General features: G+C 67.6%; 51 protein-coding genes and 1 pseudogene (2 of these 52 only partly in view). 30 read left to right on the top strand and 22 right to left on the bottom strand.

Going from position 1 to position 56,998, the window contains the following annotated elements:
• The 5 genes from mmsB to DL991_RS08700 form a co-directional block, all read left to right on the top strand.
• A protein-coding gene (gene mmsB / locus DL991_RS08680) for a multiple monosaccharide ABC transporter permease (RefSeq protein ID WP_199753880.1) crosses the window boundary here: on the top strand, window positions 1-482 show its 3' portion. 766 nt of this gene lie to the left of the window's left edge; the window shows 482 of its 1,248 coding nt (coding positions 767-1,248); the start codon falls outside the window, past its left edge; it ends in the stop codon at window positions 480-482.
• A gap of 106 nt (window positions 483-588) precedes the next feature.
• Complete coding sequence (locus tag DL991_RS08685; RefSeq protein WP_125782779.1) at window positions 589-3,123, top strand: alpha-L-arabinofuranosidase C-terminal domain-containing protein; 2,535 nt, start codon at window positions 589-591, stop codon at window positions 3,121-3,123.
• Between the two features lie 2 nt (window positions 3,124-3,125).
• Window positions 3,126-4,583, top strand: a complete 1,458-nt coding sequence (locus DL991_RS08690; RefSeq protein WP_233598730.1) for a family 43 glycosylhydrolase — start codon at window positions 3,126-3,128, stop codon at window positions 4,581-4,583.
• Between the two features lie 22 nt (window positions 4,584-4,605).
• Window positions 4,606-8,355, top strand: a complete 3,750-nt coding sequence (locus DL991_RS08695; RefSeq protein ID WP_125782783.1) for a glycoside hydrolase family 2 TIM barrel-domain containing protein — start codon at window positions 4,606-4,608, stop codon at window positions 8,353-8,355.
• Between the two features lie 168 nt (window positions 8,356-8,523).
• Window positions 8,524-8,928, top strand: coding sequence for a hypothetical protein (locus DL991_RS08700; protein ID WP_125685073.1), 405 nt, complete (start codon window positions 8,524-8,526; stop codon window positions 8,926-8,928).
• On the opposite strand, the gene DL991_RS08705 is transcribed toward DL991_RS08700, so the two are convergent.
• Complete coding sequence (locus tag DL991_RS08705; RefSeq protein ID WP_125782785.1) at window positions 8,906-9,460, bottom strand: hypothetical protein; 555 nt, start codon at window positions 9,458-9,460, stop codon at window positions 8,906-8,908. The two genes, DL991_RS08700 and DL991_RS08705, sit on opposite strands and share 23 nt — an antisense overlap.
• Before the next feature lie 39 nt (window positions 9,461-9,499).
• Here DL991_RS08705 and DL991_RS08710 point away from each other — a divergent pair, with 39 nt between their 5' ends.
• Together DL991_RS08710 and DL991_RS08715 are read left to right on the top strand one after the other, a co-directional pair.
• Complete coding sequence (locus DL991_RS08710) at window positions 9,500-10,846, top strand: MFS transporter (RefSeq protein WP_125782787.1); 1,347 nt, start codon at window positions 9,500-9,502, stop codon at window positions 10,844-10,846.
• Between the two features lie 131 nt (window positions 10,847-10,977).
• Complete coding sequence (locus DL991_RS08715; protein ID WP_125782789.1) at window positions 10,978-12,231, top strand: HNH endonuclease signature motif containing protein; 1,254 nt, start codon at window positions 10,978-10,980, stop codon at window positions 12,229-12,231.
• Window positions 12,232-12,528: 297 nt separating this feature from the next.
• Here DL991_RS08715 and DL991_RS08720 read toward each other — a convergent pair whose 3' ends face one another.
• The 6 genes from DL991_RS08720 to DL991_RS08745 all read right to left on the bottom strand — a co-directional run bounded on the left by DL991_RS08720 (window position 12,529) and on the right by DL991_RS08745 (window position 18,949).
• Window positions 12,529-13,296, bottom strand: coding sequence for an HpcH/HpaI aldolase/citrate lyase family protein (locus DL991_RS08720; protein ID WP_125782791.1), 768 nt, complete (start codon window positions 13,294-13,296; stop codon window positions 12,529-12,531).
• Entirely contained in the window at window positions 13,281-14,066 is a 786-nt protein-coding gene (gene hpaH / locus DL991_RS08725; RefSeq protein WP_125782793.1) for a 2-oxo-hept-4-ene-1,7-dioate hydratase, read from the bottom strand. Before hpaH ends, DL991_RS08720 begins: the two co-directional genes overlap by 16 nt.
• A gap of 101 nt (window positions 14,067-14,167) precedes the next feature.
• On the bottom strand, window positions 14,168-15,262 hold the full coding sequence (gene hpaD / locus DL991_RS08730) for a 3,4-dihydroxyphenylacetate 2,3-dioxygenase (RefSeq protein WP_125782795.1): 1,095 nt from the start codon (window positions 15,260-15,262) through the stop codon (window positions 14,168-14,170).
• A gap of 30 nt (window positions 15,263-15,292) precedes the next feature.
• Window positions 15,293-16,798, bottom strand: a complete 1,506-nt coding sequence (gene hpaE / locus DL991_RS08735; RefSeq protein ID WP_125782797.1) for a 5-carboxymethyl-2-hydroxymuconate semialdehyde dehydrogenase — start codon at window positions 16,796-16,798, stop codon at window positions 15,293-15,295.
• Window positions 16,799-16,811: 13 nt separating this feature from the next.
• Window positions 16,812-17,483 (bottom strand): GntR family transcriptional regulator, encoded by a 672-nt coding sequence (locus DL991_RS08740; RefSeq protein ID WP_125782799.1) that lies wholly within the window; start codon window positions 17,481-17,483, stop codon window positions 16,812-16,814.
• A complete protein-coding gene (locus tag DL991_RS08745; RefSeq protein ID WP_125782801.1) occupies window positions 17,465-18,949 on the bottom strand; it encodes a fumarylacetoacetate hydrolase family protein in 1,485 nt (494 codons plus the stop codon). The genes DL991_RS08740 and DL991_RS08745 overlap by 19 nt, the downstream gene beginning before the upstream one ends.
• 149 nt (window positions 18,950-19,098) lie before the next feature.
• Here DL991_RS08745 and DL991_RS08750 point away from each other — a divergent pair, with 149 nt between their 5' ends.
• On the top strand, window positions 19,099-20,472 hold the full coding sequence (locus DL991_RS08750) for an MFS transporter (protein WP_125782803.1): 1,374 nt from the start codon (window positions 19,099-19,101) through the stop codon (window positions 20,470-20,472).
• 18 nt (window positions 20,473-20,490) lie between these two features.
• On the opposite strand, the gene DL991_RS08755 is transcribed toward DL991_RS08750, so the two are convergent.
• Window positions 20,491-21,180, bottom strand: a complete 690-nt coding sequence (locus DL991_RS08755; protein ID WP_125782805.1) for an IclR family transcriptional regulator — start codon at window positions 21,178-21,180, stop codon at window positions 20,491-20,493.
• A gap of 59 nt (window positions 21,181-21,239) precedes the next feature.
• Between DL991_RS08755 and DL991_RS08760 the strand changes: the two genes are divergently transcribed.
• The 6 genes from DL991_RS08760 to DL991_RS43950 all read left to right on the top strand — a co-directional run bounded on the left by DL991_RS08760 (window position 21,240) and on the right by DL991_RS43950 (window position 26,761).
• Window positions 21,240-21,773, top strand: a complete 534-nt coding sequence (locus DL991_RS08760) for a flavin reductase family protein (RefSeq protein WP_125782807.1) — start codon at window positions 21,240-21,242, stop codon at window positions 21,771-21,773.
• 31 nt (window positions 21,774-21,804) lie between these two features.
• Window positions 21,805-23,265, top strand: a complete 1,461-nt coding sequence (hpaB, locus tag DL991_RS08765; protein ID WP_125782809.1) for a 4-hydroxyphenylacetate 3-monooxygenase, oxygenase component — start codon at window positions 21,805-21,807, stop codon at window positions 23,263-23,265.
• Between the two features lie 311 nt (window positions 23,266-23,576).
• Window positions 23,577-24,290: an HIT domain-containing protein gene (locus DL991_RS08770; protein ID WP_125782811.1), complete on the top strand. Its 714-nt coding sequence runs from the start codon at window positions 23,577-23,579 to the stop codon at window positions 24,288-24,290.
• Window positions 24,283-25,338, top strand: coding sequence for a thiamine-phosphate kinase (gene thiL / locus DL991_RS08775; protein WP_233598732.1), 1,056 nt, complete (start codon window positions 24,283-24,285; stop codon window positions 25,336-25,338). The genes DL991_RS08770 and thiL overlap by 8 nt, the downstream gene beginning before the upstream one ends.
• Window positions 25,335-26,102 carry a hypothetical protein gene (locus DL991_RS08780; protein ID WP_125782815.1) on the top strand — a complete coding sequence of 256 codons (768 nt, stop codon included), beginning with the start codon at window positions 25,335-25,337 and terminating at the stop codon, window positions 26,100-26,102. Before thiL ends, DL991_RS08780 begins: the two co-directional genes overlap by 4 nt.
• Window positions 26,093-26,761, top strand: coding sequence for a class I SAM-dependent methyltransferase (locus DL991_RS43950; protein WP_125782817.1), 669 nt, complete (start codon window positions 26,093-26,095; stop codon window positions 26,759-26,761). Before DL991_RS08780 ends, DL991_RS43950 begins: the two co-directional genes overlap by 10 nt.
• Here DL991_RS43950 and DL991_RS08790 read toward each other — a convergent pair.
• Both DL991_RS08790 and cmk read right to left on the bottom strand, forming a co-directional pair.
• The gene (locus tag DL991_RS08790; protein ID WP_233598735.1) at window positions 26,719-27,141 is read right to left on the bottom strand and encodes an HIT family protein; all 423 of its coding nucleotides are present in this window, start codon (window positions 27,139-27,141) and stop codon (window positions 26,719-26,721) included. The two genes, DL991_RS43950 and DL991_RS08790, sit on opposite strands and share 43 nt — an antisense overlap.
• Window positions 27,142-27,244: 103 nt before the next feature.
• On the bottom strand, window positions 27,245-27,919 hold the full coding sequence (cmk, locus tag DL991_RS08795; RefSeq protein WP_125782821.1) for a (d)CMP kinase: 675 nt from the start codon (window positions 27,917-27,919) through the stop codon (window positions 27,245-27,247).
• Between the two features lie 639 nt (window positions 27,920-28,558).
• On the opposite strand from cmk, the gene DL991_RS08800 reads away from it, so the two are divergent.
• Window positions 28,559-29,008, top strand: a complete 450-nt coding sequence (locus tag DL991_RS08800; RefSeq protein WP_125782823.1) for a Fur family transcriptional regulator — start codon at window positions 28,559-28,561, stop codon at window positions 29,006-29,008.
• Between the two features lie 33 nt (window positions 29,009-29,041).
• Window positions 29,042-31,276: a catalase/peroxidase HPI gene (gene katG / locus DL991_RS08805; protein WP_125782825.1), complete on the top strand. Its 2,235-nt coding sequence runs from the start codon at window positions 29,042-29,044 to the stop codon at window positions 31,274-31,276.
• 51 nt (window positions 31,277-31,327) lie between these two features.
• On the opposite strand, the gene DL991_RS08810 is transcribed toward katG, so the two are convergent.
• Window positions 31,328-31,807, bottom strand: a complete 480-nt coding sequence (locus DL991_RS08810; protein ID WP_125782827.1) for a DUF4383 domain-containing protein — start codon at window positions 31,805-31,807, stop codon at window positions 31,328-31,330.
• A gap of 106 nt (window positions 31,808-31,913) precedes the next feature.
• Between DL991_RS08810 and DL991_RS08815 the strand changes: the two genes are divergently transcribed.
• A complete protein-coding gene (locus DL991_RS08815; RefSeq protein ID WP_125782829.1) occupies window positions 31,914-32,669 on the top strand; it encodes a ZIP family metal transporter in 756 nt (251 codons plus the stop codon).
• A gap of 28 nt (window positions 32,670-32,697) precedes the next feature.
• Here DL991_RS08815 and DL991_RS08820 read toward each other — a convergent pair whose 3' ends face one another.
• The 3 genes from DL991_RS08820 to DL991_RS08830 form a co-directional block, all read right to left on the bottom strand.
• Window positions 32,698-33,153, bottom strand: a complete 456-nt coding sequence (locus DL991_RS08820) for an ester cyclase (protein WP_125782831.1) — start codon at window positions 33,151-33,153, stop codon at window positions 32,698-32,700.
• On the bottom strand, window positions 33,150-34,046 hold the full coding sequence (locus DL991_RS08825) for a hypothetical protein (RefSeq protein WP_125782833.1): 897 nt from the start codon (window positions 34,044-34,046) through the stop codon (window positions 33,150-33,152). Before DL991_RS08825 ends, DL991_RS08820 begins: the two co-directional genes overlap by 4 nt.
• Window positions 34,047-34,138: 92 nt before the next feature.
• The gene (locus DL991_RS08830; protein ID WP_125782835.1) at window positions 34,139-35,149 is read right to left on the bottom strand and encodes a hypothetical protein; all 1,011 of its coding nucleotides are present in this window, start codon (window positions 35,147-35,149) and stop codon (window positions 34,139-34,141) included.
• A 192-nt stretch (window positions 35,150-35,341) separates the two neighbouring features.
• Between DL991_RS08830 and DL991_RS08835 the strand changes: the two genes are divergently transcribed.
• From DL991_RS08835 to DL991_RS08855, 5 genes are all read left to right on the top strand, one after another.
• Window positions 35,342-36,742, top strand: a complete 1,401-nt coding sequence (locus DL991_RS08835; protein ID WP_125782837.1) for a fatty acid desaturase — start codon at window positions 35,342-35,344, stop codon at window positions 36,740-36,742.
• Window positions 36,739-36,933: a ferredoxin gene (locus DL991_RS08840; RefSeq protein WP_125782839.1), complete on the top strand. Its 195-nt coding sequence runs from the start codon at window positions 36,739-36,741 to the stop codon at window positions 36,931-36,933. The genes DL991_RS08835 and DL991_RS08840 overlap by 4 nt, the downstream gene beginning before the upstream one ends.
• Before the next feature lie 2 nt (window positions 36,934-36,935).
• Window positions 36,936-38,144, top strand: a complete 1,209-nt coding sequence (locus DL991_RS08845; protein ID WP_125782841.1) for an NAD(P)/FAD-dependent oxidoreductase — start codon at window positions 36,936-36,938, stop codon at window positions 38,142-38,144.
• A 1-nt stretch (window position 38,145) separates the two neighbouring features.
• Entirely contained in the window at window positions 38,146-38,781 is a 636-nt protein-coding gene (locus tag DL991_RS08850; RefSeq protein ID WP_125782843.1) for a TetR family transcriptional regulator, read from the top strand.
• A gap of 163 nt (window positions 38,782-38,944) precedes the next feature.
• Complete coding sequence (locus DL991_RS08855; protein ID WP_125782845.1) at window positions 38,945-39,247, top strand: DUF1905 domain-containing protein; 303 nt, start codon at window positions 38,945-38,947, stop codon at window positions 39,245-39,247.
• A gap of 3 nt (window positions 39,248-39,250) precedes the next feature.
• On the opposite strand, the gene DL991_RS43235 is transcribed toward DL991_RS08855, so the two are convergent.
• From DL991_RS43235 to DL991_RS08885, 6 genes are read right to left on the bottom strand one after another with little or no spacing between them, the layout of a single operon-like run.
• On the bottom strand, window positions 39,251-39,529 hold the full coding sequence (locus DL991_RS43235) for an ArsR/SmtB family transcription factor (RefSeq protein ID WP_370305954.1): 279 nt from the start codon (window positions 39,527-39,529) through the stop codon (window positions 39,251-39,253).
• 14 nt (window positions 39,530-39,543) lie between these two features.
• Window positions 39,544-40,734, bottom strand: a complete 1,191-nt coding sequence (locus DL991_RS08865; RefSeq protein ID WP_125782846.1) for a cytochrome P450 — start codon at window positions 40,732-40,734, stop codon at window positions 39,544-39,546.
• On the bottom strand, window positions 40,731-41,900 hold the full coding sequence (locus DL991_RS08870) for an NAD(P)/FAD-dependent oxidoreductase (protein ID WP_233598737.1): 1,170 nt from the start codon (window positions 41,898-41,900) through the stop codon (window positions 40,731-40,733). The genes DL991_RS08865 and DL991_RS08870 overlap by 4 nt, the downstream gene beginning before the upstream one ends.
• Window positions 41,897-42,091, bottom strand: a complete 195-nt coding sequence (locus tag DL991_RS08875; protein ID WP_125782848.1) for a ferredoxin — start codon at window positions 42,089-42,091, stop codon at window positions 41,897-41,899. Before DL991_RS08875 ends, DL991_RS08870 begins: the two co-directional genes overlap by 4 nt.
• Entirely contained in the window at window positions 42,088-42,762 is a 675-nt protein-coding gene (locus DL991_RS08880) for a TetR/AcrR family transcriptional regulator (RefSeq protein ID WP_125782850.1), read from the bottom strand. Before DL991_RS08880 ends, DL991_RS08875 begins: the two co-directional genes overlap by 4 nt.
• Window positions 42,763-42,767: 5 nt before the next feature.
• Window positions 42,768-44,003 carry a cytochrome P450 gene (locus tag DL991_RS08885; RefSeq protein ID WP_233598738.1) on the bottom strand — a complete coding sequence of 412 codons (1,236 nt, stop codon included), beginning with the start codon at window positions 44,001-44,003 and terminating at the stop codon, window positions 42,768-42,770.
• Window positions 44,004-44,121: 118 nt separating this feature from the next.
• On the opposite strand from DL991_RS08885, the pseudogene DL991_RS08890 reads away from it, so the two are divergent.
• Window positions 44,122-45,573 (top strand): annotated as a pseudogene (locus tag DL991_RS08890) (MFS transporter); the annotation flags it as partial.
• On the opposite strand, the gene DL991_RS08895 reads toward DL991_RS08890, so the two are convergent.
• On the bottom strand, window positions 45,485-47,515 hold the full coding sequence (locus DL991_RS08895) for an efflux RND transporter permease subunit (protein WP_199746795.1): 2,031 nt from the start codon (window positions 47,513-47,515) through the stop codon (window positions 45,485-45,487). The pseudogene DL991_RS08890 and the gene DL991_RS08895 overlap by 89 nt on opposite strands.
• 106 nt (window positions 47,516-47,621) lie before the next feature.
• Here DL991_RS08895 and DL991_RS08900 point away from each other — a divergent pair, with 106 nt between their 5' ends.
• Complete coding sequence (locus tag DL991_RS08900; RefSeq protein ID WP_125782853.1) at window positions 47,622-48,104, top strand: MarR family winged helix-turn-helix transcriptional regulator; 483 nt, start codon at window positions 47,622-47,624, stop codon at window positions 48,102-48,104.
• An 11-nt stretch (window positions 48,105-48,115) separates the two neighbouring features.
• On the top strand, window positions 48,116-49,582 hold the full coding sequence (locus DL991_RS08905) for an SDR family oxidoreductase (RefSeq protein WP_125783097.1): 1,467 nt from the start codon (window positions 48,116-48,118) through the stop codon (window positions 49,580-49,582).
• Between the two features lie 38 nt (window positions 49,583-49,620).
• On the opposite strand, the gene DL991_RS08910 is transcribed toward DL991_RS08905, so the two are convergent.
• Window positions 49,621-50,646, bottom strand: coding sequence for a LacI family DNA-binding transcriptional regulator (locus DL991_RS08910; RefSeq protein WP_125783099.1), 1,026 nt, complete (start codon window positions 50,644-50,646; stop codon window positions 49,621-49,623).
• An 89-nt stretch (window positions 50,647-50,735) separates the two neighbouring features.
• Here DL991_RS08910 and DL991_RS08915 point away from each other — a divergent pair, with 89 nt between their 5' ends.
• The 5 genes in view from DL991_RS08915 to DL991_RS08935 are tightly spaced (at most 23 nt apart) and all read left to right on the top strand, a layout consistent with a single transcriptional unit that may run on beyond the window.
• A complete protein-coding gene (locus DL991_RS08915; protein WP_199746794.1) occupies window positions 50,736-51,665 on the top strand; it encodes a carbohydrate ABC transporter permease in 930 nt (309 codons plus the stop codon).
• Window positions 51,665-52,528 carry a carbohydrate ABC transporter permease gene (locus DL991_RS08920; RefSeq protein WP_125782855.1) on the top strand — a complete coding sequence of 288 codons (864 nt, stop codon included), beginning with the start codon at window positions 51,665-51,667 and terminating at the stop codon, window positions 52,526-52,528. The genes DL991_RS08915 and DL991_RS08920 overlap by 1 nt, the downstream gene beginning before the upstream one ends.
• A gap of 23 nt (window positions 52,529-52,551) precedes the next feature.
• Window positions 52,552-53,880 (top strand): sugar ABC transporter substrate-binding protein, encoded by a 1,329-nt coding sequence (locus DL991_RS08925; protein ID WP_199753881.1) that lies wholly within the window; start codon window positions 52,552-52,554, stop codon window positions 53,878-53,880.
• A 3-nt stretch (window positions 53,881-53,883) separates the two neighbouring features.
• Window positions 53,884-55,428 (top strand): alpha-N-arabinofuranosidase, encoded by a 1,545-nt coding sequence (locus tag DL991_RS08930; RefSeq protein ID WP_125782857.1) that lies wholly within the window; start codon window positions 53,884-53,886, stop codon window positions 55,426-55,428.
• On the top strand, window positions 55,421-56,998 hold the 5' portion of the coding sequence (locus DL991_RS08935) for a beta-galactosidase family protein (protein ID WP_125782859.1). 186 nt of this gene lie beyond the right edge of the window; the window shows 1,578 of its 1,764 coding nt (coding positions 1-1,578); the start codon lies at window positions 55,421-55,423; its stop codon lies beyond the right edge, outside the window. Before DL991_RS08930 ends, DL991_RS08935 begins: the two co-directional genes overlap by 8 nt.

Consider the following 56,998-nt stretch of genomic DNA (forward strand, 5'->3'; position numbering starts at 1 on the left):
ACAAGAACCTGCCGTGGGTGCTGATCCTGCTGTCGGTGCTGGTGATCGGGTATTCGCTGGTGACGACGCGGGCCGTGTTCGGCCGCCACATCTACGCCATCGGCGGGAACCTCCAGGCCGCGACCCTGTCCGGCGTGAAGGTCAAGGCCGTGACGTTCTGGATCTTCGTCAACATGGGCGTGCTCTCCGCGCTGGCCGGGATCATCGTCGCCGGACGGCTCAACCAGGCCGGTCCGACCGCGGGCAACATGTTCGAACTCGACGCGATCGCCGCGGCGTTCATCGGCGGCGCCGCGGTGCAGGGTGGCGTCGGCAAGGTGGTCGGCGCGATCACCGGCGGCTTGATCATGGGCGTGATCAACAACGGCATGTCCCTCATCGGCGCGCCGACCGAGAGCGTGAACCTGGTCAAGGGGTTCGTGCTGCTCGTCGCCGTCGCCTATGACATCTGGACCAAACGGCGGGCCCGTACCGCCGCCTGACGGTCGTGAGTGGCGATTCGGGTTCTAACCCGAATCGCCACTCACGACCCGCTTGACCCACCCCTCACCCGCAGTTCCCCTCGCAACCGTCGCGAAAGGAAGTGCTGTGCGCAGCAGGTCGATCCGGATCAGTGTGCTGTCCCTGACCATCGCCGCCAGTGTCCTCGTGCCCGTTCAGACCGCTTCGGGCCAGACACCGACGACCGACTACAGCCTCGCCGTGGACGCGGCGGGACGCGGTGCCACGATCGACCGTTCGATGTACGGCGTCTTCTTCGAGGACATCAACCGCGCCGCCGACGGCGGGTTGTACGCGGAGCTCGTGCAGAACCGCTCCTTCGAGTACGACAAGGCCGACAACGCGTCGTACACGCCGTTGACGTCGTGGGCACCCACGTCGATCGACGGGGGAACCGGCACGGCGACGGTGGCCGACGACGACCGGCGGCTCAACGAACGGAACCGCCGCTATCTCAAGCTCGACCTCGCCGGTGGCGAGTACGGCGTCGCGAATTCCGGCTACAACTCGGGGATCCGGGTCGAGAAGGGCAAGCAGTACGACTTCTCGGTGTTCGCCCGGACCGATCGGGCGGCGGGGACGCCGCTCACGGTGGCCGTCACCGATCCGGCGGGCAAGGCGCTCGCCGATCCGCTGCGGGTCCAGGTCGGCGGCGACGGCTGGGTGAAGTACACCGGCAGTGTCCGGGCACGGGAGTCGAGTGCGCTGGGCAGGCTCGCGCTGACCGCGTCCGGCGGCGGGACCCTGCGGCTGGACATGGTGTCGCTGTTCCCGCGCGACACCTACAAGAACCGGCCGAACGGCATGCGGGCCGACCTCGCGGAGAAGATCGCCGCGCTCAAACCCGGTTTCGTACGCTTCCCCGGCGGCTGCCTGGTCAACACCGGCAGCCACCAGGGTTACGAGGCGCCGAACTGGGAACGAAAGCGTTCGTACCAGTGGAAGGACACCATCGGGCCGGTCGAGCAGCGGGCCACGAACGCGAACTTCTGGGGCTACAACCAGACCTACGGCATCGGCTACTACGAGTACTTCCAATTCTCCGAGGACATCGGCGCGATGCCGCTGCCGGTGGTACCGGCGCTGGTCACCGGCTGCGGGCAGAACAAGGCGACCGACGACCCGGCGTTGCTGCGGCGGCACATCCAGGACACCCTCGACCTGATCGAGTTCGCCAACGGCCCGGTCACCTCGGCCTGGGGTAAGAAGCGGGCCGAGATGGGGCATCCGGCGCCGTTCAACCTGACGCATGTCGGCGTCGGCAACGAGGAGAACCTGCCCGACGAGTACTTCGCTCGCTTCACCGAGTTCCGGAAGGCGATCGCGGCGAAATACCCGGGGATCACGGTGATCGGCAACTCGGGACCGGACGACACCGGCGCGACGTTCGACCGGCTGTGGGACCTGAACCGGAACGCGAAGGTCTCGATGGTCGACGAGCATTACTACAACAGTCCGCAGTGGTTCCTCCAGAACAACCAGCGCTACGACACCTACGATCGCAACGGTCCCAAGGTCTTTCTCGGCGAATACGCGTCGCTGGACAACAAGTTCGGCAACGCGCTGGCCGAAGCCGCGTACATGACCGGGCTGGAGCGGAACGCCGACGTCGTCGAGCTCGCGTCGTACGCGCCGCTGCTGGCGAACACCGACTACGTGCAGTGGAAACCGGACATGATCTGGTTCGACAACCAGCGCTCGTGGGGTTCGGCCAGCTACGAGACACAGAAGCTGTTCATGACCAACGTCGGCGACCACCTGGTCCCGAGCAGGGCGTCGGCCACGCCTGCCACCGTCGCGCCGATCTCGGGCGCGATCGGGCTGTCGACCTGGGCGACGAGCGCGGCCTACGACGACGTCAAGGTCACGTCGGCCGACGGTGCGCAGCTGTTCTCGGACGACTTCTCCGGCGACGATTCACGCTGGTCGAAGGTGGCCGGACGGGGTTCCTGGGCGGTGTCGAACGGGGTCTACCTCCAGTCCGACCAGGCCGCGGAGAACACCCTCGTGACCACGGGCGATCCGTCCTGGAGCAACTACGACTTCTCGGTGAAGGCGACGAAGACCGGCGGCAGGGAGGGCTTCCTGGTCGCGTTCGGGGTCAAGGACACCGGTAACAACTACTGGTGGAACCTCGGCGGCTGGAACAACACCGTTTCCGCGGTCGAGAAGACCGAAGGCGGCGGCAAGCAGACCCTGCTCCAGAACGACACCAAGATCGAGACCGGCAAGCAGTACGACCTGCGGGTCGAGGTCCGCGGCCGTCAGGTGACGCTGTTCCTCGACGGGCAGAAGTGGGGTTCGTTCACCGACGACAAGGTCGCCGAACCGTTCCGCCAGGTCGTCACCCGCGACGTCAAGACCGGCGAACTCGTGGTCAAGGTCGTCAACGCCCAGACCTCGGCCGCCCGCACCCGGGTCGATCTCGGCACCCGCGTCCAGCCGGGTTCGACCGCCCGCGTGACGACGTTGCAGGGCTCACCGGACGACGTCAACACCGCTTTCGCCACGCCGATCGCGCCACGCGAGTCGCGGTTCTCCGGCGTGTCGAACAGCTTCACCTACACCTTCCCACCGAATTCCGTGACCTTCCTGCGGTTCCCGGCCCGAGTGAGGGGATGACCATGACGATCGACCGTCGTGACCTGTTCAGAGCGGGTGGCGGCTTGCTGGCCGCCACCGCGGTCGGCAGCCTGGCGCCGGGTACGGCCCAGGCCGCCGAGGCCGCTCCCGCGTCGTTGACCACCCGGAATCCACTGGTCGAGCAGCGCGCCGACCCGTTCATCACCCGGCCGGTGAACGGGATGTACTACCTGACCGGTTCCGTGCCGGAGTACGACCGGATCGTCGTGCGCGGCGCCGCCACGATCGACGGTCTGGCCACCGCCAGGGAGACGACGATCTGGCGACGGCCGTCGTCCGGGAAGATGGGCGGCCACATCTGGGCGCCGGAACTGCACCGCATCGACGGGCGCTGGTACGTCTACTTCGCCGCGGGTGACTCGGACGACGTGTTCCGCATCCGGACGTACGTTCTGGAGTCCACTTCGGACGATCCACGGGCGGGTACCTGGGTGCTGCGCGGGCAGATGGTGACCAAGTGGGACACCTTCACGCTCGACTCGACGACGTTCGAGCATCGCGGCAAACGGTACTTCGCCTGGGCGCAGAGCGAACCCGGGATCGCGACCAACAGCAACGTGTACCTCGCCGAGATGGCCTCACCGCTGGCGATCAAGGGTGATCCCGTCCGGCTCGCGGTGCCCACGCTGCCGTGGGAGATCCAGGGATTCAAGGTCAACGAGGGGCCGGCGGTGATCGTCCGCAACGGGCGGGTGTTCATGACCTACTCGGCGAGCGCCACCGACGCCCGCTACTGCATGGGGCTGCTCACCGCCGACGAACGTTCGGACCTGCTCGACCCGCGGTCCTGGACGAAGTCGCCGCAGCCGGTGTTCACCGCGAACGAGGCGACCCGGCAGTACGGACCGGGGCACAACTCGTTCACCGTCGCCGAGGACGGGTCCGACGTGCTCGTCTACCACGCCCGCGACTACCGCGACATCACCGGCGACCCGCTGTACGACCCGAACCGGCACACGAGGGTCCAACGGCTGTACTGGAACGACGACGGGACACCGAGTTTCGGCGTCCCGGTCGGCAAAGGCGGACCTTGCGTCCGGCTGTCCCCTTTGGACGATCCGGCGTTGTACGTGCGGCACTACGAGTACCGGCTGACGGCGGATGGCAACGTCCGTGAACTCGCCGACTCGCAGTTCCGGATCGTCCCGGGGTTCCGGGGAGCGGGAACCGTCGCACTGCAATCGGTGAACTTCCCGGACCGTTACGTCCGGGTGGTCGACGCCTCGACCGTACGGATCGATCCGTACGACGAGAGCGACGCCTACGGCCGGGCGGCGAGTTTCACCCAGGTGCCGGGCCTTGCCGACCGGCTGGCGGTGTCGTTCCGCCTGCCGGGTGAATCCGCCACCTATTTGGCCCACGACAAGGGAAGGATCTTGGTCTTCCGTCCCGGTACCGCGGTGCGGGATCGTCAACGGGTCAGCTTCCGGCTCAGCTGAACTCACTGGGAGGTTGAACGCAGTGCTGCGAACACGCCCCATCGTCCTGGTCCTGGCGATGCTCGCCGGGACCCTGGTCGCGGCCGGATCACCGGCCGCGGCAGGCGGACCACCCGCCGACGTCCAGTCCTACCTCGACGATCCACGGAAGGTCGCCGAAGGCCAGGAGCCACCGCACGCCTACCTACGCCCGTACGCGGACGTCTCCGCCGCGGCTCGCCGCGAGGAACGCAGTCCCTACACCCAGTCGCTCGACGGCAAGTGGCGGATCGCGATGGCCGACAATCCGTCTCAGGTCCCGGCGGGATTCCACGAGGACGGCTACGACGCGTCGCGCTGGCGCGAAGTATCCGTTCCGCACACCTGGCAGACGGACGGTCTGGACCACCCGATCTTCCGCAACATCGCCACCGAGATCCAGCCCGACGACCCGCCGCGCGTCCCGCGTGACGTCAACCCGACCGGCGCCTACGTCCGCGACTTCACCCTGCCCGCGGACTGGACGGAACGCGAGACCTTCCTGCGCTTCGAGGGTGTCACGTCGGCGTACTTCGTCTGGGTCAACGGGACGTACATCGGCTACGACCAGGGCGGCTACACGCCGGCGGAGTTCGACATCTCCTCCGCGCTGCGCCCTGGCCCGAACCGGATCGCCGTGCAGGTGCACCGCTGGAGCGCGGGCGCCTACCTGGAGGACGTCGACCAGTGGCGGTACTCGGGCATCTTCCGCTCGGTGACCCTGCATTCGGCGCCGGGGACGTTCATCCAGGACGTGGGACTGACGACCGACCTCGACGCGACCTACACCGACGCCACCCTCAAGGCCGCGGTCGAGGTCGCCACCAAACCCGGCGGGACCACGGGCAAGCACCGTGTCGGCCTGAGCCTGCGCGACGCCGCGGGCAAGGAGGCCGGGTCCGCGAGCGGGGAGGTCGAGGCGGGTGGCAAGACCACGCTGAACCTGCCTGTCCGCAACCCGGCCAAGTGGACCGACGAGACGCCGAACCTGTACACGGCCGTCCTCACGTTGACCGCGCCCGACGGTCGCGTCACACACATCACGAGCGAGACGGTCGGGTTCCGGGAGATCGAGATCCGCGACAAACAGTTGCTGGTCAACGGGAAACGGGTGTTGTTCAAGGGCGTCAACCGCGCCGAGACCGACCCCGATCACGGCAGGCACGTGCCCCGGCGCGCGCAGGAGCGCGACGTCGCGCTGATGAAGCAGCTCAACGTCAACGCGGTCCGCACCTCGCACTACCCGTCGGACCCCTACTTCTACGAACTGGCCGACCGGCACGGGCTCTGGATCGACGACGAGATCGACATCGAGACCCACAACCACGAGAACTGCGCTCAATACTGCCAGGCGAACGACCCGGCCTGGCGGGACGCGTTCTTCGACCGCATGATCGGCATGGTCGAACGGGACAAGAACCATCCGAGCGTCTTCCTGTGGGACACCGGTAACGAGGCCGGCCTCGGCGCGCATCACTTCGCGCTGGCGGAATGGCTGGACGCGAACGAACCGACCCGGCCGATCTACCACCAGTCGAACAGCCCGGACGGCGACGCGCCGTTCGCGGACGTGTGGGGGCCGCGGTATCCGTCCCCGGAGAAGTTCGCCGAACAGGCGAAGAACACCACCAAACCGCTGATCTTCGGCGAGTACGCCCACGCCATGGGCAACAGCCTCGGCAACTTCCGGGAGTTCTGGGACACGATCCGGGCGAATCCGCAGACCCAGGGCGGGTTCATCTGGGACTGGGCGGAGCAGAACATCCGGCAGCGGATCCGGATCACGCCCGATGCGTCGGGCAACGACATCTCGGCGCACCTCAGCGGCAAACCGGAGCTGGTCGACGGTCATCGCGGCAAGGCACTGGCGCTGTCCGGACTGGACGATTTCGTCGAGGTCTACCGCGACCGGAAGCTCGACATCACCGGTAAGGCGCTGACCCTCGACGCCTGGGTGAAGCCGGGCAAATGGACCGGTGATTTCCGCATCCTCGGCAAGGGCGATCACCAGTACGCGCTCAAGATGAAGACGCAGGACACGCTGGAGTTCTTCATCCACAGCGGAACGTGGCAGGCGGTGCAGGCCAAGGTGCCCGCCGATTTCTACGGCAACTGGCACCGGGTGAGCGGTACCTACGACGGCACGGCCCTGCGGCTCTATCTCGACGGCAAGGAGGTCGGCAGCAAACCGTTCACCGGCGCGATCGACCCGTCTTCGGCGGAGGTCAACGTCGGCCGCGACTTCGAGACGTCCTGGAACGACCCGTCGAACATCGGCTGGATGGGCCGCGGCGCCGTCGACGACGTCCGTATCTACGACAAGCCACTGTCCGCCGCCGAGCTGTCCGGTGCCGCACCGGCCGGCGGTGCCGTCCTGGCCCTGGACTTCGACAGCGTCACGGACCAGGGGAGCCACCTGTCCTATGGCTCCAGTCTGTCCGGTGTGGACGGTCTGATCGGCACGGATCGTTCGGCGCAGCCGGAGACCGCGCAGATGGCTTGGGCGCATCAGCCGCTCCGGTTCGCCTACTCCGGTGGCACGGTGTCGGTGACCAACGAACGGCAGTTCAAGGGCACCGACGAGCTGAACCTGCGGTGGCGGATCCAGGAAGGCTCCCGGATCGTCGCCCGCGGCGAACAGCCGTTGCGGGTCGGCGCCGGGACGACCGGGCGAGTCGCCGTTCCCGCGCCGCCGAATCCCGCGGATCGCGAGCGCTTCCTCACCGTCGAGGCGGTGACCACCCAGGGCGAGCCCATGCTCGCGCGGGGACATGTCCTGGCGCACGACCAGTTCTCCTTGGGCGGTAAACGGATTCCGGGCCTGGACCGGACGCCGCTCGACGGGAAGGCCGTCGGAGTCGTCGAGGACGCGGGTTCGGTGACGGCGTCGGCGGCGGGGGTCACGTACAAGGTGGACAAGGCGAGCAGTGCGCTGACGTCCATCCGGCATCAGGGCAAGGAACTGCTGACCGCCGGGCCGAAACTCGACGCGTGGCGGGCACCCATCAGCAACGAGACCTTCGCCTGGGGCAGGGCCGAGGGCGAGGACTGGCGCAAAGCCGGCCTGGACCGGTTGAAGACCACGGTCACGGGAGTGCGGGTCGAGAAGGACGGCTCGCGAAGCGTGCGGGTGATCGTCGACAGCCGGGTCGCGGCGCCGGACGTCGCCGGGGCGTGGTTCGACCAGACGATGACCTACACCGTCGACCGGACCGGGACGCTGAGCCTCGGCAACCGCGTCGTGCCGCAGGGGAGCGTGCGCACTCTGCCGTACCTGCCCCGGATCGGCGTCGCACTGGCGGTGCCGGACCGGTATGACCGGTTCGCCTGGTATGGGCGGAAAGCCGAGAGTTACGTCGACCGCAAGGACGGGACGCCGATCGGCGTGCAGTCGAGCACGGTGGACCAGCAGTACGTCGAGTACCACCGGCCGCAGGACCACGGCAACCACACCGACAGCCGATGGGCGCTGCTCACCGACGGCCGGACCGGTGGCCTGCTGGTCGGGGGAGCGAACGACGTCAGCGTGACACCGTTCGACGACCTCGACCGGGCGGCGTATCCGTTCCAGTTGCAGCGCAACAAGGGCTGGTTCACGCTGCACGCGAGCCACGCGGTGACCGGGGTCGGGGACACGCCCAACCCGGTGCGGGAACGCAGCCAGGTTCAGCCCGACAGCACGTACGAGTACACGCTGTCGCTTCGGCCGTTGACCTCGCAGGAAGCGCGAGCGGGGCTGCCGACCGGCGGCTGACCGACCGGGCGGGATCCCTTCACGGCGCGGTGAAGGGATCCCGCGCGGCGAAGAACCGGCCTGTCTTTGGTCCGTGCTGCTTCGTCCGGGTGATGTCGGCACGAGGCACGGTTCGAGACCGTCCGCTCTCGCTAGTCTCGATCTTCGACTGCGAGGGAGATTGAATTCATGGCGGAATGGGCCGATCTGGTCGCGTTCGTACGGCACGAATATCGGGTGGTGAAGGACGAAACGGACGAAATACGCATCCGGTTGTCCTACGGCGACGACGACTACGAAGAGCGGGCCCAGACCGTGGTCATCGCGCGGGAGGTCTTCGATCGCCGCGAGGACTGGGTGCAGATCGCGACACCGTTCGCGCGCGTCGACCAGGTCGACCTCGCTACCGTGCTGACGGAGATCGGCAACACGATCGTCGTCGGCGGACTGGTGGTCATGGGAGAACACCTGGTGCTGCGTCATTCCCTGCCGTTGGTGAACCTCGACATCAACGAGTTCACCGACCCGCTCGAACTCGTCGCGGGTTCGGCGGAGCTGCTGGAGCAGCAGTTCACCGGACGCGACGACTACTGAGCCGCGTGACCTCCTCGAACGAGGTCACGCGCTCGCATTCCTCTTCCGTGAGCTTGTTGATCGCTGCCCGGTACGCCTGCGCTTGAGGCGTACCGGGCAGCTCGCCGCCGAGGAGAAGCGGAAGACCGAGTTCGAAACCGCAGCGGGCCCGCGCACCGTAGCGGTGCCGGGTGCGGGCGACCGCGGTGGCGACGCGGAGCCCGTGCTCGGTGCCCGGCGGCGTGGCGGGCCGGTCGGTCTCGATGGCCGCGAACTGGAAGCCGTTGGCCTGGTCGCATCTCCCGCAGCCGGTGGGCCCCGCGCCGAGCGCGTTGCCGCAGTCTGCGCAGGCCAGCCTGTCGAGGGCGGCGTCGACGACTCGCCATTCGAACGCGGAAGTGTCGGCGACGACCGATTCGGCGAGGTCGTTCTCCGCTTCCGTTCCGGCGGTGACACCGTATTCCTCGAGGAAACGGCGCCAGCGGTCCTCGATGCTCGCTTCGACCTCGGCCAAAGCTTCGGCGGGGGCACCGCCGCGCGGAAGTGCGGTCATGGCAAAACCGTAACCGCGATCGTCATTAAGGTGTGCGCTATGGGGCCGTCGAGATGGGGTGGGCTCGCGGCGCTGCTCGCGGGGTTCTTCGTGCTCCTGCTGGACACGACCATCGTCGCGGTGGCGAGCCCGAGCATTCAAGCCGAGCTGGGCGGGGACGTAGCCGCGTTGTTCTGGGTGACGGCGGGCTACCTGCTCGCGTTTTCTGTTCCGCTGCTGGTCGCCGGCAGGCTAGGAGATCTCTTCGATCCGAAGCGTGTCTACCTTTTCGGCATGGGAGGCTTCGGCGTCGCCTCGGCACTGTGCGGGCTCGCGCCGTCGATCGAATGGCTCATCGCGTTCCGGATCCTGCAAGGCCTGGCGGCGGCCGCGATGTCACCGCAACCACTCACGTTGATCCGACGGCTCTTCGCCGAAGACGAGAGAGGGCGCGCGTTCGGTATCTGGGGTTCGGTGGCGGCGGCCGCCACCTTGCTCGGCCCCATTCTGGGCGGGCTGCTGACGGCGAGCCTGGATTGGCGCTGGATCTTCTGGGTCAACGTGCCGCTCTGCGTCATCGCCGTGGTCATGGGCATCCGCCTGATTCCGGGAAGCTCCGGGAACGCCACACGCTTCGACCTGCTCGGCGCCGCGTTGAGCACGGCCGGTCTCAGCCTTCTCGTGTGGGCCTTGTTGTCCTGGAGCATACTTTCATTGCCCGCGACCGCCCTTGCCGTCGCGTTGCTCGTCGGTTTCTGGTTCCGAGAACGCGGGCAAGGCGCGGACGCCCTCGCGCCCTTGCGGCTCTATCGCTCGTCCGGGTATTCGTCTGCGAGCCTCGCGATGGCGTCGCTCGGCGCGGCGGTCCTCGCGATGGCATTGCCCACCATGCTCTACATCCAAGAGGTGCGCGGTTTCGGCCCGATGGAAGCCGCGATGGTCCTCGCGCCGGACGCCGTCGTCGCGATCCTGTTGTCACCACCGGCGGGCCGCTGGGTCGACCGGGTGGGCGGGCGACGGCCTGCGATACTCGGCATGAGCCTGCTGGCGGTGAGTCTGCTGCTCATCGGGCTGGTAGTGGTGTTGAGCCTGAATCCGTGGTGGATCTCGGTGGGCGCCGCGCTTCTGGGTGCTGCCAACGCTCTGGCGTGGTCACCGCTGTCCGCCATCGCGATGGCGTCCGTCGAACCCGATGCCGCGGGCGGCGCCTCGGGACTGTTCAACACGGTTCGGCAGGTCGGTGCGGTGGCCGGGGTGGCGGTGACCGGCGCGATCCTGGCGGGCCTTGACGCGCGGCCCGTGTTGGCTTTCGGTGTGGTGTTCGGGTTTGTGGGTCTCGTCGCTGCTGGTGGTGTTGCGGCCGCGCTTAGGCTTCCGGAGCGCTCGCCTTCGCAATTAGTCGGCTAATTGCTTTTCGGGCGATTACGCACGCGCAGTCTCGTTTCTCGGCACTATCACCAGTCAGTGGTAAATGCGCTGGCTCATTGTTGCTTAAAATTACGAACGCTTGTTCGATTGGTTTGGGGTATTCTTGAGGGGTGTCCGAGACTGTCCTTCCCGAGTTGCCGCAGGAGTTGTGGCGTGCCGGCAAGCTGGAGCTTGCCCATGGTGTGCAGCAGTCGTTGCAGGTGATCAGGATGGCTACCGCCGGGTTGGGGCGGTATTTGGCGGAGGTCGAGTCTCGGGGTGTCAAAGACTTGTATGGCTATGGCCGTACGGCGAACTGGTTCGCTGATGTGGCGGGGTTGTCGGTGGGTGAGGCGCGTGCGGTGGTGAATCGCGCGATCGCGTTGAACCCGACTCGCGCTTTGGACGGGAACGAAGTTCCTGCTGTCGCGCCCGCTACCGCCGCGGTCGCCGCCGAAGGATTGGTCGGGGATGAGCGGATCGATCAGATCCTGGAGATCCTGAAGAAGCTCCCCGCCGACACCTCGACTGAGGATCGGGCGAGCGCGGAGAAGATCCTCGCCACCCTCGCCCGCGACGCCGGACCCCGCCAACTGATGGACGCCGAAACGAACCTCCTGGCCTGGCTGGATCCCGACGGCAACGAGCCGAAGGATCCCGAACCCGCCCCGCCGCGCCGGGAAATCACCCTGGAGCGCCGCCAAGACGGTTACTGGAAACTGACCGGTCTCCTCGACGACGAGACCGGTGCCCGCACCGCGGCGGCTTTGGAGGCGCATGCGGCGCCGCGGCCGGTCGACGAGTTCGGCCAAGCCGATCTCCGCATGAAATGCGAACGCATGGGAGACGCCTGGGTCGACATCCTCGACTTGGCGATCGCCTGCCCCGACCAACCCGGCACCAGCGGCTACCGCACCCTGCTGCACGTCACGATCGGACTCGACGCACTCAAAACCGGCCTCGGCACCGCCTGCCTCGATTTCGTGGGGACGATGACCGCCCGCGAAGCCCGGCTCGCCGCCTGCGACTGCCTGATGTTGCCGGTCGTGATGAGTGCCGCTGGAGAACCCCTCGACGTGGGACGGCTGCGACGGTTCGTCACCCCCGGCCAGCGGCGTGCGTTGAACATCCGGGATGGCGGATGTGCGTTCCCCGGGTGTCATCGGCGGCCCAAGAACTGCCACGCTCACCATATCCATCACTGGGCAGACGGAGGACCCACCGATCTCCGGAACCTTGTGCTGCTCTGCGGGTTCCACCACCGGCTGATCCATCACGGTGATTGGGAAGTCCGGATGGCGGCCGATGGGTTACCGGAGTTCATCCCACCCCAATACCGAGATCCGCTACAGAAACCCCGGCGCAACACCCTCCACCACGTGTGACCCGAGGAGCCCGCCAGCCACACCGGCGACGGGCCCCTCGCCATGCCCAGCGAACAACACTGGGCCAAGGAAGCGTGGTCTGGCGGCCCTTGCTCAGGCACCTACTCGCAACCTGCGGCGCCCTCGTCTCACGACAGAAAGCTCGCGAGCGCCACGCTGGAGCAGGCGACCCTCCCGAGCGAGGCCCACCTTTGCCTGCTTGAAGTACGTGAAGGACCCCTTGAGGGACCCTGGGTCCCTCAAGGGGTCCTTCACGGAACGACGGCCCAACCTTCGACCGCGGTGGATGCCAAGGCCTTAAGCCTGATGACGCCGCGCGAGCGCCTCCGAACCTTGAGCGAGCAGGGTGACATCGGCACCGACCAGCACGAACGAAGCACCGGCGTCGAGATAGCGCTGGGCCTGTGCGGGGTCGAACGCGTTGACCCCCACCGGTTTCCCCTGAGCACGGACGGCCTCGAAGGTGCTCAGCACGGCTGCTGTGACGTCGGGGTGGGTCTGCTGCCCGAGCAGACCCATCGAGGCGGCCAGATCGGACGGGCCGACGAACACCCCGTCGACGCCGTCGACAGCGGCGATCCCGGCGGCTGCCGCGACACCTGCCGTCGACTCGATCTGGACGAACAGTGACGTGAGCTCCTCGGCCTTCAGGAGGTAGTCCTCGACCCGGTTCCAGCGCGCCGACCGGGACAAAGCACTGCCGACACCGCGTACGCCACGCGGCGGATAGCGGACGGCCCGCATCACGGCCTCCGCCTCCTCCGCGCTGTCGACCATGGGCACCAGCAGGTTCTGCGCGCCCAGGTCGAGCAGCTGCTTGAGCGCGACCGCGTCACCGGACGGGGCGCGCACCATCGGCGTGATGGGATACGCGGCGATCGTTTGAAGCAACGCTTGCACCGTTTCGAGTCCGGCGGGGGAGTGCTCGGTGTCGATGAGCAGCCAGTCGAGTCCGGAGCCCGCGCAGATCTCCGCGACGACCGGGCTTCCCGACGTGACCCACATGCCGATCCGCGGTCGCTCGGCCAACTGATCCCGGAACGGCGGGTCTAGACGAAGCGGCATGTGATCGCCCCCAGGTCCCGGTAGTCGGCGGTCACGGTGTCGCCGGGGTGCACCCACATCGGCCGCGTGAACGAGCCTGCCAGCACGATGTCGCCCGGATCCAGTTTGTCGCCGTGCTGGGCGAGTTTGTTCGCCAGCCAGGCGACACCGTTCGCGGGGTGGTTCAGCACCGCGGCGGCGACGCCGGATTCCTCGATGGTTTCGTTGCGGTACAACAGCGCCGAAACCCACCGCAGGTCGACGGCGTCCACGGCGACCGGGTTGCCGCCGTAGACCATCCCGCCCATCGCGGCGTTGTCGCTGATCGTGTCCACGATTGTCCGTCCCGCCATTTCGATGCGCGACGACAGGATCTCCAGCGCGGGCACGACGTACTCGGTCGCGCGCAGTACGTCGAACACCGTGGTGCCCGGTCCAGCGAGGGAATCACGCAGTACGAAGGCCAGTTCGACCTCGATGCGCACGTTCGAGAACCGGCTGTGTTCGATCACGGAACCGTTCTCGAACACCATGTCCGCGAAGATGGCGCCGTAGTCGGGTTCCGTGATCCCGGTGGCGGCCTGCATGACCTTCGACGTGAGCCCGATCTTGCGCCCGACCGGACGTCGTCCCGCCGCGATACCCCGGCGCCGCCATTCGTTCTGCACGGCGTACGAGTCCTCGACGGTCATGTCCGGATAGCGCGCCGTCAGCAGTGGGATCGTCTCCCGGGCCTCCTCCGCGGCCGCCAGTTCGTCGGCGATCGCGGTGATCTTCTCCTGTTCGAGCATGTCCCCGCCTTATTGTCTGCTGGTGAACCCGCCATTGCGATCGAGCGGGTTCACGCGTTCGGTCGCCTTTCAGATACATCCGCAGCTCCGCCAACCGGCACTCAGAGCTGGTTGCCGAGTTTGTACTCGCCCTGTTTCCAGGCCGGCAGTTCGCCTTCGTCGTCACCTTTGCGGGTGTAGGAGAAGCCGTCGGCGCCGATGGTGACTTCCAGTTCGGTTTCCTCGGTCCTCGCGGCCACCGGTTGCGGTTTGCCGTCGAGGTCGAGTACGAGGGAGGCGTCGGTGTACCAGGACGGGACCACCGGCGTGCCCCACCAGTCGCGGCGCTGGTTGTCGTGCACGTCCCAGGTGACGACCGGGTTGTCGGGATCGCCGGTGTAGTAGTCCTGGGTGTAGATCTCGACGCGGTGCCCGTCCGGGTCGCGCAGGTACAGGTAGAACGCGTTCGAGACGCCGTGCCTGCCGGGGCCGCGTTCGATGTGGTCCGACATCCGCAGCGAGCCGAGTTTGTCGCAAATGGACAGGATGTTGTGCTTCTCGTGCGTGGCGAAGGCGACGTGGTGCATCCGCGGCCCGTCGCCGCCGGTCATCGCGGTGTCGTGCACGGTGGGCTTGCGCCGCATCCAGGCCGCGTAAGTGACGCCTTGGCCGTCTTGGATGTCTTCGGTGACACGGAAGTTGAGGTCTTCCATGTGCTTCACCGCGAGCGGGACGTCCGGGGTGACCTGGTTGAAGTGGTCGAGCCGGACCAGCGCGCCCGGAACGTGCAGGTCGTAGCGCCAGCTGAGCCTGTCGACGTGCTGCACGTCGTGGAAGAACTCGAGCGGGAAGCCGAGCGGGTCCTGCACCCGCACCGAATCGCCGATGCCTTTGGTGAACCCGCTTTCGTTGCGCTCGACCCGGCAGCCCAGTTCCGTGTAGAACGCGACGGCCTTGTCCAGGTCCTCCGGTGACCGCACCCGGTAGGAGAACGCCGCGACCGCGGCGACCGGACCCTCGCGCAGCACGAGGTTGTGATGGATGAACTCGTCGATCGTGCGGAGGCTGACCGTCGTGTCGTCCTCTTCGGTCACCGTCAGTCCGAGGACGTCGGCGTAGAAGGCGCGCGAACGCGCCAGATCGGTGACGACGAGTTCCATGTACGCGCAGCGCAGGACGTCCGGCGGCGGCGATTTCGGGGTGGGGATCGGCTTCATTGCGTCATCCTTTGTGGACGGGGAACGGGGTCAGCCCTTGCCGAAGGCGGGGTTGTGCACCTCGCCGAGATTGATGTGCACCGCCTGCTGGTCGGTGTAGAAGTCGATCGAGCGGTAACCGCCCTCGTGCCCCAGTCCGGACGCCTTGACCCCGCCGAAGGGGGTTCGCAGGTCACGGACGTTGTTCGAGTTGAGCCACACCATGCCCGCCTCGACGGACTGCGCGAAGTTGTGCGCCCGCTTGAGATCGTTGGTCCAGACGTAGGCCGCGAGCCCGTACTTCGTGTTGTTCGCGAGCTCCAGCGCCTCTTCTTCGGTGTCGAACGGCGTGATCGCGACGACCGGGCCGAAGATCTCCTCCTGGAAGATCCGGGCATCCGGTTTGACGTCGGCGAACACCGTGGGAGCCACGTAGTTCCCGGTCGGGAAGCCATCGGGGCGGCCGCCGCCGGCGACCAGCCTGGCCTCGGTCTTCCCGATCTCGATGTACTTCATGACCTTTTCGTAGTGCTCGGGGTGCACCAGCGCGCCGACCTCGGTCTCGGGGTCGCTCGGGTGGCCCACCACGACACGTTCGGCCTGCGCGGCGTAGCGCTCGACGAACTCGTCGTAGATCGCGCGCTCGACCAGGATCCGGCTGCCCGCAGTGCAGCGTTCGCCGTTGAGGGAGAACACGCCGAAGATCGTCGCGTCGATCGCGGTCTCCAGATCGGCGTCGGCGAAGACGATGGCGGGGGACTTGCCGCCCAGCTCCATCGACAGTCCTTTGAGGAACGGCGCGGCGTTGCCGAAGATCAGGCTGCCGGTGCCGCTCTCGCCGGTGAACGAGATCAGCGGGACGTCCGGGTGCTTCACCAGCGCGTCGCCGGCGTCCTCACCGAAGCCGTTGACGAGGTTGAACACGCCCTGCGGGAGCCCGGCCTCCTCGAAGATCTCTGCCCACAGCGACGCGGAGAGCGGCGTGAACTCGGCGGGTTTGAGCACGACGGTGTTGCCGGTCGCCAGCGCGGGGGCGAGTTTCCACGACTCCAGCATGAACGGGGTGTTCCACGGCGTGATCAGCCCGGCGACACCGATCGGCTTGCGGTTGACGTAGTTGATCTGGCGGCCGGGCACCTTGTAGGTGTCGTCGGCCTGCGCGACGATCAGGTCGGCGAAGAACCGGAAGTTCTCCGCGGCCCGGCGAGCCTGCCCCAGCGCCTGTGAGATCGGCAGGCCCGAGTCGAAGCTCTCCAGTGCCGCGAGCCGCTTGTCCCGCGACTCGACGAGATCCGCGATGCGGTTCAGCACTCGGGAACGCTCGCGCGGCAGCAGCTTCGGCCAAGGGCCCTCGGTGAACGCCTTCCGCGCGGCGGCGACGGCGCGGTCGATGTCGGCCTTCTTGCCGGCGGCGGCCTGGACGTAGACCTCGTTGGTCACCGGGTCGAGTACGTCGAAAACGGCACCGTCGGCCGAGTCGGCGAGTTCGCCGCCGATGTAGTGCCGGATCCGCTCCGGGACGCCGTCCGGGATCGGCCGGGGAGTCGTGCTGGTCAAGAGTCCTCCTCAGTCAGCGTTTCGCGCGCTCTCGCGCGTCCAAAAAGGCCTGCATGGTGGCCCAGCGGTGATTGCGCGCGGCGAATTCGATGTCGAGCGGGTCGGCTTTCTCGGAGATCAGCCGGAGGATCTGTTCGTGTTCTTCGACCGACCGGTGCGCGCGGTCGGGAACGAACGCGAAGGTCGAGTCGCGCAGTCCGGACAGCCGGGTCCAGCCCTGGTGCACGAGGTCGAGGATCTGCGGGTTGGGGCAGCATTCGAACAGGAGCGAGTGGAACTGCTGGTTCAACGCGGTGAACTCGTGCGCGTCGAAGTGGTCCAGCAGCGCGATCATGCGCTCGTTCACGCGGCGGGCCCGCGCGAGGTTCTCTTCGGAGAGTTGCGGCGCGGACAGCGCGGTGGCGACCCCTTCGACCACGCCGAGGGTCTGCATCGCGTGGACGTACTCGTTCTGGTCCACCATCGCCACGCGCGCGCCGACGTTGCGCTCGAAGGTCACCAGCCGTTCGGCCTCGAGCCGCCGGATCGCCTCGCGCACCGGGACGACGCTCATGTCGAGCGCGCCGGCGATCTCGGCGAGGACGAGCCGGTAACCGGGGCCGTACTCGTGCCGGGCGATCCGCTCACGCAGCCACTCGTAGGCGAGTTCGGATTTGCTGGTCGTCTTCACTGCTTCTTCTGCCATGCCTCATACCTTTCCCGCCACAACGGGTTCAGCGGGAAGAGCCCCTCGATCGGGCGGCCCTGGCCGACCTGCTCGGCGATCCACGCGTCTTCGTCCTCCTGGACGAGCGTCGCGTCGACGACCTCCTCGGCCAGTGACGGCGGGATGACGACCACGCCGTCGTCGTCGCCGACGATGATGTCGCCGGGCAGCACGGTGGCGCCGCCGCAGGCGACCGCGACGTCGGTGTCCCACGGCACGTGCTTGCGGCCGAGGACGGCCGGATGCGGGCCCTGCGAGAACACCGGAAGGCCGGTGGCGGCGACGGCCTCGAAGTCGCGGACCCCGCCGTCGGTGATCACGCCTGCCGCTCCGAGGTAGCGTGCCCGCAACGCCAGGACGTCCCCGAGTGTCCCGGAACCCTTGTCGCCGCGGGCTTCGATGACGATCACCTCGCCGTCGCCGACCGAGTCGAAGAGGCGTTTCTGTGCGTTGTAACCGCCGCCGTGGGATTTGAAGAGGTCTTCACGGTTCGGGACGAAGCGCAAGGTCCTCGCCGTGCCGACGACCTTCGAGCCGGGCAGATTGGGGCGCACGCCATCGATCGCGACGTTGTTCAGCCCGCGTTTGCGCAGTTGGGCGGACAAGCCCGCGACAGGCGCGCGCAGCAGTTTGGCGCGCAGGGCTTCGCTGAGCGCCTGCGTTTCCTGTTCCGGTGACTCCTCTGCGGGAGTGCCCCAAGCCTCGGCACGCTGCTTGTCGTCGACCTCGGGCAGGCTGCCGATGTCCGAAAAGGACCGGATCCCCTGGGTGACCGTGGTGTGCAGCCGTCCGCTGCTGGCGGAGGTGCCGGGGACGTCCACTTCGACCACGACGACGTCGCCGGGGGAGACCACCGTCGATCCCGCGGGGGTGCCGGTGAGGATGACGTCGCCCGGTTCGAGCGTGAAGTGCTGGGAGAGGTCGGAAACGAACTGTCGCAACGGGAACAGCAGTCCGGCCGTGGTGTCCTCCTGCACCAGGTCGCCGTTCACCCAGGTGCGGATGCGCAGCGACGAGGGATCGATGTCGCGCGCGTCGATGAGGCCGGGACCGAGCGGGGTGTAGCCGTCACCGCCCTTGGACCGGACGTTGGAGCCCTTGTCCGCCGCGCGCAGGTCGTAGAGGCCGAAGTCGTTCGCGGCGGTGACCGCGGCGACGTGGTGCCACGCCTTGTCGGGCTTGACCCACCGGGCCGTGGTGCCGATGACCAGCGCGATCTCGCCCTCGAAGGCCAGCAGCTCGGTCCCCGCGGGACGTTCGACGGTGCCGCCTGACGTACCGATCGAACTCGACGGCTTGAAGAAGTACGACGGGGTCGCCGGACGCCGCCCGCGCTGTGCGGCCCGTGACGTGTAGCTGAGATGGACGGCGATGATCTTGCCCGGCCGGGTGTCCAGCGGACCGGACGCGCGGCCGGAAGGCGCTGATGCCTCGTAAGTGCCCATGTTCCCCTGAATCCTCGACCCTTGCTTCGTATCTAATAACGTATATGATTCCGTGCCACAGTGGCAAGGCGGGCACCGAGTGGCCTTCGCCTCGCCCGGGGATCCCAGCGGGCCGCCACTCGCGTCAGGCCTATGTCAAAGGAGTCAAGGTGTCGAATCCAGCGCAGGATGAACGCACGCCCGGCCGGACCGTCCCACCGTCTTCCGATCGACGTCGGGTCGCCTTCGCGACCGTCGTCGGCACCACGGTCGAGTGGTACGACTTCTTCGTTTACGCGTCCGCCGCCGGTCTCGTCTTCGGCAAGCTGTTCTTCTCCGGCCTCGGCGCGAACAGCACCCTCGTTTCCTTCGCCACGGTGGGCGTGAGCTTCCTGTTCCGCCCGCTCGGCGCCTTCCTCGCCGGACACTTCGGGGACAAGTACGGCCGTCGCGTGGTCCTGGTGCTCACCCTGATCCTGATGGGTGTCGCGACCACGCTGATCGGCGTGCTCCCGACCTTCGACCAGATCGGTGTCGCCGCGCCGGTGCTGCTGATCCTGCTGCGGATCCTGCAGGGCGTTTCGGCGGGCGGTGAATGGGGCGGTGCCGTCCTGATGGCCGTCGAGCACGCGCCGTCGAAGCGCCGGGGACTTTTCGGTGCCTCGCCGCAGATCGGCGTCCCGCTCGGCCTGCTGCTGGCTTCCGGTGTCCTGGCGCTGACCAGTCTGCTCGTCCCCGGCCAGGCGTTCCTCGACTGGGGCTGGCGGATCCCGTTCCTGCTCAGTGTCGGGCTGATCCTGGTCGGCCACTACGTGCGGCGTCGTGTCGAGGAGAGCCCGGTCTTCCGTGAGATCGCCGAACGCCGCGAGCAGACCCGGACCCCGATCATCCAGCTGTTCCGCAAGCACTCCGTGCTCGTCCTGGTGGCCGCGCTGGTGTTCGCGGGCAACAACGCCGTCGGCTACATGACCACCGGCGGCTACATCCAGAACTACGCGACCAATCCGAAGGGCCCGATCGGCCTCGATCGCGGGCCGGTGCTGTGGGCGGTGACCGCGTCTGCGGCGACCTGGCTGCTCTCGACGTGGGCGGCGGGCGCGGTCTCCGACCGGATCGGCAGGCGCCGCACGTATGTGCTGGGCTGGATCGCGCAGCTTGCCGGCGTCGCGGTGCTCTTTCCCTTGGTGGACACCGGGAACATCGTGTTGCTGGCGCTCGGGTTGATCATCCTCAGCGTCGGGCTCGGGTTCACCTACGGCCAGCAGGCGGCGTTCTACGCGGAGCTGTTCCCCGCCTCGATCCGGTTCTCCGGCGTTTCGATCTCCTACGCGCTCGGCGCGATCCTCGGTGGCGCTTTCGCGCCCACGATCGCCACCGCTCTGGTCGGCGCGACCGGCACGTCGGTGTCCGTGGCCGTCTACCTGGCCGGGATGACCGTCGTCGGCCTCATCGCCACTTTGCTGCTGCGGGACCGGTCGGGGATCCCGCTCGGACCGGACCATGAGGCCGAGCAGGCGGTGAGCCCGCTCCGATTCGGCAAGTGATCAGGTCGTCCGTGACGCTCACCCGCCTAGAGCGTCACGGACGGCCTTCGCCGCCGCCTTGAGCCGCTCCGCGAGCTCGGCGGGGGCCCGTGTGCTCGACAGATAGACGACGGCGAGTGCCGCCGGGTTGTGGCCGCGAAGGGGGAGAGGCACCGCCACCGAGCTGAGGTTCTCGATCACTTCGCCATGGCTGTCCGCGTAGCCGCGGGCGGCCACTTCCCGTACCTCCTCGGGCCACTCTTCCGACGGCAGCTGGGAAAGAATCGCGCGGCCGGGGGCGCCCGCGGTGAACGGATGCCTGGACCCCGGGCGCTGCGCGACGGACGCGACGGCGTGCCGGGGTTCCACGCTGACCAGGGTCACGCATTCCTCGCGGTCCATCACCGTCACGAAACACGTCATGCCGAGTTCGTTCGCGACCGCGGTCAATTCGGGCAGCGCGGCGGCCTGCAGGTCGTGCTTGATCCCCGCCGCGAGCGCGGCCAGACGCGTGCCGAGTTCGAATTTCCCCGCGGGTTCCCGCGTGAGAAGCCCGTGGTCTTCGAGCGTCCGGATGAGCCGGTACGCGATCGACCGATGGACGCCGAGGCGTTCGGCGATCTGGTCGACGCTGAGCGCTTCTTGGGCGTCGGCAAGGACTTCGAGCACGCGGATGCCACGGCTGAGCGTCTGGGATGTGCTCGCGGTCTTGCGGGAGTCCGAAACCATCGTATACGATCCATTTCGATAGTTGAACTGGCTGTTCGATTATAGAACAGGAACAGACGATGATGTCACGCGAAACCAGTTTCTCGCCGGGTTCGAGCCTGTATCGGCCGCCCGCGCAGTTCTTCCGCGGCTGTCTCGGCCGCTTCGCGACGGGTGTCGCGGTGGTGACCTTCGACGCCGCGACGAAACGGCACGGTCTGACGGTGAACTCCTTCACCGCGGTCTCGATGGATCCGCCGCTCGTGCTCGTCTCGATCCAGCGCACGGTCAAAAGTCACGACCTGCTGGCAGACCGCCCGTTCGCGGTCAACGTCCTGGGCGCAGAACAGGAGGCGCTCGCGATGAACTTCGCCGGCCGTCCGACTCCCGAAGGCGCGCCGACCTGGGTCGAAGGCGGACACGCGCCGCGACTCGGCGGCGTCCTCAGCTGGTTCGACTGCACGCCGTGGGCCGCGTACGACGGCGGCGACCACACCCTGTTCCTCGGCGAAGTGCAGGAGTTCGACTATCGCTCCGGCAACGCGCTCGGCTTCGTCAACGGGCAGTTCTCGACCATCCACGAATCCGCGCAAGGCCACGAATCCCTGTTCTGACAACGACGTCCACCCCGAGAAGGAGCACGACATGGGAGCCCGTACCGGACAGCAGTACCTCGACAAGCTCAACGGGATGACGCCGGAGTTGTACGTCGACGGCGAGAAGGTGACCTCGAAGGTCGCCGAACACCCGGCGTTCCGCAACAACGCGCTGACCTACGCGAAGCTGTTCGACCTCCAGCACGACCCGGCGCACCGTGACGTCCTGACCTACGAATCGCCGACCACGGGGGAGCGCGTCGGAACGTCGTTCCTGGTGCCGCGCACCGAAGAAGACCTCAAGCTACGCCGCGCCGCCTTCTCCGTGTGGGCGCAGTACTCCAACGGTTTCCTCGGCCGCACCGGCGACTACATGAACTCGTCGCTCACCGCGCTGTCGACCGCGAAGAAGTTCTTTTCCCAGGCCGATCCCGTCTTCGGCGAGCGCATCGAGAAGTACTACGAGATGGCGCGCGAGAACGACCTCCTCGCGACGCACACCCTGATCCCGCCGCAGGTCAATCGTTCTGTGTCGGGGAGCCAGCAGGGCGGCGGCAACCTGTCGGCGAAGGTGATCGAAGAGCGGGAGGACGGCATCGTCGTCCGCGGCGCCCGGATGCTCGCTACCATCGCGCCGATCGCGGACGAACTCCTGGTGTTCCCGTCGACAGTTCTGCGCGGCACCCCGGAGGACGCACCGTACTCCTACGCTTTCGCCGTCCCGAACGACGCACCCGGGCTGAAGTACTTCTGCCGCGCCGGACTCGACCACGGCCGCTCGCGTTTCGACGAGCCGCTCGCCTCGCGGTTCGAGGAGATGGACGCGGTCGTGGTGTTCGACGACGTCTTCGTCCCGAACGAGCGGGTCTTCCTGCTGGGGCATCCGGAACTGTGCAACGCGTGGTATTCCGAGACCGGCGCCGGCGCGCTCATGACCCACCAGGTCGTCACGCGCACGCTGGCGAAGACGGAGTTCTACCTCGGCCTCGCCAGTGAGATCGCCGACGCGATCGGCATCGGCGGCTTCCAGCACATCCAGCAGGACCTGTCGGAGCTGATTTCCTATGTCGAGATCGAGAAGGCCGTGCTGCGCGCGGCGGAGGCCGACGGGAAACTCAGCGAGGATGGCGTCTTCCTGCCCAAATGGGAGGTCCTCAACGCCGCCCGGAACTGGTACCCCACCAAGGTCTCGCCGCGGCTGACCGAGATCATCCGCAAGTTCTCCGCGTCCGGCCTCATGGCTCTGCCGGGTGAAGCGGACTTCGAGGCGGAAGGCCGCCCCGACATCGACACCTACCTCCAGTCGGCCACACTGCCCGCGAAGGACCGCGCGCGGCTGTTCAAGCTCGCGTTCGACGCGTCGGTCTCGAGCTTCGCCGGGCGTGAGTCGCTGTACGAGTACTTCTTCTTCGGCGACCCGGTGCGGATGGCGGGGGCCCAGGTGAACGCGTACCCGCGGGAGGCGCTGCAGGAACGGGTCCGGGAACTGCTGGCGCGAGAAGGCCGGTGAGTGCGGATTTCGCCGATGAATGGATATTCGTGCGCGATTTCGTTGAGATCGCCGTAAATGTGAGCGGATCGCGATAGCGGAAAGCGTCCGTCGCCCACCGGGTGGCGGGCGCTTTTCGTGCGATCGGGTGAGTGGCCAGGTATCGGCCATGATGTGTCCTGCTTTTGTCCAAAGTTCGCGTTCACGAATCTGTGATCAGGTTACGACGTTCGAGTTAACCTCCGCATTGACCGTTCAAGTCCGCCATATCCGTGCGCAAAAATCCAGGATGGTCCGATCGACGGAGACCAGGCGAGGCGGCAGGGGGCGACATGATCGAAACCATGCAGTGCGCGGGTGCGGATTTCTGTGAAGAGCTTTCAGGTGCTGGCGACACCTCCTTCGCCCGTTTCTACGAAGGTGACCCACCGTCCCGGCTAATATATTCAACAGAAAATTTGACCCTGCTGGCAGATATGTCACCGCTCGTCCTCGGGCATCTCCTGCTCCTTCCGTCGAACCACTACATGTCGTTCGCTCAGGTACTTTCCCTCCATGAGGCGGAGGTGTCAGGCTTTCTCGCCGAGATCGTGCCGCTGTATCGCGAGGCCTTCGGCGAGCCGCTGATTCTGGAGCACGGGTCGAGTGCCGGACAGGAGAGCCACGCCTGTATCACGCACGCGCATCTGCACTTTCTCCCCATCGATGGGGACGCCGTGGACGATCATCTCATCGCGGACGCCCTCGCCTACCGGGATCTGGGCTCTCTCGGGGAACTCGCGCTCTCGCCGTGGCCGTCTTCGGCCTATTTCCTCCGCGTGTACCGGGAAAGGGTCCGGGTCTATCGGCCGACGGGGAAGCAGAAAAGGCAGTATCTGCGTTCGGTCGCCGGCGCCGTGCTGGCGATCGAGGACCCGGAATGGGATTACGCGGTGGTGATGCGGAAGGGGGAGCTTCGCCGGACCATGCGAATGGTGGACTACTGGCCGGGAAAATTGAGTGGCAACGTCACGACCGTCGATGCGGAGCTGTCCTGTGGTGAGTGAGAAATTCTCGGACGAACCGACCAGACTGGCACAGACGATCGTTCCGTTGTTCGCTCGCCAGGCAGGTGCGTTCGCTCCGGTTTCGTTTCCGGACGGCGGCCGCGTGGAGCTGACCACGGGAGCCGATGCGCAAGACGACTGCGCGGTCTTCCGGCTGGCCGGGAGCCATGACCTCGTGGTGGGCACCGACTACGTCCGTGGCCCCAAATTCAGGCTGTACGAGATGGGGCACCTGGACGAATACGACCTGGGGTACTACCTGGTCGCGGCGAACTTGAGCGATATCGCTGCGATGGGCGCGAAGCCGATCGGGCTACTTTCGGTCGTACGGTACCCGGCCGAAATGGACGACGTCCTGTTCGGCCTCGTCATGCGAGGCATCCGTGACGCGTGTGCCGCGTTCGGTTGCTTCAACGTGGGTGGTGACATCGGTGGCGCGGAACGTCTGATCCTCTCCGCCTCGGCTCTGGGGGTTTGCCCGGCAGGCAAGGCGTTGTTGCGGTCCGGCGCGAAACCCGGCGACGCCGTATGCCTCACGGCCCCGACCGGCCTCGCCGGGGCCGCGATGGCGTATCTGCGCTCCGGCGTCCCGGACCTGGTCATCGACAGCCTGCTTCCCTCGTTGCTCGCCAACTGGAAGCGGCCGGTGGCCAGGGTGGGCGAGGGACTCGTGCTCGGGGCCAGCGGAGTGGTTACGAGCTGCCAGGACACCTCGGACGGCCTGAAGGCCACCTTGCTGGGCATCGCCGAGTCGAGTGGCGTCGGAATCGACGTCGACGAGCGGTCCATTCCCGTCCCCAAAGCGGTGGCCGCCGTCGCTGCCCATGTGAACGTGGAGCCGTTGAGCCTGGTCATGGGGGATTCGGTCGATTTCGAGCTCGTCTTCACCATATCTCCAGGCCAGGTGGACGATCTCGCCGAAGCGTTGAGCTTCCACAGGATCGGGGTGGTCACCGAGAAGCGCGAGGTGGTGCTGACCGGTGAGAACGGCGAGCGTACGGACCTTCCAGGCAAGGCGTGGCGGCACCAGGGCGACGGAAAGGCATGAGCCGGAAGACGGCCAAGGCCGCGGACAAGGCGATTCTGCTGACGGCGACCCTGTTCCTGGCGGGCAAGGCCTACAACGTACCTTCAAAGCTCTTCTGGGATGACCTCCTGACCGGCCGCCCTTACCTGTTGCTGGTCGTTCTCGTCGTGGCCGGTGTTTTCGGCGCTTTCACACCCTTCGAAAGCTGGCAGCGACGCTCCTTTGTGGACCGGAACGTCATGATGCGTCGCCGTGTCCTGTCCACGTTCGGCAGTCTGCTCGATATCAGTGCGAAAATCGATCCGCCACTGGACACCGGCGATCTGGCGCTCCATGTGTGGCGGAAGACGCGCACGCTGCGACATCCGGTACAAGGTGTGCTGAAACGACTTTCCTCCTATCGGATGTCATCCTTTCCAGCGACGCGGAGCTTTGCCCCGGCGCGAGGCATCGGGGCTGTGGGATTGTGCTGGCAACACGATCGTGAGGTGCGGTTCGACGTCGCGCCCTTGGTGGAGCACCTCACCGACCCGGCGAAATACGAAGACCACGTCACAAGGTACGGACCGGAATCGGTGATGAACCTGACGTGGGAGGAGTTCCAGGCCCTCCGGCATCGAACGGCGCTCTTCGTCACGCCTATCAGGAGCGGGCGCAACAAGTTCGTCGGCTGCGTGAGCGTCGACGCTGGCCGGGGTTACGACGTGCTCAACAGGCGGGAGTTGCTCGAGGAGATGACGAACCTGGGCATGGCCATCGGCCGTGAGGACTTCGAATGCACCTGAACGACGAAGACTTGCGTGCCCTCGTGTCACGTAACCGCTCGGCCTACGACGAGAGCGCCGCCGCCTTCATCCGGGCCACGGACACACTTGACAAATTTCCCGGTCTCGACCGTGAGTTGAATCGGTTCTTCGAGTCCTTGCCGGGTGCTCTCGTACTGGACCTCGGCAGTGGCGCCGGCCGCGATTCCGAGTACCTGATCGAGCGAGGTACGGCCGTCGTCGCGACCGACCTCAGCGAAGAGTTGCTCCGGCACACCCGGTGTCGGTGTGCGGTCTTCGGCGCGGTGCAGTGCGATCTCCAGGCCCTGCCGTTCGCCGCCGGAGTGTTCGACGGCGTCTGGGCGTGTGCGAGCGTCCTGCATCTCCCGAGCGAGGTACATCCTCACGTCTTCTCCGAGCTCCATCGAGTGCTCGCGCCCCGCGGTGTCACCGCGATCAGCCTCAAGGAAGGGGAAGGCGAAGGATGGATGCGAAGCGCGCATATGTCATCCTCGCGCTGGTTCTCGTTACGCAGGCCCGAAGCCGTTGTGGCTGAGCTGGCCGCTTCCGGCTTCGTATCGGTCCGGGTCTTGCCGAGCGGGCGTGGCAACTGGTTCGTGGTGGAGGCGCGGAAGGCTCAAGCAAGCCATTCGTCGGGATTGGTCCCCGGCAGGACGTGACGGATACCGCCTCGAGGGTCCGGCACGTCGCCCTCGTAGCGTGGGATCAGGTGGATGTGCAGGTGGTCGATCGTCCTGCCCGCGGCCTGCCCCTCGTTCACGCCGATGGTGTATCCGTCCGGTTGGAACTGTTCTTCGATCTTGTGCCATGCCCGCTTGATCAGGGCATAGACTTCGGCGTGCTCACTCGCTGTGAGAGCGAAGTAGGACTCCACATGTCTTTTCGGGACAACTTCGACATGCCCCTTTGCTGCCGGGAAGTTGTCCCAGCGGACATAGATCTCGCGTCCTTCGAACAGTACGTCATTGACCGAGGCGTCATCGAAATGGCAGAAGAGACATTCGGCTGTCACCGGTTCGGCTTCGTTTTCCTTCGCCATCGCCGGTCTCATAACCCGATACTCCTCGTCATTGATCGATCACTTGAAGTCATACTCGTGGTCAACTTAGCTTCGTCGCAGACAAAGCAGAAGCGTACTCGCACTATCGGTTGATCTCTAAGCCTCTGTTACGACACGCCGACGACATGCGGTTCAGCACCTGCACGAGCGTGAGTTCGGAGGTGTCGATTCTGATGGCGTCCTCCGCGGCGACCAGCGGTGACGACGTTCGGGACATATCGGCGGCATCTCGGCGGATCACGTCACTGAGAACGTTCTCGTAAGAGGCTGCCCGCTCTTGACGTACTCGCCGCATCGCCCTGATTTCGGGCCTGGCGGTCAAGTAGAACTTCACGGTGGCCGCGGGAAAGATGGCGGTGCCGATGTCTCGTCCTTCGATGACGCACCGTGTCTGTGCTCCGGCCCAAAGCCTGATGAGGCTGGTGACACGCTGGCGGACCTCCGCGATCTTGGCCACGGTCGAGACGGCGACGTTGACGGGGGCCGCGCGTAGTTTGTCCGGCGCGTAGCGCTCGGAAGTCAGTAGGCCCACCGAACGACTCTCCGTTATCAAGTCGTCACACAGTCCGGTGATCTTCCCGGCGTTGTCGACCGGAATTTCCCGTTGAAGTGCTTCGAAAGCGATGATGCGGTAAGTCCTGCCGCTTTCGAGATAGCGAAGGTCGAATGATCTCGCCAGTTCAAGACAGGTGGTGGTCTTGCCCGCCGCCGCAGGACCATCCACCGCCACGACGACGTTGAAGCCTTGTTCGGGCATGATTATTCCTTGACGGTGTGCGCTGGATGAGGCCGGACTGTGGGGAGCAGGGCGCAGACGCTACCACGGGGGAAGTGAGTCGTGGTCACGTGTGCGTGTGGCCCCGGAGCAGCAGATCTGCGGGGAATCATGCTCTGCCAACGAATTGTGGGTCCTGGCCGAGAGGCGTGTGCGGGTCGGCCGGCGACGCTCCGGCGTGCTCACTCACTCGTCCAGGTGTCCTGTGATGCCACTTTTGTGTTGATGTGCACCAAAAGCCTCTGGTGACAGTGGGGGTTCCTTGCCTCGGGAGCAAGTTTCGTTCGATTTTCGCACCTTCGTGTGGTCATCGCTACGCGGTCCAGACCAGTGACCGGAGGCGCTTCGTGGATATCGAAAATCGTCGATCAATGCGTTTTCGGCCAGTTGTTTGTCCGGAGTGAAATTCTTGAAGAGAATCTGTAACGAAAGCCACAAAAGCGGCGTCGATATGGGTAACCGCCCTTGCCGTGCCGGGCGGCCGAATCGTCCCAGTGGCCTCAAACTCACCGTCACGGCGCGTGAAGGGCTCGGGGTGCTCGGTCTTCGTGTCCTCGGTGCGTGCGGACTTGGGGCAGGAGAGACACGCCCGGGATGCAAGAACTTGATTCATTCCAGAAAATGAGCCAGACTGCGCTCGTGCCCACGACCCCGGAGTTCGAGCGGATGCTGCGCGGGGCCGCCCTGCGCGTGACGCGTCCGAGGGTGGCCGTGCTGACAGCGGTCCGCGACCACCCGCACGCCGACACCGACTCGATCATCGGTGCCGTGCGTTCCGAGCTGGGAGAGGTCTCTCACCAGGCCATCTACGACGTGTTGCGGGCACTGACCGCCGCGGGTCTCGTCCGGCGGATCCAGCCGTCGGGATCCGTGGCACGCTATGAGTCCCGGGTCGGGGACAACCACCACCACGTCGTGTGCCGATCATGTGGAGCCATCGCCGACGTCGACTGCGCCGTCGGTCCCGCCCCCTGTTTGACCGCGTCGAACGATCAAGGCTTTCTGATCGAAGAGGCCGAGGTCATCTACTGGGGCCGGTGCCCCGACTGTGCGATCGAACCCCGTTCCTGAACCCCGCTAGTTCTGATTCCCGGAAGGATCCCCGTGTCTGACAGCCCGGACGCCGTCGTCGGCGAAATGAACGAAGAGAGCGCGGGCGGCTGCCCCGTCTCGTCGGGCCGCCGCAATCACCCCACCGAAGGCGCGGGCAACCGCGACTGGTGGCCGAACCAGCTCAACCTGAAGATCCTCCGGAAGCACTCCGCCGCTTCCGACCCGATGGACGCCGGGTTCGACTACGCCGCCGAGTTCAAGACCCTCGACCTCGACGAGCTCGCCAAGGACGTCGACGCCGTCCTCACGACTTCGCAGGACTGGTGGCCCGCGGACTTCGGCCACTACGGCGGCTTCATGATCCGCATGGCGTGGCACAGCGCGGGCACGTACCGGATCGAGGACGGCCGCGGCGGCGCAGGCGCGGGCATGCAGCGCTTCGCCCCGCTCAACAGCTGGCCGGACAACGGCAACCTGGACAAGGCCCGCCGTCTGCTGTGGCCGGTCAAGAAGAAGTACGGCCGCAAGATCTCGTGGGCCGACCTGATGATCTTCACCGGCAACCGAGCCCTGGAGACCATGGGCTTCAACACCTTCGGCTTCGCCGGTGGCCGCGCGGACGTGTGGGAGCCGGACGAGGACGTGTACTGGGGTCCCGAGCGCACGTGGCTCGGCGACGAGCGCTACACCGGTGACCGTCAGCTCGAGGGCCCGCTGGCCGCCGTGCAGATGGGTCTCATCTACGTGAACCCGGAAGGCCCGAACGGCAACCCGGACCCGCTGGCCGCCGCCCGCGACATCCGCGAGACCTTCGGCCGCATGGCGATGAACGACGAGGAGACCGTCGCGCTGATCGCCGGCGGGCACACCTTCGGCAAGACCCACGGCGCGGCGGACCCGGACAAGTACGTCGGTGCCGAGCCCGAGGGCGCTTCGATCGAGGAACAGGGCCTCGGCTGGAAGAACACCTTCGGCAGCGGTAAGGGCCGGGACGCGATCACCAGTGGCCTCGAGGTCACCTGGACGCCGACCCCGACCCAGTGGAGCAACTGGTTCTTCCACAACCTGTTCGAGTACGACTGGGAGCTGACCAAGAGCCCGGCGGGCGCCCACCAGTGGACGCCGAAGGACGGCAAGGCGAAGAACACCGTGCCGGACCCCGAGGACGGCAAGCTCAACCGCGCGCCCGGCATGCTCACCACCGACCTGGCGCTGCGTTTCGACCCGGTCTACGAGCAGATCTCGCGCCGGTTCTACGAGAACCCGGACCAGTTCGCGGACGCCTTCGCCCGCGCCTGGTTCAAGCTGACCCACCGCGACATGGGCCCGGTCCAGCGCTACCTCGGCCCGCTGGTGCCGCAGGAGACGCTGATCTGGCAGGACCCGGTGCCCGCCGTCGACCACGAGCTGATCGACGACGCGGACATCGCCTCCCTCAAGGAGAAGCTGCTCGCTTCGGGGCTGTCGGTCTCGCAGCTGGTCTCCACCGCGTGGGCGTCGGCCTCGACCTTCCGCGGCAGCGACAAGCGCGGCGGCGCGAACGGTGCCCGCATCCGGCTCGAGCCCCAGCGTGACTGGGAGGTCAACGACCCGCAGACGCTGGGTCAGGTCCTGCGGACCCTGGAAGGGGTCCAGGAGGCGTTCAACAGCGCCCAGACCGGTGGCAAGAAGGTCTCGCTGGCCGACCTGATCGTGCTCGGTGGCGTCGCCGCCGTCGAGCAGGCCGCCAAGGACGGCGGCGTCGAGGTCGACGTGCCGTTCACCCCGGGCCGCACCGACGCGACGCCGGAGCAGACCGACGTCGAGTCGTTCGCCCCGTTGGAGCCGACCGTCGACGGCTTCCGCAACTACCGCGGCAAGGGCCACCGTCTCCCGACGGAGTACCTGCTCCTCGACCGCGCGAACCTGCTGAACCTGAGCGCGCCCGAGCTGACCGTCCTCGTCGGCGGCCTGCGTGTGCTCGGCGCCAACGCCCAGCAGTCCCCGCACGGCGTGTTCACCCGGAAGGTGGGGTCACTGACCAACGACTTCTTCGTGAACCTGCTCGACATGGGCGTCCAGTGGACCGCCACGTCCGCTGACGCGGAGACCTTCGAAGGCCGCGCCTGGGCGACCGGCGAGGTCAAGTGGACCGGCAGCCGTGCCGACCTCGTGTTCGGGTCGAACTCCGAGCTTCGCGCGGTGGCGGAGGTCTACGCCAGCGACGACGCCAAGGAGAAGTTCGTCCGCGACTTCGTGTCGGCGTGGGACAAGGTCATGAACCTCGACCGCTACGACCTGGTCTGAGCCTGACCCGAGCGTCCGGGCCCGTCGCTTCCGCGGCGGGCCCGGACGTTTTCATTGGTGCTGTATATCGGGCTCCGGGTAGTCGCCCGCCTTGCGTTCGAGCGCGGTCGTGAGGAGACCCAGCGCGATCATGCCGAGGCCGAGGCCCAGATGCAGCCAGTTGTCGGCGACGTTGAACGGCAGGAAGTTCCCCGGGCTGCTCTGCGGGATCACCAGTCCGATGATCCACAGGAGCAGATAGCTCCCGCCGCCGACCATCAGGAAGACACGGGAAGCGGAGCGTTTGCGGGCGGCGAGCACACCCACCACGCCGAACAGCAGATGCACCAGGTTGTGCAGGATCGACACGGCGAAGACACCGAACAGGCGGGCTTCGGAATGGTGCCCGGCGAACTCCAGCCCCTCGTAGCCGGTCGTGATACCTGGGATGAAACCGAGCACGCCGACCGCGAGAAAGGCCACGGCGACGATCAGGGCGGCCACCTGCGGCGGATGCCGTCGGCTGTCGCGTGTCACGCCTTCTTGTTCCATACCGGTCGAGTACCCCGCGTTCTCCGGGGCAATCCTCCCGCCGCGCGTCCGGCCACCAGGTCGGACAGACTGAGCGACGGGTTTCGGAATGCTAGGAGGAGATCGGGTGCCGGAACTACTGGCCGCGGGCGGCTGGGGCCTACTGGCCGGGTCGGCCTTGCTGCTCGGCGCGGTGGCGGGCTTCCTGGTCCGGATCCCGGGCAAGGCCGTGGCCGGTGTGATGGCCTTCGGCAGCGGCGTGCTGATCTCCGCCGTCTCCTTCGAACTGATCGCCGAGGCGCACGAAAAAGGCGGTTTCCTGCCGACCGCGCTCGGCGCTCTCGGCGGTGCGCTCGTCTATACCCTCGCCAACGTCGCGCTAGCCCGGCGAGGCGCCCGCCATCGCAAACGCTCCGGTGACCAGCAGCCGTCCGAAACCGAGCAAGCGGGCTCCGGGACCGCCATCGCGCTCGGTGCCCTGCTGGACGGCGTCCCCGAATCGATGGTGATCGGCACGAGCCTGCTCGGCGGCGGAAGCGTCAGTGTCGTGACCGTGGCCGCCGTGTTCATCAGCAACGTTCCGGAAGGGCTGTCCAGCGCCGCGGGGATGAAGCGGGCGGGCCGAAGTCGGCGCTACGTTTTCCTCCTGTGGAGTGGTATCGCCGTGATCAGCGGTGTGGCGGCCATGCTCGGCTACGGCGTTCTCGGTGGTGCTTCCGGTGCCACCCTGGCGGTGATCACCGCGATTGCCGGCGGGGCGATCCTCGCCATGATCGCCGACACGATGATCCCCGAGGCCTTCGACGACGCGCAGCTGTGGACCGGGCTGATCACGGTCGCCGGTTTCCTCACCGCGTTCGGCCTTTCGCACGTCGGCGGCTGAGCCAGGGTGGCCCCGGACGTCACCTGGTTCAGACTTCGCCCGACGCCAGCAGGGTCAGCAGTTCGGCGTGCCCGGCCTGGGTGATCAGGCTGGCGGCGTCGAAGTAGATGCGCTCGTTGGTGATCCGGTCCTCGTCGAAGAAGAACACCGCGATGATCGGCACCCGGAACGCCTTGCCGGTGGGCGGACGGCCGTAGAACTCGCCGAGGTTGGTGCCGAGCAGGTCGAACTCGACGATGACCGACTCGTCGGCGAAGTGGTACCGGACGTTGTCGTGCCGCTGGTCCGGGAAGGCCGTCCGGGTCATGCGGTAGTACGCCATGACCTCTTCGTCGCCGTCGAAGATCTGCCCCGTCGCCATGATCTCGTAGTGCGGATGGCCGTCGAAGGTGCCCAGTGTGCGCTCGAACTCGTGGGCCACCTCGGTGTCCATATGCTCTTCGATGATCTTGTGGCGGCGTTCACGCAGGTCTTCGCTGATCACTGGTCCTCCGGGTCGTTCCTGGTCGAGATCCGGAGCCTACCGCCCGCGGCCTCGTCGTCGGTTCCGTAGAGCAGGCTGCCGCACGAGCGCGAAAGGCAGGTCATGGCCTCGATCTTGTGCCCGGGGAAGTCGCCGATCTTCGCCGGGACGGGGGAGAGGGCGATCGAGCCGTCGGAGCGGAGGACGCCCGCGTCGTACACGGCCGAGTCGAACGGGCCCTCGTCTCCGGGATCGGAGGCGGCCGAGACCAGGACGCGGTCGTCCGCGGTGATCTCGACGTCCGAGGTGTGCCGGACGTCGGCGACCGGGTACGGGACCCGGAACGGGATCGACTTCGGCTTCTTGAAAGACAGCTTCGAGACGGAGAACTCCGCGGAGTAGAGCGTGGCGGGCCGGGCATCCTGACCGCGGTCCGCCCAGATCGCGAACAATCGGTCATTCACCTTTTTCAGCGCGAAACCCTCGTAATTGTCGTCCGGGTCTCCTTCGGGGGCCTGGAAAGCGCCGAGCACTTTCAGTCGCCGGTCTTTCAGCTTGATGTGGAAACCTTTTCCGTCGCTGGCGAGCGCAATGAATTCGCCTGCTTTTCCCGGCACGCCTTCCGTCGCTTCCAGATCGACCGGGAGTTCGCCGGGCCAGTCGATCGAGTACACTTTGGACACTTTGCCGTGCTCGAGCCGAACCTGAACGGCCCGATTCTCGCCGGATTTCTTGTTGTCCCGCAGGACGAGCGCGTCGACCCGGTCGCCGTCGCGGGCGAGGACGGCGACGCCGCTGGCGCCGGAGGTCATCCCGGTGCCGATGGATTCCCAGCCGTCGCCCGCGAGTGCGGCGGACGGCAGGAGCAGGGGGATGGCCAACGCCGGAAGAATCGCCAGGGAGATGAATTTCATGCCGACAAACTAGTTCAGGAACGGGCCGGGAGAAAGGCCGGAATCGATGCACTCCATTCCGACGCGGATCCGCGCCGGAATGGAGTGGTTGCTCAGCCGCAGGAGAGGGTGCCGGCGCGGAGCGCGTGGCCGCCTTCGTTACCGTCGTCCGCCCAGACCACCTGCTTGCTCCCCGACGCGCAGGCGGCCGCGATGGCGAAGCCTTCGTTGTTGTAGTCCGGCATCCCGCTCGGACGGTCGTACGTGGCGGTCACGGCGAACTTGCCCTGCGCGCCGACGGCGAGCGTCGTCGAGGCACCGCCGCAATTGTTGTCGCAGACCGCCCACAACTTGCCGGTCGAAGCCTCGTACTCGAGCTCCATGATGGAGTCGAGCCCGCTCGCGAAGCTCGCGACGCGGGTGTACTTGCCGCCCGCCTGGTCGAGCGCGTAGGCGTAGATCATCCCGTTGCTCTCCAGGCCGACGAGGTAGAGGCCGGTGCCATGACCGGGGTAGCTGTCCGGGTTGTACGGCGCCTTCGTGCGCTCGTCCACGAACCCCTTCGCGGTGAGGGCGCTGTCCGGGACCCACGAGACGGCTTCGAGGCCGTCGTTGGCCGAAACCTTCGGCAGATCCGCGGTCAGATCCCATTCGGCCTTGGCGGTGAGGGTCTTGGCCGAGCCGGAGACGTCGTACCGGAGCACCTTGAGCGCGCTCGTCTTGCTGTTGTCGCCGTCCCGTTCGGTGGCCGCGACCACGCCGTCCGGGGTGGCCACGACCGCTTCGGCGTCCGGATCTCCCTTGCCGCCGCGGTAACGCAGTGCCTTGCCCGACGACCAGCCGTTGGCGGTGTCGGGCTGCCACTTCGTGCCGTTGCGCACGAGGCGGTACAGCGTGCCGGGCCCGTTCTTCACCGCCCAGAGGACGTCGGGTCCGCCGAAGGACAGGCCGCTCATGTTGCCGCCGAGGACGTTCGAGCCGTCGGCGTTCGCGACTGCGGAAGCGCCCGGCCAGGGGCTGCTCGCCGCGGGGCTCGCGGTGGCGGTCGTGGCGGGCAGCGCCAGCAGGGCCGCGGCGACGGCGGTCACGGCGGCGGGTCGGATCCGACGAGATGATCGGGGCATTCGCGCTCCTTCGGGGCGGACGAAGTGGGTCGCGGCGTGTTTTCACAAGTTAAGTAAGTTTCCTTACGAACACAAGATATCGCCAAGTTCTCACCAAATGAAGCAACGGTGGATTTACAAAAGGTGGCCACTTGTCAAACCGGGTGTACATCACCTAAGGTTTTGTAAACCCAGCCAACGGAGGAGGGTGCGATGAGCGAGATGACGGGCACGATCCCGGCGGGCTCGACCGAACGGTGGACCGACCGCAAGCGATACCTGTGGCTGATCGGCCTGGTCGTCCCCTCGCTCGCGTTCCTGGCCATCGGTCTGCACGCGGCCACCGGCTGGGGTGTGTGGTTCTGGATCGGGCCGATCGTGATCCTGGTGATCGTGCCGCTGATCGACCTGCTGGCCGGGCTGGACCGCGGTAATCCGCCTGATGACGTGATCGAACGGTTGGAGCGGGACCGCTATTACCGGTGGATCACCTTCGCGTTCCTGCCGATCCAGTACGCGGGTTTCGTGGTCGCGTTCTGGCTGATCGCCCGCGGTGACCTGTCCGTCGCGGACAAGATCGGCCTGGCGATCTCGATCGGCTGCATCGGTGGCATCGGCATCAACACCGCGCACGAACTGGGGCACAAGAAGGAAAGCCACGAACGCTGGCTGTCGAAGATCGCGCTGGCGCAGAGCTTCTACGGCCACTTCTACATCGAGCACAACCGCGGCCACCACGTCCGGGTGGCGACCCCGGAGGATCCGGCCAGCAGCCGCGTGGGGGAGAGCTTCTACCGGTTCTGGCCGCGCACGGTGTTCGGCTCGCTGAAATCGGCGTGGGGCCTTGAGCGCAAGCGGTACGCCCGGCGCGACCGGCATCCGTTCCGGATCGGCAACGACGTGCTCAACGCCTGGCTGATGTCGGCCGTGCTGTGGGCGGCGATGACCGTGTGGCTGGGCCCGGGAATCCTGCCGTACCTGGTGATCCAGGCCGTGATCGGCTTCTCGCTTCTGGAGGTCGTGAACTACATGGAGCACTACGGCATGCGGCGGCAGAAGGTCGGCCCGCCGAACCGGCGACGCTACGAACGGGTGGATCCCAGCCACAGCTGGAATTCCAACAACATCGCCACGAACGTCCTGCTCTACCACCTGCAGCGGCACAGCGACCACCACGCCAACCCGACCCGCCGCTACCAGACACTGCGCGATTTCGCGGAATCGCCGGTCTTGCCGACGGGCTACGCCGGGATGATCGTGCTGGCACTGGTCCCGCCGGTGTGGCGGCGCGTGATGGATCCGCGCGTGCTCGCGCATTTCGACGGCGACATCGCCCGCGCCAACATCCAGCCGTCGAAACGGGCCAAGATCCTGGCGCGCCACGGAACGCGCGTCACCGCGCCGTCCCGGGTCGTCACCGACACGCACGGCGACGCGACCGAAGGCGGGATGTGCCCCGGCTGCGGTTACGTCTACGACGAGAAACTCGGCGACCCGCGTGAGGGGTTCCCCGCCGGAACGCCGTGGTCGGGGATCCCCGATTCGTGGTGCTGCCCGGACTGCGGCGTGCGGGAGAAGGTCGATTTCGTGGCACCGGGAAGGGTCGGAGCATGATGAAGATCGAGGCGGACCGCGCGAAATGCGACGGGCTGGGCATGTGCGAGGCGATGGCGCCCGACTTCTTCGAGGTCGGCGACGACGGCACGGTCGTCGTGCTCGACGAACGGCCCGGTGAGGAATACCGGCAGGACCTGTCGGCCGCCGTCGACGCCTGCCCTGTCCTCGCCCTGAAACTGCGGGACTGATCATGGCGCTGGTCGTCGTGGGAGCCTCGCTGGCCGGACTGCGCGCGGTGGAGGCCGCGCGCCGGGACGGGTACCGCGGGCGGATCGTGCTGATCGGCGCGGAGGACCACCCGCCGTACGACCGGCTCCCGCTGTCGAAAGCGTTCCTCGACGCGGAAGGCCCCGGGCGGATCGAGCCGTTCCACGGTGAGGTTGCGCTGCGCGACGAATTCGGCGTCGAACTGATGCTCGGCGCCCCCGCGGACGGGCTCGACACCACCACTCGCGAGGTGTCGGTGGCGGGGACCACGGTTCCCTACGACGCGCTGGTGATCGCGACCGGCGCCACCGCGCGGCGGCTGCCCGGAAGCGAGGGAATCACCGGGGTCCACACGCTGAGGACCGCCGAGGACGCCCTGGCCGTCCGCGCCGCGCTCGACCGCGGGGCGCGCACGGTCGTGATCGGGGCCGGTTTCATCGGTTCGGAAGTCGCCGCCGCGGCCAGGAAACGCGGGCTGCCCGCGACGATCGTCGAAGCGCTCGATGTCCCGCTCACCCGGTCCGTCGGGGCAGAGGCGGGCGCCGTCTGCGCTTCGCTCCACCGAGAGGCGGGTACGGAACTGCGGCTGTCCACGACGGTCACCGGCCTGGAATCCGACGGCGGCGTGGTGACCGGCGTCCGGCTCGCGACCGGCGAGGTGCTGCCCGCGGACCTGGTGGTCGCCGGCATCGGCGTCGTCCCGGCCACCGGCTGGCTCGCCGGGAGTGGCGTCCCGCTGCACGAGCGCGACGGCGGCGTGGTGTGCGATGCCACGCTCGCGACCGGCGCCCCCGGCGTGTACGCCGCCGGGGACGTCGCACACGCCTCGAATCCGTTGTTCGACGGCGAACTGATGCGGCTGGAACACTGGACGAACGCCGCGGAGCAGGGAGCCGCGGCCGCTCGTCACGCGCTCGCCCCGGAGTCGGCCCGTGCGCTGGCGCCGGTGCCGTACTTCTGGTCGGACTGGTACGACCACCGGATCCAATTCGTCGGCACGCCACGTGCGGACGAGGTGGTGACCGCCGTTCCGGCTTCCGGCGGGTTCACCGCGCTGTACCGGCGCGGGGACCGGATCGTCGGCGCGCTGACGATCGACCGGCCGCGCGAGATCATGAAGTACCGGCGCCACATCGCCGGGCGGGCCCCGTGGCCGGAGGCGCTGGCGTTCGCCGCGGAATCGGCGGCCTAGAATGACGATCATGAGCGAGGCGCCCTCAGTCGCGGTCACGGGTGGCCCGTACCGTCAGCCGATCGTCGAGTCGGCGATCGAGCTGACCGTGCGTTCCGGCTGGTCCTCGGTGACGATGAGCAAACTCGCGGAGGTCGTCGGCGTGAGCCGTCAGACCGTCTACAACGAACTCGGCTCGAAGTCCCAGCTGGCCGAAGCGATGATCTCGCACGAACTCGCGCGGTTCCTCACGGTCGTCCGGGACGCCTTCGAACGGCACCCCGACGACCTCGTCGAGGCGATCCACGACGCCGTCCGCGGCGTCCTCGAACTCGCGGACGACAACCTCCTGCTGCGAGCCATCGTCTCGGCAACGCACGGCGCCGACACCGAGTTGCTGCCGCTGCTGACGTCGCGGGCCGGAAGCCTCCTCGGCGAAGCGACGGTCATGCTGCGCGGCCGTGTTCGCGCCTACGGTCCGCCGCTGGATGCGGAGCAGCTGGATGTGGCGATCGACGTCGTGGTCCGGACCGTGCTGAGCCACATCATGCAGCCGTCGGACACTCCGGCACGTACGGCCGACGCGCTGGCTTGGATGGCGTCGCGCGTGCTCGGCGCTACGACGACCCGGTCGCTGCGGCATCCTTCGCAGGGCTAGACCGCGGTTTCCGCTGGGCTCGAACGGGCGTTGCCGATGCGCTGACCTGAACGCGACGATGGAGGATTCGGGACGTTGAGTGTCCCGAATCCTCCCCACTCGACCTACGCGACCACCTCATGACCGCGCGGAAACTGTCGGTCCCATATGCGAAGCTCCACCGATGATCGTCGTATTCGATGCCGAACTCTGGGTCTGGGACGCCCGCCGCGAGGAGACCTGGACCTTCGTGAGCCTGCCCGAGGACATCTCCGAGGAGATCCGCGAGATCACCGACGGCCCCCGCCGCGGGTTCGGGGCGGTCCGGGTCCAGGTCGGTATCGGCGGCAGCAAATGGAAGACGTCGATCTTCCCGGACGCCAAGCGTGGCGCCTACGTGCTGCCGGTCAAGAAGGCGGTCCGCAAGGCCGAAGGGATCGAGGAGGGAGATGTAGCGAAGGTGACTGTCGAGCTGATCGACCTCTGATCGTCAAAGTAGCCGTTCACCGAGTGGGGTCGTCAGGTAGAGGACGCTGCGGCCGGACCGTTCGCGCGCGACCAGTCCGCTATCCCGCAGGACCTTGAGGTGCTGGGAAACGGCGCTCGGCGTCACGCCAAGAGCACACGCCAGGTCGGTCGTGGTCGCGGGGGAGGACAGCGCCGAAAGGAGACCGGCCCGCGTCCGCCCCAGCAGCCGTACTGCGCTGGACCCGGCCGAACGGGCTCCGGCAGCCCACAGGGCGCCGGTTCCCCACGCCGGATAGCGGATCGTGGTCGCTCAGGTCACCAGGCCACGGGCAGTTCGTACACCCCGTAAACCGAGCCGTCGTGCTTGAACTTGACCTCCGGCAGGCCGGTGGTGAGCCGCAGGGTGGGAACGCGCCGGTACAGCGTGCTGTAGACGACCTGCAGTTCCATGCGCGCCAGCGGCTGGCCGAGACACTGGTGCACGCCGAAGCCGAAGGCCACGTGACGGCGCGAGTCGCGGCGGAGGTCCAGCCGGTCCGGCTCGGGGAAGACGTCGGGATCGCGGTTGCCGATGTCGTTGGCCAGGATGATGCCTTCACCCGCCCGGATGACCTGACGGGCGATCTCGATGTCCTCGAGCGCGACCCGACGACGTCCGTTGTGTGTGATGTGCAGGTAGCGCAACAGTTCCTCGACGGCGGAGGCGACCAGCTTCGGGTCATCCGTCTCGCGGAGCAGGGCTAGCTGGTCCGGGTGTTCGAGCAGCGCCAGCGTACCCAGCGCGATCATGTTGGCGGTGGTCTCGTGCCCGGCGATCAGCATGAGGACGCCCATCTCGGCCGCCTCCTGCCGGGTCAGCTCACCCGCGTGGATCCGCTCGGTGAGACCGGACAGCAGGTCTTCGCCGGGTTTCTCGAGTTTCTCGCCGATCAGCTTGTCGAGGTACTCGCCCAGCGCGACGCCCGCGGTGGCCTTGGCCTCCGGGGTGGTCTCGCGGTTGATCAGGACGTTGCTGTTGTCCTGGAAGAAATCGTGATCGCCGTAAGGGACACCCAGCAGCCGGCAGATCACCAGCGAAGGCACCGGAAGCGCGAACGCCGTGACGAGATCGGCGGGGTTCGGCCCGGCGAGCATCTCGTCGATCAGGTCGTCCACGATCTTCTGCACGCCGGGCCGCATGGCCTCGACCCGCTTGATGGTGAACGGCGCGGTCACCATCCGGCGTAGACGGGCGTGTTCGGGATCGTCCATCAGGATGAAACTGATGGATCCGCCTCGCAGCGGCGTCGGGCTCGGATAGCCGGGCCGGGTGATATCGGCGCTGACGCGGGGATCCGAGAGCAGTTTCCGCTGGTCGGCGTAGCGGGTCGCGAGCCATGGCGTGCTGTCGTCCCAGAGCCGGACCCGGGCCAGCGGCGTCTCCTCTTGCAGCGACCGGATGGCGGGTGGCGGGTCGAACGGGCACCCCGCCGCTCGGGCGGCGGGGAACGACGGTGTGGTGGTCAAGGCTTTCCTCCAACGAGAACCCCGGTGAGTTCCGGGCGGCGCGACCGGGCTTGTTTGGGCATGTTCCAGCCCAGGACACCGGTCACCACGCCATTGCGCCGGTACTGCGCGACGAAGCGACTGCCTGCCACAGAGCCCTCCACAATGGACATCTCGGCGTCCGCGAACAGGGTTCCGTGCACGTGGATCTTGGTGTCGAACTGGTCGGTCCAGAAGTAGGGGACCGGGGTGTAGGGCCGGTCTTCGCCTAGCAAGACCGCGGCGACGTGGCCCGCCTGCTCGGTGGCGTTGGTCCGGTTCTCCAGCCGCATGGCCACATCGAGTGTTTCGTGATACCAGCGGGCCACATCGCCCACGGCGTAGACGCCCTCCGCCGCGCGGCATCGGGAGTCGCAGACGACGCCGTTCGCCAGCGCCAGTCCGCTGTCTTCGAGCCACTCCGTGGCCGGTGCGGCGCCGAACGCGACCACGACGACGTCCGCGGGGAGTACCTCGCCGGTTTCCAGCCGCACGCCGGTGACCCGCCCGTCGCGTGAATCCAGACCGGTGACCGCCGCGCCGAGCCGCAGGGCCACGCCGCGGGAGGTGTGCAGATCCGCCAGCAGTTCCGAGACGACCGGGCCGAACTGGGCGGCCAGCGGTGCCGGTTGCGGACCCGCCAGGGTGACGGGGACGCCCATGACGGCGGCGCTCGCCGCGATCTCGGTACCGAGGACGCCGTCGCCGACGACCACCGCACGCGAGGAGGAGAGCAGAGCCGTCCGGATGGCCAGCGCGTCTTCGACGGTGCGGAGAACGTGAACGCCGTCGAGACCGTCCTGGCCGGGGAGTGTGCGCGGCCGCAGGCCCGTGGCTATGACGACGTCGTCCGCGGTCAGGGTCCGGCCCGAGGCCGTGCGGACGGTCCGTTGCCGGACGTCCAGCGAGACCGCCGCGTCCCCGAGCAGGAACTCGGCGTCCAATGTGGACAGGCGTTCGGGCGGCCGCAGCCGGGTCCGCGAAGGCTCCCAGAGCCCGGAAAGGACCTGTTTGGACAAGGGCGGCCGGTCGTAGGGAAGGTGCGGCTCGGCGCCCGATACCGTGATGCGATCCGCGTAACCCTTGCGGCGCAGGGCTTCCACCGTGCCGAGGCCGGCGGCGGAGGCGCCGACCACGAGCAGGGTCACTCGATCACCGTGATGGCGGCGCCTGGACAGACGTCGGCGGCCTCGCGGACGATGTCGTGCGAGGCGGTGCCGGGGGAGTCCTCGAGGAGGACGACGATGCCGTCCTCCTCGCGCTGGTCGAAGACGTCGGGGGCGAGCAGTACGCAGGTTCCGGCGCCGCAGCATTTGTCCTGGTCGACGGTGATCTTCATGGTCCTTTTCCTTCGTCCGGGCCGGGAGTGACCGGTGCCAGCCAGATCCCGGCGAGTGCGTCGATGAGCCCGGTCGCGGCGTCGTGCCAGGTGGACCGGGGAGTGGGGGTGCCCTCGGCGAGGGCGCGTTCGCGTTCGGCGACCATGTGGACCAGCAGCTGGCGGGCCATGTCGCCGCGCTCGGCGCGGACCTCGGCCGGCAGTTCGGGCAGGCAGCGGTGGAGTCCTTCGACGATCCGAACCAGCGACGGCGAGGTCAGCGATTCCTCGACCATGATCGGGCGGAGCGAGGGATCGGTCATCACCTGCGCGCCGAAGCGCGCGAACCAGGTGGGACTCCCGAGGGCGGCCAGGTGTTCGGCCACCGGGGTGACCAGGCAGCCGATCCAGTCGCGCAGGTCCGTGCTGTCCCCGACACCGGCGAGCATCCGGCGGCGGATCTCCTCGATCTGCCCCGAATGCCTCCGTGCGATCGCGCGCACCAGATCGGCCTTGGTGCCGAAGTGGTAGCCGACCGCGGTGTTGTTGCCCTGTCCCGCCGCTTCGCTGACCTGGCGGTTGGACACCGCGAACACGCCGTGTTCGGCGAACAGCCGCTCCGCCGCGGTCAGGATCAGTTCCCGCGTCGCGTGCGCCCGTTCGGCGCGGGCCCCGGTGATCTCACTCGTCATGCGCATCACCATCGCACGGGCAGTTCCCGCAGTCCGCCGACGGCGAGCCCTTCGACCTTACGCAGCTCCGCCGCCGCGACGGCGAGTTCCAGCGTGGGCAGTTTGTCCAGCAGGACACCGAGGACGACCTGCAGTTCGGTACGGGCGAGTGGCTGTCCCAGGCACGCGTGCGCGCCGGCGCCGAACGCCAGATGCGGATTCGGGCTCCGGTCGAGCGTCATGTCGGCCGCGGCCTCGAACGCGCTCTCGTCGCGGTTCGCGGAAGCCATGCTGCACATCGCCGTGGTGCCCGACGACAGGATCGTCCCGCCGACCTCGAAATCCTCGGTGAGGTAACGCGACATGCCGATCCCCGCGTTGGCGTCCATGCGCAGGGATTCCTCGACGGCGGTGCGGATCAGCGACCGGTCCGCGAGCAGCGCTTCCCAGCGGCCGCGGTCTTCCAGCAGCATCGCCACCATCTTCGCGATCATGTTCGCGGTGGTCTCGTGCCCGGCGATGAGCAGGCCGATCCCGGTCGCGACGAGCAGCGCGTCGGACCAGCGCTCGCCGTCGGCGTCGGTGTCGGTGATGAGCGCGCTCAGGATGTCCTCGCCCGGTTCCGCGCGCTTGGCCGCGATGTGCCCGCCCATGTACCGGCCGAATTCCGCCTGCGCGACGTCGAACTCCGCCTGGGTGTAGCGGGTCATGCTGAGCATGACGTCGGACCAGTGGGCGAACCGTTCCCGGTCGCTGTCCGGGACGCCGAGCATGTCGCAGATGACCCACACCGGCAGCGGGAAGGCCACGCCCGCCTTGAGGTCCGCGGGTCCGCCCTTCGCGACCATCTCGTCGATCAGCTGGACGGCCATCGCCTCCATCCGCGGCCGCAGCGCGTTCATCCGCTTGGCGGTGAACCACTTTCCGAGCATCCGGCGCCACTTCAGATGCGCTTCGCCGTGCTGAGGGATCACGCCCGCCATCTCGCTGTTGAAGACGCCGCCCGATTCGGTGTCCGCGACCCGCGCCGCGTTGTCCGCAGGGGTCGGCCTGGTGAACCGTGAGTCGGACAGGACGCGTTTGACGTCCGCGTAACGAGTGATCAACGCCGCCTCGTCGCCGCTGGCGAGAGCGACCTTGGCGACCGGGCACTTCGCGCGGAACTCGGCCCATTCGGCGGGCGGCGCCAGTGCCTCGTCGGTGGGGAACGGGAAGCTCGGCAGCCGATCCGGATCGCTCTGTGTCGTCAACGGCTCCGTCATCAAGGGCTCCTTCGGCGTGGTGGTCCGGTGATTCACACAGTGCCCGGGTTGTTGGCATAAGTCAATCAACTGACTTAAGTTGGAGTCGTTCACTCCCGCTCCCCTCCGGAGGCTTCGAATGACTCAGCCCGTGCCGCGTCCACAAGTGGTCGTGGTGGTGCTAGCGCTGGGCGGGATCGTGGTCTCGCTGATGCAGACCCTGGTCATCCCGCTGATCCCGAAGCTGCCGGAGCTCCTGGACGCTTCGCCCGCCGACGCGGCCTGGGTGATCACGGCGACGCTGCTCGCGAGCGCGGTCGCGACACCGATGGTCGGCAGGCTCGGCGACATGTACGGCAAACGGCGGATGCTGCTGCTCAGCCTCGGCATGCTGATCGCGGGTTCGGTGGTCGCCGGGCTGAGCGACACGTTGGTGCCGATGGTCGCCGGTCGGGTGCTGCAAGGTTTCGCGGCCGGGGTGATCCCGCTCGGGATCAGCATCATGCGTGACGAACTCCCGCCCGAAAGGCTCGCTTCGGCGACGGCGACGATGAGTGCCTCACTGGGCGTCGGCGGCGCCCTCGGCCTGCCCGCGGCCGCGTTGCTCGCCGAGAACGCCGACTGGCATCTTCTGTTCTGGACGGCGGCGGGACTCGGCGCCGTCGTGACCGCGCTCGTGCTGGCGTTCGTTCCCGAATCGAACGTGCGCACCGGCGGCAGGTTCGATTTCGTCGGCGCCGCAGGACTTTCGACGGCCTTGGTCTGCCTGCTGCTGGCGATCTCCAAAGGCGCGCAATGGGGCTGGGCGAGCGGGCGGACCCTGAGTCTGTTCGGGGCCGCCGCGCTCGTCCTGCTGCTGTGGGGCGGCTGGGAACTGCGGGCGGCCCGGCCGCTGGTGGACCTGCGGACGACCGTCCGGCGGCAGGTCCTGCTGACGAATCTGACGTCGATCGTGTTCGCGTTCGCCATGTTCGCGCAGTCGCTGGTGCTGCCGCAGATCCTGCAGCTGCCCGCGGCGACCGGCTACGGACTCGGGCAGACCATGCTCGTCACCGGTCTTGTGCTGGTGCCGTCCGGTGTGGTGATGATGCTGACCGCGCCGCTGTCCGCGCGGATCACGAAAGCCCGCGGCCCCAAGGTGACGCTGATGCTCGGCGCGCTCGTGGTCGCCGCCGGCTACGGCCTCGGCACCGTCCTGATGGCGAGCGAATGGCATCTGGTCCTGGTGTCCGCCACGATCGGCGCGGGGATCGGGCTCGCGTACGGCGCCATGCCGGCGCTCATCATGGGCGCAGTCCCGGTTTCGGAGACGGCGGCCGCGAACAGCCTCAACACCCTCATGCGTGCGATCGGCACGTCGGTCTCCAGTGCCGTCGCTGGCGTGATCCTCGCGCAGCTGACCGTCTCTTTCGGGCCGGTGCGGGTGCCGTCCCATGACGGATTCCGGCTGATCATGGGACTCGGCTCGGCGACCGCGCTCGTCGCGCTCGTGATCGCCGCTTTCATTCCCGGCCGGTCTTCGCCAGCTTCGACGGCCACCAGATCTTCCGTCCGACGTCCACCGACAGCGCCGGTACCAGCAGCGAGCGCACCAGAAGTGTATCGAGCAGAACGCCGAACGCGACGATGAAAGCCAGCTGCGCCAGGAAAAGGATCGGCAGGACGGCCAACGCGGCGAACGTCGCGGCGAGCACGACACCCGCGGAGGTGATCACGCCGCCGGTGACACGCAGGCCGCGCAGTGTCCCGTCCCGGGTGCCGATTCTGCCGGCCTCCTCGCGGACCCTGGTCATCAGGAAGATGTTGTAGTCGATCCCCAGCGCCACAAGGAAGACGAAGCCGAACAGCGGGACGACCGGGTCGGCGCCCGGGAAGTCGAAGACGTGGTTGAACACCAGCGCCGAGACGCCCATCGTCGCGGCGAACGACAGCACCACCGTGCCGATCAGCAGCAGCGGCGCGAGCAGCGACCGCAGCAGCAGGGCGAGTACGAGGAAGATCACGACCAGGACGATCGGGATGATCAGCAACCGGTCGTGCTCCGAGGTCTCCCTGGTGTCGAGCAGGGTCGCCGTCGGCCCGCCGACCTTGGTGCCGTCGACGGTGTGCACGGCTTCGCGGATCCGTTGGACCGCCGCGACGGCCGCGTCGGAGTCGGGCGGATCGGCCAATACCGCGTCGATCTTCGCGAGCCCGCCCGCTTCGCCGCTTTGACGGACGTCCGAGACGCCGGGGACACGCGCCAGCTCGGTCACCGTCTTGGCTTGTCCGGCAGGGGCGATGATCACGGTCGGAGAGCCTGAGCCGCCGGGGAAGTAGCGGGAAAGGACTTCCTGTCCCGCCACGGAATCGACCGGCGTGAGGAAGACGTCGGACTGCGCGGTGCCGGAAGCCTTGAGCTGCGGGAGGAACGCGCCGCCCGCGAGGAGGACGACGGTCGTGACGATCCAGATCGTGCGCGGCGCGCGGGAGATCCAGCCCGCGACGCGTCCCCAAAGTCCGCCGGTCTCTTCCTTCGGCGGGGCGACCGCCGGCCGGAAGGGCCAGAAGGCGTTGCGCCCGCACAAGGCCAGGACGGCGGGCAGGAACGTGATGGTCGTCAGGAAGGCCGCGCCGATGCCGATGGCGGCGACCGGCCCGAGTCCCTTGTTGGAGTTCAGGTCGCTGAACAGCAGGCAGAGGACGCCGAGGATCACGGTCCCGGCGGAGGCCGCGATCGGCTCGATGGTCGAGCGCCAGGCCGTGCGGAGCGCGGAGCGGGCGTCGTCGGACGTCCTGAGTTCCTCGCGATAGCGCGAGATCATCAGGAGCGCGTAGTCGGTGGCGGCGCCGAAGACGAGGATGAACAGGATGCCCTGACTCTGCCCGTTCAACGCCAGCACGTCGTGATCCGCGAGCAGGTACACCGCGAGGCTCGCCGTTCCCAGCGCGAACACCGCCGACAACAGGACGAGCAGGGGCAGCAGTGGGCTTCGGTAGACGATGATCAGGATGAGCGCGACCACCGCGCCCGCGACCAGGAGCAGCAGCCCGTCGATCCCGCCGAACGCCTCCTTGAGATCGGCGACCTGCGCGGCCGGACCGGTCACCAGCACTTTCAGCCCATCCGGTGTGTCACGGGCGAGCGCGTCACGCAGTGCCTCGACCCCGTCCCCGGGGTCGGTCGTGGCGTCGAGGAGCACGACGACCTGCGCGCCCGCGTTGCTCTCCGGAGCCGGGACGAGCCGTGCGTTCGACGTCCGGTCGGCGAGGAACCGCTTGTCGCCCTCGGTCAGGCCCGACGGCCGTTCGGCGACGACGATCGCCGGGATGACGGCGGCACTGGAGAACTGCTTCTGGAGTTCACCGACCTCGGTCGCTTCGGCCGAGGCGGGCAGGAAGCTGCTGCTGTCGTTCTCCGTGACCTGGCTCAGCTTGCCCGCATACGGGCCGCTGAATCCGCCGAAGATCAGCCAGGCCACCGCGACGAGGGCGGGGAGCAGCCAGCGCAGACGTGACCGCGTGCGGGCGGGGTGTTCGACTTCGGAGATCATGAGCGGATGGCTCCCGTGGCAGTACTACTTCGACGAGTGAATAGTTCGACCATCGAAATAGTAGAGTGGTCACCCGGACGGGGCAGCGTGAGGGGAGGTTTCGGGCATGACCAAGGGCGCTGAAGACACCGAGGAGGTCACGGACGCCCTGCTCGTCCTCCTGCTGCGGCAGCTGACCGTCGAATCGGACCGGTTCGCCGAGATGTTCGGCGAGGCGCACGGCCTGCACCGGACCGACCTCAACGCGCTCGCGGTGATCATGGACGCGGCCAGGATGGGGGACCCGATGAGCCCGAGCAGGCTCGCGGGCGCGCTGCATCTGAGCGCGTCGGCGACGACGTCGGTGCTGGATCGGCTGGAGCGGGCCGGGCACCTCTACCGGGACCGGAGCGCGACCGACCGCCGCAAGGTCGAGTTGCGGATGCACGACAAGGCGCGGGAAATCGGCGCCGAGTTCTTTCTGCCCCTCGGCGAGCGCTTCTCCGCCGCATGGCGCGACCTTGGGGACGATGAGCGGCGGACGGTCGCCCGGTTCCTCCGAAGCAGTATCGCCGCGACCGTGGAGGTGCGAGCACGCCTGGCACCGTGAACACTCGGGGAATGCGATGTGTGGTGCTCGGAGCGACGGGATATGTCGGCGGGCGGCTGGTGCCGCAACTGCTCGAAGCGGGTCACGAGGTCCGCGTGGTGGCTCGCTCGCCGGAGAAGGTCGCCGAAGAGCCCTGGCGTGACCGGGTCGAGGTCGAACGCGGCGACGTCACCGATCCGGCTTCGATCGAGACGGCGCTGGCCGACGGCGAGGTCGTCTACTACCTCGTGCATTCCCTGGCGCGAAAGGACTTCGTCGCGATCGACCGCGAGGCGGCGAAGACTGTCGCCGAGGCCGCGAAGAAGGCGGGCGCACGGCGGCTGGTGTATCTGGGCGGCATCGTGCCGGACGACGAGGAGTTGTCGCCGCATCTGGCTTCCCGCGCCGAAGTCGGCAGGGTCCTGCTGGACTCCGGGGTGCCCGCCGTCGTCCTGCAGGCCGCGGTGATCATCGGCTCGGGTTCGGCGAGTTTCGAGATGCTGCGCTACCTGACCGAACGCCTTCCCGCGATTATCACCCCGCGGTGGGTGCACAACCGCATCCAGCCGATCGCGATCCGTGACGTGCTGCACTACCTGGTGCACGCCGCAGACCAGCCACCGGAAGTGAACGGCGCGTTCGACATCGGCGGCCCAGACGTCCTGACCTATTTGGACATGATGCGCCGCTACGCCATCGTCGCGGGTCTGCCAAGGCGAGCCGTCGTGCCCGTTCCGGTGCTGACTCCGTGGCTTTCCGCGCAGTGGGTCAACCTGGTCACGCCCGTGCCGAAGTCGATCGCCGTACCGTTGATCGAGTCGCTGGTGCACGAAGTGGTCTGCCACGACCACGCCATCGCCGAGCACATCCCCGACCCGGAAGCGGGGCTGACCCACTACGAACACGCCGTCGAACTGGCGCTGACCCGGATCCGGAACGCCGACGTGCCGACCCGCTGGTCGGACGCGTCGACCGCGCCGTCGGACCCCCTGCCGAGTGATCCGGAGTGGGCGGGAGGCACGGTCTACGAGGACAAACGCGAGCAGCGGACGGACGCCTCGCCGGGAGCGCTGTGGGACGTCATCGAGTCGATCGGCGGGGAACACGGCTGGTACTCGTTCCCGCTGGCCTGGTCGGTCCGCGGCTGGGCGGACCGGCTCGTCGGCGGGGTCGGGTTGCGGCGCGGGAGGCGGGATCCACGACGGCTGCACCTCGGCGAAGCGCTGGACTGGTGGCGCGTCGAATACCTCGACCGGCCGCGCCTGTTGAGGCTGCGGGCGGAGATGAAGCTCCCGGGCCGCGCCTGGCTCGAACTCGGGGTCGAGTCCGATGAGGACGGTGGGACGATCTACCGGCAGCGGGCGGTGTTCGAGCCGCACGGGCTCGCCGGGCACGCGTATTGGAAGGGGATCGCGCCGTTCCACGGCGTGGTCTTCGGCGGCATGGTCCGCAATATCACCGGCGCCGCGCAGAAAGCCGCAGGTGTGCTCGAAAGCTGAAGGGGACTTTCCCCTCGTTACGCGCGGTGAAGCGCCCTTCAGTCCTTCCTCGACCGTGACCGCGGCGGCGCGGTGCTGGACCGGACGACGAGTTCCGTCGGCACGCTGATCGCACCCGCCGCGGCGCCGTCGGAGATCTCGGCGAGCAACGCGGCGACGGCCCGGTTACCGACCTCGTCGAACGACTGCCGGACGGTGGTGAGCGGCGGCCAGAAGTGGGCGGCCTCGTCCATGTCGTCGAAGCCGACCACGCTCACGTCATCAGGGACGGACCGGCCCTTTTCGTGCATCGCGCGCAGCAGGCCGAGCGCCATCTGGTCGTTCGCGACGAAGACGGCGGTGACCGCGGGATCGCCCGCCAGCCGGACGCCGTGTTCGTACCCGGACCGCGAAGACCAGTCACCGGTGAGCGGTGGCGGCACTTCCCGGCCCTCCGCCTCGAGCGTCTCCTGCCAAGACTTCCGGCGGCGTTCGGCCGCGTAGGACTCGGGCGGGCCGGCGACGTGCCACACGGTCTCGTGCCCGAGATCGAGCAGATGCCGGGTCGCGGCGATGGCGCCGGACGCCTGATCGAAGTCGACGACCGGATGGTCGCGCCTGCCGCCCGCGTCGATGACGACGACCGGAAGCCCGTGGGGCAGCTCGATCTCGCTCTGGTCCAGCTCGTGCTGCTCGATGAGGATGATGACGCCGTCGACGGCCTGTTCGTCGAGTCTGCTGAAGGCGCCCGACACCTCGCCTTGGGACGGTCTGGTCACCGGCATGAGGATGATCGAGAACCCTTCGCCCGCGGCCGCGGACGCGACCGCGTCGAGGGTGCGGCTGTTACCGAAGGTCGCGAGCGCCGAGATGATCACGCCGATACTGCGGAACCGGCCGTTGCGCAGTGCGCGGGCCGCGCTGTTGGGCCGGTAGCCCACCCGGCGCATCGCCGCGAGCACACGTTCTCGGGTCGCCTCGTCGACGTTCGTCCGACCGTTCGCGACCCGGGAGACGGTCTGGCCGGACACGCCGGCTTCCCTGGCGACGTCGGCCATCGACGGTCCGCGGCCGTTCCTGGACATGTTCACGTCAACACGATAGCCTCCGCCGGTCTGATGTTGACGTAAACATCTCGCGAGCCGCGCTTTCGCTCGGAGAATCCGGAGGGACGATGACGTCCACAGCGGTCGCGCCCGCACCGGCGCCGCCCCGCCGTGCGGGCACCACGCGACGAGTCCGTCGCAACTGGCGCGGCTGGCTTTTCGTCGCCCCGTTCATGCTGGTGTTCGCACTGACGTTCCTGGCGCCGATCGTGTACGCGTTCGTGCTGAGTCTCTTCCGCGACCAGGCTTTCTTCGGCGGGACGACGTTCGTCGGGGTGGACAACTACGCGCAGGTACTCGCCGATCCGAAGTTCTGGGACTCCTTCCAGCGGGTGCTGGTGTTCCTCGCCGTGCAGGTGCCGATCATGCTGGTGCTCGCGCTGATCGCGGCACTCGCCATCGACAGCGCCCGCCTGCACGCGTCCGGCTTCTTCCGGGTCGTGATCTTCCTGCCCTACGCAGTGCCCGCCGTGGTCGCCGCGCTGATGTGGGGCTTCATCTACGGCGACCACTTCGGACTGGCGGCCGACCTGAACCACCTGCTCGGCCGCGACGTGGTCAAACCGTTGTCGGACAACTGGATGCTCGCCTCTATCGGCAACGTCGTCACGTGGGAGTTCGTCGGCTACAACATGCTGATCTTCTACTCCGCGCTGAAGGTGATCCCGAAGGAACAGTTCGAGGCCGCGGCGATCGACGGCGCCGGCGCGTTCCGCACCATCCTGAGCGTGAAGCTGCCCGCGCTGCGCGGGGCGATCGTCATCGCCACGATCTTCTCGATCATCGGCAGTTTCCAGCTCTTCAACGAGCCGAACATCATGCGCACCTTGGCGCCCAACGTGATCGGCACCTTCTACACGCCGAACATGTACGCCTACAACCTTTCCTTCGGCGCGCAGCAGTACAACTACTCCGCCACCGTCGCGATCGTGATGGGCGTGATCACCGCGATCATCGCCTATGTCGTGCAGCTGCGCGGCTCCCGGAAGGGGATGTGATGGCCACGTTCTCGGTGACGCGGCCCCGGAAGTCACGCGTCCTCACCGCCGTCATGGCGTTGTACCTGATCTACACGCTCGTGCCGCTGGTGTGGCTGGTGATCAACGCGACCAAGACGCAGTCCGCCCTGTTCACCACCTCGGGACTGTCGTTCGGCGGACCGTTCGCGCTGTTCGAGAACATCGGCGAGACCTTCACCTACGACAACGGGATCTTCCTGCGCTGGCTGGGGAACACGCTGCTCTACGTAGTGGTCGGCGCCGGGGGAGCGACCATTCTTGCCACCGCCGCGGGATACGGCCTGGCCAAGTACCGTTTTCCCGGCCGCCGCGCGGTGTTCGCGGTCGTGCTCGGCGCGGTCGCCGTCCCGGGTACGGCGCTCGCGGTGCCGACCTTCCTGATGTTCAGCGAACTCGGCCTCACCAACACGCCGCTGGCGATCATCATTCCGTCGCTCATCAGCCCGTTCGGTCTCTACCTGATCTGGGTGTATGCCTCCGAAGCGATCCCGGACGAGCTGCTGGAGGCGGCGCGGATCGACGGCGCGGGGGAGATTAGGATCTTCCTCACCGTGACGCTGCGCCAGCTCGCGCCCGGGATCGTCACGGTGGCGCTGTTCACCGTGGTATCCACCTGGAACAACTACTTCCTGCCGTTGATCATGCTCAGCGAACCGAAGTGGTACCCGCTTACCGTCGGGCTCAACCAGTGGAGCGCGCAGGCCTCGGGCGCCGGCGCCCAGCCGGTGTACCACCTGGTGCTGACCGGCTCGCTGCTCACCATCGTCCCGCTCGTCATCGCCTTCCTGCTCATGCAGCGCTACTGGCAGTCCGGCCTGAGCGCGGGCAGCGTCAAGCAATGAACACCGTCCCGAAAGGACACTCGATGTCGCGAATCCGTAGAGGCGTCAAGGCCGCCGTCGCCATGACACTGGCCGCGGCGCTGGCCGTCGGCTGTTCGTCCGGCGCGGACGGTCCGGTCGCCGGGAACCAGGACTCGGTCGACGCCGCGCTCAAGGCGGGCGGCACGATCACCTACTGGAGCTGGACGCCGTCGGCGAAGGACCAGGTCGCCGCGTTCGAGAAGGAGTTCCCGAACGTCAAGGTCAACTACGTCAACGCCGGTACCAACAAGGAGCAGTACACCAAGCTGCAGAACGCGATCAAAGCAGGCTCCGGGGCACCGGACGTCGCCCAGATCGAGTACTACGCGTTGCCGCAGTTCGCACTGACCGACTCGCTGGCCAATCTCGATCAGTACGGCTTCGGTTCCTTCGAAAAGGACTACGCGCCCTCGACCTGGTCCAGTGTCCGGGTGAATAACGGCCTATACGGCTTGCCGCAGGACTCCGGTCCGATGGCGCTGTTCTACAACAAGGAAGTCTTCGACGCCCACGGTATCGCCGTGCCGAAGACCTGGGACGAGTACGTCGCCGCGGCCAAGAAGCTGCACACGGCCGACCCCGGCAAGTACCTCACCTCCGACACGGGCGACCCCGGCTTCGCCACCAGCATGATCTGGCAGGCGGGCGGGAAGCCGTTCACCGCCGACGGGCGGAACGTCAAGGTCGACCTCGCCGACGCGGGCACCAAGAAGTGGACGGCCACCTGGAACCAGCTGGTCGAGGGCAAACTGCTCGCCCCGATCAAGGAGTGGTCCGACGACTGGTTCCGCGCGCTCGGCGACGGCACCATCGCCTCGCTGGTCACCGGCGCCTGGATGCCGGGCAACTTCAAGTCCTCGGTTCCCGGCGGCGCCGGCAAGTGGGCGGTGGCGTCGATGCCGACGTACGACGGTCAGCCGGTCACCGCGGAGAACGGCGGCAGCACGCAGTCGGTGCTGAAGCAGAGCGGCAACCCGGCGCTGGCGGCGGCGTTCGTCCGCTGGCTCAACCACGGCAGCGGGGTCAAGCCGTTCATCGCCAGCGGCGGATTCCCGGCGACCACGGCCGACCTGAACTCGCCCGCCTTCCTCGACCAGGCCGATCCCTACTTCGGCGGGCAGAAGATCAACCAGGTGCTCAACGACGCGTCGAAGAGCGTCGCGAAGGGCTGGACGTACTTGCCGTACCAGACCTACGCCAACAGCGTCTTCAGCGACACCGTCGGCAAGGCCTACCTCAACGGCACCTCGCTCGACGCCGGACTGAACGCCTGGCAACAGGCGATCGTCGACTACGGCAACCAGCAGGGCTTCACCGTCAGCGCGGGGTGAGGCGTGGGCATCCAGATCGAAGCCGACGTTTCCGAGGTGATCGGCGCGGTGCCGCGACGGCTGTTCGGCTCGTTCGTCGAGCATATGGGCCGTTCCGTCCACACCGGAATCTTCGAGCCAGGACACTCCACTTCGGACGATCGCGGATTCCGGGGTGACGTCCTCGGCCTGGTTCGTGAACTCGGGCCGTCGGTCGTCCGTTATCCCGGCGGGAACTTCGTTTCCGCGTACCGCTGGGAGGACGGCGTCGGACCGGTGGAACGGCGTCCCGTCCGGCTGGATCCCGCGTGGCACAGTGTCGAGTCGAACCGCTTCGGCCTGCACGAATTCGCCGCGTGGGCCGAGGCCGCGGACGTCGAGGTGATGTACGCGGTCAACCTCGGCACCCGCGGTGTCCAGGAGGCCGCCGACGTCCTCGAGTACTGCAACCACCCCGGTGGCACGGAACTGAGCGAACGGCGGCGCGCGAACGGCGCCGATCGGCCGTTCGGCTTCCGGCTCTGGTGTCTCGGCAACGAGATGGACGGGCCGTGGCAGGTCGGGCACAAGACCGCCGAAGAGTACGGCCGCCTCGCCGCCGAGACGGCCCGGCTCATGCGGATGATCGACCCGGGTGTCGAACTCGTCGTCGCGGGGAGTTCGAGCCGCGAGATGCCGACGTTCGGGCACTGGGAACGCACCGTCCTGGAGCACACCGCGGCGCTCGTCGACCACCTCTCCCTGCACGCCTACTACCAGGAGCACAACGGTGACGTTTCGAGCTACCTGGCCAGCGCCGCCGCTCTCGACGGCTTCGTCCGCACCACCGCCGGGATCATCGACGACGTCCTCGCGAAAGCCGGACTGGACAAGAAGGTCGGCATCAGCGTCGACGAGTGGAACGTCTGGGACCAGCGCCACTGGAACGACGTCGAACAGCACGAGCTGGCCGCCGGCGGCTGGCGGGAACACCCACGGATCATCGAGCAGGACTACACCGTCACCGACGCGGTCGTCGTCGGCTCGCTGCTCGGATCCCTGCTGCGCAACGTCGACCGCGTCACGATGGCCAACCAGGCGCAACTGGTGAACGTCATCGCGCCGATCCGCGCCGAACCCGGCGGTCCGGCGTGGCGGCAGACGACGTTCCACCCGTTCAGCCTGGTTTCGTCGCTGGCTGAAGGGAACAGCCTGCGGCTCACCGTCACGGGCGAAACCATCCACACAGGACTGCACGGCCGGGTGGACGTCGTCGACGCCGCGGCGACCTTCGACGAGAACGGTCGTTGCGCGGTGTTCCTGACCAACCGGTCGACCGAGTCCGAGACCGAAGTGCGGTTGCGTGTCCGCGGCGCCCGGCTGACGCCCGACGGGACCTGGACCGTCGCCGTCCCGGACGGGCACCACCGGCACGTCACGAATTCCGTCCACACAGCACCAGTCCGGCCCGTCCCGTTGCCAGGGGTGACGGCCGAGCGCGACCCGGAAGGAACCACCATCACCGCCACGCTTCCGCCCCTCTCCTGGACCGCGCTCCGGCTGGCCACGGTGGTGGTCCGCGATGTCTGAGTTCAGCATCGGGGAGACCGACTTCCTGCTCGACGGCAAGCCGTTCCAGATCATTTCCGGGGCACTGCACTACTTCCGCGTGCACCCGGACCTATGGGCCGACCGCATCGACAAGGCCCGCCGGATGGGCCTCAACACCATCGAGACCTACGTCGCCTGGAACGCGCACTCGCCGGAACAGGGCGAGTTCGACGTCTCCGGCGGCCTCGACCTCGACCGGTTCCTCCGGCTGATCGCCGAGGCCGGGATGTACGCGATCGTCCGGCCGGGGCCGTACATCTGCGCGGAATGGGACAACGGCGGCCTCCCGACCTGGCTGCTACGCGACACCGAACTCCGGGTCCGCGAGTTCGAACCGCGCTACCTCGCCGCCGTCCGCGGCTATCTGGACGACGTGTTCCGCGTCGTCACGCCGCATCAGATCGATCGCGGCGGGCCCGTCCTGCTCGTCCAGGTCGAGAACGAGTACGGCGCTTTCGGCGGCGACAAACGGTATCTGGCCGCGCTGACCCACTACACCCGCGCCGCCGGCATCACCGTTCCCCTGACCACGGTGGACCAGCCCACCGACGAGATGCTGGCGAACGGCGGTCTCGACGGGGTGCTCCACCGGACGGCGTCGTTCGGTTCGCAGAGCACCGCGCGGCTGAAGACCCTGCGTGAGCACCAGCCGACCGGTCCCTTGATGTGCAGTGAGTTCTGGAACGGCTGGTTCGACCACTGGGGCGCGCACCACCACACCACCACGGTCGCCGAGTCCGCGGCGGATCTCGACGCGCTGCTCGCCGCGGGCGCCTCGGTCAACCTGTACATGTTCCACGGCGGCACCAACTTCGGGCTCACCAACGGTGCCAACGACAAGGGCGTCTACCAGCCGCTGGTCACCTCCTACGACTACGACGCGCCGCTCGACGAAGCGGGTGACCCGACACCGAAGTACCACGCGTTCCGCGAGGTGATCGCGCGCTACCACAAGGTTCCGGACACCGTTCCACCCGAGGCCCGGCCGGCGCCGACGCCGGTCGGGGCGCTTCGCGACCCCGCCTGGCTGCTCGATTCACCGCGTCGCTGGGGAACCGCGCAGGTCCACGAAAGCCTGCCCACCTTCGACGAACTGACCCCGACCCCGCGTCTGGCGTTCCTGCGGACGACCATCGACTCCGAAGGGCCGAGTGTCCTGACCTTCGGTGAGGTGCGCGACCGGGCGACGGTGTTCTTCGACGGCGACCGTGTGGGCACCTTGCTTCGCGAGCACCGGGACCGCGCGATCCGCTTGCCCCGTGCGCGCGGCGAACTGCTGGTGCTGGTGGAGGACCTGGGGCGGGTCAACTACGGGGAGCGGATCGGCGAGGCCAAGGGGCTCATCGGTGGCGCGTGCCTGCACGGTGAACCGCTGACCGGCTGGGAGGTCGTCCCGATCGACGTGGCCGCGTTGCCGGATCTCCTTCCGGAGGTCTCCGCGGACGAGGGCCCGGCGGGGCCGTTGTCCGGTCCGGTGATGGTCCGGGGCGGCTTCGAACTCGACGAACCCGCCGACCTCTTCCTCGACACGGCGCACTGGGGCAAGGGC

Source organism: Amycolatopsis sp. WAC 01375, from assembly GCF_003947325.1.
Lineage (GTDB): Bacteria > Actinomycetota > Actinomycetes > Mycobacteriales > Pseudonocardiaceae > Amycolatopsis.

Bases quoted from the DNA above. Each gene is read 5' to 3' on its own strand.
- DL991_RS08895 (WP_199746795.1), bottom strand. From the start codon at position 47,515: ATGATCTCCGAAGTCGAACACCCCGCCCGCACGCGGTCACGTCTGCGC.
- DL991_RS08850 (WP_125782843.1), top strand. From the start codon at position 38,146: ATGACGATCATGAGCGAGGCGCCCTCAGTCGCGGTCACGGGTGGCCCG.
- DL991_RS08905 (WP_125783097.1), top strand. From the start codon at position 48,116: ATGCGATGTGTGGTGCTCGGAGCGACGGGATATGTCGGCGGGCGGCTG.
- DL991_RS08900 (WP_125782853.1), top strand. From the start codon at position 47,622: ATGACCAAGGGCGCTGAAGACACCGAGGAGGTCACGGACGCCCTGCTC.
- DL991_RS08825 (WP_125782833.1), bottom strand. From the start codon at position 34,046: ATGAAATTCATCTCCCTGGCGATTCTTCCGGCGTTGGCCATCCCCCTG.
- DL991_RS08710 (WP_125782787.1), top strand. From the start codon at position 9,500: ATGGGGCCGTCGAGATGGGGTGGGCTCGCGGCGCTGCTCGCGGGGTTC.
- DL991_RS08690 (WP_233598730.1), top strand. From the start codon at position 3,126: ATGACGATCGACCGTCGTGACCTGTTCAGAGCGGGTGGCGGCTTGCTG.
- DL991_RS08830 (WP_125782835.1), bottom strand. From the start codon at position 35,149: ATGCCCCGATCATCTCGTCGGATCCGACCCGCCGCCGTGACCGCCGTC.
- hpaB (WP_125782809.1), top strand. From the start codon at position 21,805: ATGGGAGCCCGTACCGGACAGCAGTACCTCGACAAGCTCAACGGGATG.
- DL991_RS08920 (WP_125782855.1), top strand. From the start codon at position 51,665: ATGGCCACGTTCTCGGTGACGCGGCCCCGGAAGTCACGCGTCCTCACC.
- DL991_RS08875 (WP_125782848.1), bottom strand. From the start codon at position 42,091: ATGAAGATCACCGTCGACCAGGACAAATGCTGCGGCGCCGGAACCTGC.
- DL991_RS08855 (WP_125782845.1), top strand. From the start codon at position 38,945: ATGATCGTCGTATTCGATGCCGAACTCTGGGTCTGGGACGCCCGCCGC.
- DL991_RS08810 (WP_125782827.1), bottom strand. From the start codon at position 31,807: ATGGAACAAGAAGGCGTGACACGCGACAGCCGACGGCATCCGCCGCAG.
- DL991_RS08755 (WP_125782805.1), bottom strand. From the start codon at position 21,180: ATGGTTTCGGACTCCCGCAAGACCGCGAGCACATCCCAGACGCTCAGC.
- DL991_RS08910 (WP_125783099.1), bottom strand. From the start codon at position 50,646: ATGTCCAGGAACGGCCGCGGACCGTCGATGGCCGACGTCGCCAGGGAA.
- DL991_RS08800 (WP_125782823.1), top strand. From the start codon at position 28,559: ATGAGCCAGACTGCGCTCGTGCCCACGACCCCGGAGTTCGAGCGGATG.
- hpaD (WP_125782795.1), bottom strand. From the start codon at position 15,262: ATGAAGCCGATCCCCACCCCGAAATCGCCGCCGCCGGACGTCCTGCGC.
- DL991_RS08880 (WP_125782850.1), bottom strand. From the start codon at position 42,762: ATGACGAGTGAGATCACCGGGGCCCGCGCCGAACGGGCGCACGCGACG.
- DL991_RS08790 (WP_233598735.1), bottom strand. From the start codon at position 27,141: ATGGCGAAGGAAAACGAAGCCGAACCGGTGACAGCCGAATGTCTCTTC.
- DL991_RS08925 (WP_199753881.1), top strand. From the start codon at position 52,552: ATGTCGCGAATCCGTAGAGGCGTCAAGGCCGCCGTCGCCATGACACTG.
- DL991_RS08705 (WP_125782785.1), bottom strand. From the start codon at position 9,460: ATGACCGCACTTCCGCGCGGCGGTGCCCCCGCCGAAGCTTTGGCCGAG.
- DL991_RS08740 (WP_125782799.1), bottom strand. From the start codon at position 17,483: ATGGCAGAAGAAGCAGTGAAGACGACCAGCAAATCCGAACTCGCCTAC.
- DL991_RS08745 (WP_125782801.1), bottom strand. From the start codon at position 18,949: ATGGGCACTTACGAGGCATCAGCGCCTTCCGGCCGCGCGTCCGGTCCG.
- cmk (WP_125782821.1), bottom strand. From the start codon at position 27,919: ATGCCCGAACAAGGCTTCAACGTCGTCGTGGCGGTGGATGGTCCTGCG.
- hpaH (WP_125782793.1), bottom strand. From the start codon at position 14,066: ATGCTCGAACAGGAGAAGATCACCGCGATCGCCGACGAACTGGCGGCC.
- DL991_RS08885 (WP_233598738.1), bottom strand. From the start codon at position 44,003: ATGACGGAGCCGTTGACGACACAGAGCGATCCGGATCGGCTGCCGAGC.
- DL991_RS08700 (WP_125685073.1), top strand. From the start codon at position 8,524: ATGGCGGAATGGGCCGATCTGGTCGCGTTCGTACGGCACGAATATCGG.
- DL991_RS08845 (WP_125782841.1), top strand. From the start codon at position 36,936: ATGGCGCTGGTCGTCGTGGGAGCCTCGCTGGCCGGACTGCGCGCGGTG.
- DL991_RS08780 (WP_125782815.1), top strand. From the start codon at position 25,335: ATGAGCCGGAAGACGGCCAAGGCCGCGGACAAGGCGATTCTGCTGACG.
- DL991_RS08720 (WP_125782791.1), bottom strand. From the start codon at position 13,296: ATGCCGCTTCGTCTAGACCCGCCGTTCCGGGATCAGTTGGCCGAGCGA.
- DL991_RS08840 (WP_125782839.1), top strand. From the start codon at position 36,739: ATGATGAAGATCGAGGCGGACCGCGCGAAATGCGACGGGCTGGGCATG.
- DL991_RS08760 (WP_125782807.1), top strand. From the start codon at position 21,240: ATGATGTCACGCGAAACCAGTTTCTCGCCGGGTTCGAGCCTGTATCGG.
- DL991_RS08835 (WP_125782837.1), top strand. From the start codon at position 35,342: ATGAGCGAGATGACGGGCACGATCCCGGCGGGCTCGACCGAACGGTGG.
- DL991_RS43950 (WP_125782817.1), top strand. From the start codon at position 26,093: ATGCACCTGAACGACGAAGACTTGCGTGCCCTCGTGTCACGTAACCGC.
- DL991_RS08770 (WP_125782811.1), top strand. From the start codon at position 23,577: ATGATCGAAACCATGCAGTGCGCGGGTGCGGATTTCTGTGAAGAGCTT.
- DL991_RS08915 (WP_199746794.1), top strand. From the start codon at position 50,736: ATGACGTCCACAGCGGTCGCGCCCGCACCGGCGCCGCCCCGCCGTGCG.